This is a genomic window from Alteromonas lipotrueiana (genome assembly GCF_019249245.1).
GTDB classification, from domain to species: domain Bacteria; phylum Pseudomonadota; class Gammaproteobacteria; order Enterobacterales; family Alteromonadaceae; genus Alteromonas; species Alteromonas lipotrueiana.
In genome coordinates this window covers 1-57,671 of sequence record NZ_JAESDK010000014.1, presented here as the reverse complement: position 1 = coordinate 57,671, position 57,671 = coordinate 1, and the positions used below count along the sequence as shown (strand labels likewise).

Sequence of the window (57,671 nt, the reverse complement as noted above, 5' to 3'; positions counted from 1 at the left end):
TCGCTTACTAACCCCGCAGAAACGCCTCCCAGGAATGCCCCAAAGAACTGAAAGCTGGCATACAGCCCCATGGCGGTTCCTTTGCTGCCCGCAGGGGCAATGCTGGAGACCAACGCGGGAAAGCTGGCTTCTAAATAATTAAAGCCGGTAAAAAACATAATAACTGCGGTTACAACCAGCCATTGATTGCCGTCGTTGTAGGCCAGCAGCGTAAATGCCAAGGCCATAAATACTGCCGCCAGCAATACCAGATATCGGGGCATTCTGCCCCGGGCCATGCCCATCATAACAATAAGGCCCAGTATCGAGGCTGCCAACACCGGCAAATACAGTTGCCAATGACTTTCAAGCGTCATATCAAAATGCACCAGCGTCAATGGCAATTGCACAAACAACAAGGTAATCATCATATGCAATACCATCACACTGATATTCAGGCGCCACAGTTGCGATGAGAAGATTAATTGTTGAAGCTGACCTGCACGGGGCAGCACATCGGCGCTATTAAACATGACCACGGTAGGCACTGCCCACTGAATAAGTGGCATACAACACAACGCAAATAAGCCGGTTAAAGCAAAGACTCCGGTCAGTCCCCATTGCTTTGCAATAAGCGGCCCGACCAACACAGCCAGGTAAAAAGAAAAACCAATTGCGATACCAATGACCGCCATAACCTTGGCCCGCTGGCTTTCACGGCTGACATCGGTGGCCAGAGCCATAATAGCGCCGGCGATAGCGCCTGCGCCCTGAAGAATTCGGCCCACCACCATGATGGTCAGGCTATCAGCCGCCGCAGCGACAAAGCTGCCCAAAGCAAAAATGCTCAGGCCCAATAGAATTACTGGTTTTCGGCCCCAGCGGTCTGACAACATGCCCATAGGAATTTGTAAGGCAGCCTGGGTCAGACCATAACCTCCTATGGCCAAGCCAACCAACACCGCAGAGTAGTCAGGATAGTCCATAGCAGCAACAGCCAGCACCGGCATTACCATGAATAATCCCATCATTCGCAACACATAAACCAGTGCCAGAGTGAGGGCCGCACGTAACTCTATCGCGTTCAAAACCTTACCATTCCCCTGCATTTAATAAGCTGCAAAGTGTACCATAAATTCTGCCTGCGCCTATTGGACGATTACCCCTTCAAGGTGATCTGCACAGGGCTGCAGGCGTAACTAAAGATTATTTTCAAGACTCAGTATGGCATACTGGATCTTTTGGCAATTGATGGGTTTCAATGGATAAAATCGAAATACGTGGTGCCCGCACCCACAATCTGAAGAATGTCGATTTAACAATTCCCAGAGACAAACTGGTGGTGATCACCGGGTTATCTGGTTCGGGAAAATCCTCCCTCGCTTTCGATACGCTGTATGCGGAAGGCCAGCGCCGGTATGTTGAGTCTCTGTCGGCCTACGCTCGGCAATTTTTATCAATGATGGAAAAACCCGATGTGGATCATATCGAAGGGCTGTCTCCAGCCATTTCTATCGAACAAAAATCCACCTCGCACAATCCACGTTCTACTGTGGGTACCATCACCGAAATTTATGATTATTTGCGCCTGATGTTTGCCCGGGTAGGTACACCACGCTGCCCGACTCACGATGTACCGCTGGATGCACAGACCATCAGTCAGATGGTAGATAAAGTACTGGCAATGCCTGAAGGCTCAAAGCTAATGTTGTTGGCCCCGGTTATCTCAGACCGAAAGGGCGAGCATGTCAAAATGCTGCAGAACCTGGCCGCTCAGGGATTTATTCGTGCCCGAATTGATGGTGAAGTGTGCGATCTTTCCGATCCTCCAGAGCTCGATTTACATAAAAAACACACCATTGAAGTTGTGGTGGACCGCTTCAAAGTACGCGAAGATTTGCAGCTCAGACTGGCAGAGTCTTTCGAAACCGCACTGGAGCTGTCAGGTGGCAATGCAAAAATTGCTGACATGGACGACCCCAACGCTTTAGAGACGGTGTTTTCTGCCAACTTTGCCTGCCCTCACTGTGGTTACAGTATTAGCGAACTCGAACCGCGCCTGTTTTCCTTTAATAACCCGGCGGGTGCGTGTCCAACCTGTGACGGTTTGGGCACCCGACAATTTTTTGATCCCACCCGAATTTTGACAAACGATGAACTAAGTTTATCCGGAGGCGCTATTCGCGGCTGGGACAAACGCAGCTATTATTATTTTCAGATGCTGCAGGCCGTAGCCGACCATTATGATTTTGATTTAACCAAGCCTTTTGGAGAATTACCCCCCAAAGCCAAGGATATAGTGCTGTATGGTTCAAAGGGCAAATCGCTGAAGTTCAAATACATCAATGACCGCGGCGACATTATGGAGCGTAAGCACCCATTTGAAGGCGTTATTCCAAATATGGAACGGCGTTATCGGGAAACCGAGTCAAATGCCGTACGTGATGAGCTCGCCAAATATCTTGCCCAGCAGCCGTGTAATAGCTGTGGAGGGTCGCGTTTGCGCGAAGAATCGCGTAATGTTTTCATTCAAAATACGAACTTACCCAAAATCGCTGATATGTCGATTGCCGGTGCATTTGAATTTTTCGAATCATTGGATTTGCCCGGCCAGAAAGGTCAGATTGCAGAAAAAATTCTTAAAGAAATTCAGGACCGGCTGAGCTTTCTGATCAATGTGGGCCTTAATTACTTAAGCTTGTCACGCAGCGCCGATACGTTGTCTGGCGGTGAAGCGCAGCGTATTCGTCTGGCCAGCCAAATTGGCGCGGGCCTCGTGGGCGTAATGTACGTACTGGATGAGCCTTCTATTGGCTTACATCAGCGCGACAATGAGCGGCTTTTAAAAACCCTTACCCGATTACGCGACCTGGGCAATACCGTGTTGGTGGTTGAGCATGACGAAGACGCCATTCGTGAAGCAGACTATGTGATTGATATTGGGCCGGGAGCCGGCACGCACGGTGGAGAAATTATTGCAGCGGGCTCACTGGATGATATACTAAATTGTGAAGACTCACTTACCGGGAAATACCTTTCAGGTCGAGAGAGAATTGAAGTTCCGGAACAGCGAAACCCGCCTCAAAAAGACAAGTGGGTAACCCTGGAAGGCGCTACGGGCAATAATTTGCAGGATGTTACCCTGGCAATACCCGCAGGGCTGATGACCTGTGTTACCGGCGTATCGGGTTCAGGCAAATCAACTCTGATAAACGATACGTTCTACCGTATAGCCCAACGCGAGCTAAACAATGCCACCGCGAATGAACCCGCTGCTCATAAAAGCATGTCAGGCTTAGACTTGCTCGACAAAGTGGTCGATATTGATCAAAGCCCTATCGGGCGCACGCCTCGCTCTAACCCGGCTACTTACGCTGGCATATTCACACCAATTCGTGAACTGTTTGCAGGCACTCAGGAAGCCCGCTCACGTGGGTACAAACCCGGGCGGTTTAGCTTTAATGTTAAAGGCGGTCGTTGCGAAGCCTGTCAGGGTGATGGGGTTATTAAGGTAGAAATGCACTTTTTACCCGATGTGTATGTGCCTTGCGATGTTTGTAAGGGCAAGCGCTATAACCGTGAAACCCTCGAAATACAGTACAAAGGGCAAAATATTAATGAAGTGCTAAGTATGACGGTAGAAGAAGCCAGACAGTTTTTTGACCCTATTCCGTCTATTGCCCGAAAACTGCAAACTCTGACCGATGTTGGCTTGGCGTATATCAAGCTGGGACAGGCGGCCACCACCCTTTCTGGCGGTGAAGCTCAACGGGTGAAACTGGCGCGGGAATTGTCAAAACGCGATACCGGGCAAACTTTATATATTTTAGATGAGCCGACAACTGGCTTGCACTTTGCCGACATCAAACAGTTGCTGGCCGTATTGCATCGTTTGCGCGACCATGGCAACACAGTGGTGGTAATCGAACATAACCTTGATGTAATAAAAACCGCCGACTGGATTGTTGATTTGGGCCCCGAAGGTGGTTCAGGGGGAGGCTTAATTATTGCCGAAGGTACCCCTGAAGAAGTGGCTGAAGTTGAAGCTTCCCATACGGGGCGTTTCTTGAAGCCGCTGCTTGAACAACAACGCTGATATTGACCCTATTGCCCGCCATGCTATGGTGGGCAAACCCTTATAACGATTAATTAACAAGTTGTATAATGTCTGAAAACTTGCCTTTAGAAACTACTTTTGATGTACGCTTTTGCGAAACCGATGCATTGGGTCATGTGGGCAATACCGCTCTGGTGCAATGGTTTGAAGCAGGCCGGGATCCCATCTTTCGCTTTTTTACCCCAGAGCTGGACTTAACGAACTGGCCTTTAATTCTGGCCAGCTATCATGTCGACTTTCATGCCCAGTTATTTTACGGCAAACCGGTTACTATCAAGACGTTTATCAGCCGGGTCGGTAAAAGTTCTTTTGAAACGTTACAAGAAGCCTGGCAAAACGATGTGAAATGCGCCACCGGTACCACAACTCTGGTGCACTTCGATTTTAAAAGCCAGCGTTCTGCCCCCATTTCAGATGCTGTCAAAAATGAGTTAATGGCGCATTTCAAAGAAAAATAAGTTAGGAAGTAATAAGCATGTACGGTGAAAAAACCGATTTTATCGAAGTAATTGAGGATGTTTTGCCGCGCTCGTTGTGTCAGGACATTATTACTCAGTTTGACCAAAGTCCAAATTTGGTCGCCGGTAAAACCGGCGGCGGTATCGATCTTGATAAAAAGCGTAGCGTTGATGTCTCGTTTAGTGACAACAATGAATTTGCGCCTTTATTTAAACCCGTCATGGAGAAGACCGGAAACGCACTACTTAGCTATATCGAAAAATATTTTTTCGCGCTGGTAGGCCCTATCGGACTTACAGTTCGCCATCCTGAAACCGGCGAGCCGGTCAAACTTACGGGCCAAAATTTTGAAGAAGTAGGTAAACCCAATTTACCCAACCTTTTAAATTACCTGTTTCGGGTAGGCGAGATTAACGCTCAGCGTTACACGGCAGGCGAAGGCGGTTATCCCTACTGGCATTCAGAAGTGTTTCCACAACTGCCCCACAATGAAGCTCTGCATCGTACCCTGCTGTTTATGTATTACCTTAACGATGTGGAAGAAGGGGGAGAAACCGACTTTTATTATCAGAACCGGTCAATCAAACCCAAAGCCGGCACTATGGTTATTGCACCTGCGTACTTTACACATACCCATCGTGGGCAGGTGCCAAAGAGTAACGATAAGTACATTTTGACTTCGTGGCTTTTATTTAGCCGTGCAGAGCATATTTATACACCCGAACAATAATTGTCTATGCTGCGCGTCGAGCCCGTCTGAGCATACGTAGCGCAGCAATTTTTCCATGCTTATAACCGCGATCAAGTTTGTGGCGGTCCATGGTCAGCCTTTTTACATTAAATCCGGCGGGTGGGGCGATAATGTTTAACTGCAAATCGGCAGGCGGATTTTGCAAAAACGCTAAGGTATCGTTATAGATCTGCGGACGCTGTAACAAAGTGTAAAGTAAGGCCGGTTGATGACCATAAAGCTTTTCAAGCAACCAACCCGAATGCGTCGACGGTTTAGAAAATCCTAATGGCTGCGATAATACTACCGTAATTTCCCGAGCTCCCATTTCGTAGGCTTTGCGTACCGGAATTGAGTCGCCTACTCCACCGTCGACATAACGATGATCACCAATTTGAGGCTGATCGCGGTAAGCGACAGGAATAGAACACGAGGCTACCATCAGGTCATTAATATTGTCGGCGTTTGCCCGTAAATAATCACATTTACCTGTGTCTACATTGGTAACACCCACATAGACAGGTAACGTACCTTCTCGTTGAGAGCCCTGTTGGTCAAGTTGCGCCCGGGCCTGATGCCACAACCAGTGAACGTCGGTCATATGACCGCCGCGAATAAAGCGCAGCGGGCTAAAAAATTCACGTCGCGTTGCATAGTCGGTAATAAGCTTACGACTAAGACCCGGAATGCCAGCTGCGAAAGTAGATAAGTTAGTCGCTCCGGCCGACACACCAATAGCGTAGTCGAACATACACCCCTTGGACAAAAAGACATCCAGCACACCAGCGGCAAAAATACCGCGCATAGCGCCGCCTTCAACTACCAATGCTTTTTTCATGAGTTTTCCCTCGCCGGATTGTTTGAAGTATTTACACTTCGCAGTTACAAAACCCGGGCAAACAGGAAAAAATCACATAATTCTTATGCTCGGGCTGGTTTAATTAAACATTATTCAAAATGCTTGCCAGCCCATCATTCAAACTCATTAACCGATACGTAGCGTGGTGGTAGCGCTTTAAAAAGCCGAGACTGATTCTCCGGTTAAACGGTAGCCCACGGTGGCGATATCGCCTTTCCACCCTTCTGTCGACAATACACCGGTAACCCAAACCGCATCGTACAAATCGTCAATCGCAACGCCCTTTTCAAAGGTTACATGAACAATTTGATTTGACGGAGGGGGTGGGACATGAATACAGGCACCAAAATAAGGAACCAGAAGAAACTCGGTGGTTAATTCAGAGGTACCTTCAAGCGGTACCACAAAGCCAGGAACCTTTACACGTTTCCCATCGTATTTTGGCACTATCGGCGCATTCGGCTGTAATTGAGTCATGCTACCATCATGATTTATTGAACGCGTACTTTGTTCATCAAAGCCAACGGGCACTAAATCTTCCCAGTAGACTTCTGTTGGCTCTTCGGCCCATGCAATACTGCTACACAGCAACAATAAGAGTAATACTGATTTCAACACGAACTTCACCCCTTGGTGTTCAATAATTCATCGGCTCTATTATTTCATAAAATGGATACATATTAACCCGCAACTTATCGCTAAATTGCGTTGGCTAATTTTGACCGACGGTGAGTAAAAAGCGAAATGATTGGTGTTTTCGATATTGGAAGCGTATCGCTCCGGATAAATTTTCAGGTAGCATGGTTTTTCCAACCCCGCTTCGTACAAATTATTATTGTACCGTCATGTCAGTGTCCTCGTTTGTATCAATAGCATCAAAGTATTTATAGCTCAAACCGAGTGTACCCATCGGTTCCTGGACAGTTTGAACAGGAAGCAAAACAACTCACAGCGATGCAATGCTATTAGCGGTGGTAGGAATATAACCCTATACAACACTCAAACCCCAAAACACTTGATTAGTAATTAAACAAACCTTTAATAATCATTAATTTAACTTCTAATCCATGTGTCGACATAATTTACAGAAGATTTAGATCAAAACTAAAAACATATTAAAATCAATTACTTAAAAGTTGGCACGGTAGATGCTGTATCTAGTTAGACGCTTATTAAAGCATTACTTCAAATTGGAATATGGAGTTCGGAATATGAAACTTAAAACATTAGTAAAATCTTTAGCACTTACTGCTGGTATTGCAGCATCTTTTTCAAGTCAGGCTGACTTTCTTGATTTCCAGATAGACGAAACCCCTTACGGTGGTGAAGTTGTTAACGCTGATAAACTGAATGGCGGCTACACTGAAATCATTAGCTTTGACGATGCGGGTAACTTCACAGCAAGCGCATTTGCTTCTATGAATCAGCTGTTTGGTAATGATGGTACTGCGAACAGTTCACAGATTGGTTCTGTAATTGGCGCTAACTACAACCTGTATGCAACATTCACTGCTTCAGGCACGGTAATGACTCCTGGCGCAATGGGTGCCAACTCTTCATTGTCTGCTGATTCGGGTTCGTTCTCATTGTTTCTTGATGAAAATCAGGACACCATTGCAAATGATGTAGCGACACTGGATCTGGCTAATACGTCTGATGACAAACTGCTAGGCTCAAGCGACAACCTGGCTGAAAACGTAGGTCTTCTTTACGGTTTTGGCGGTGTATTTGATTTCATGTTCCGTGACTTCGAATTAACTGCAGACGGCGATACTTATTTTGTATCTCCAACGCCATTTTATATGAGTGTGCGTGTAGATGGTGATTTTGATACTGTACCGTTAGAAGGTGAGCAACGTGTAACTGGTGACGTAAGTGCGGTATTTGATGTGCCAGAGCCATCAACTATTGCGGTATTATCACTTGGTCTGTTAGGCCTTGGCGCTACCAGCCGTCGTAAGTCTTAATAGTACGCACGTAAGTTTGAAAAGGCGGCCCTCGGGTCGCCTTTTTTGATTTTATCAGCATCAACTTTGGTAACGTGAGCTCGTAAGTACGATTCAAGCCTTATGGCTAAGCGGTCACTTTATAGCACGAGTAGTTTGTATTTTTAAAATTATTGATTCGTTATCTTCAGCTTGCCACTCGGCGTATAAAAATTATTAAGCGTTCAACCTTTATAACTAATTGTATTCTTCTTTATAAATAACTTCGCAATAAGCATCTCTTACTGTTTTCTATATTGAAATCGCTTTCTAATTCTTTTTTAAAAATTCTTGGTTAATAGTAAAGATATAGCAAAAAACTTATTACCAAAATTATGCCTGACAATATAAGCCACGATAAATAACCTCTTTTATTTAGACAAATATCATCTAATACTAAAGTGTCAAATAAATTTACAAACAATTAAGATCACATATAAATTTAGCTAAATATCAGTGATATACAAGTTGGCACATAGTCTGCAAATTAAATATTAGAAGCTGATTCTAGCTTCATTTAAATTTTTACTTTGGAGTACTAAATATGAAACTTAAGACACTAGTAAAATCTTTAGCACTTACTGCTGGTATTGCAGCTTCTTTTTCAAGTCAGGCTGATTTTTTAGACTTTCAGATTGATGAAACCCCATATGGTGGTGAAGTCATCACTGCAGATAAGCTAAATGGCGGTTACACCGAAGTCATTAATTTTGACGATGCCGGCAACTTTACGGCCACTGCATTCGCTTCAATGAACCAGTTATTTGGTAATGATGGTACGGCCAATAGCTCTCAGATTAATTCTGTAATCGGCGCAAACTACAACCTGTATGCCACCTTCACAGCCACAGGTACAGTAATGACGCCAGGTGCAATGGGCTCTAACTCCTCATTGACTGCCGAGTCTGGCTCGTTTTCATTGTTCTTAGATGCCGATCAAGACACCGTAGCAAATGATGTAGCCTCGTTAGATCTGTCGAATACCGCTGACGATATGCTACTGGGTTCAAGTGAGAATCTGGCACAAAATGTAGGTCTGTTGTATGGATTTGGCGGTGTGTTTGATTTCATGTTCCGCGATTTCGAATTAACGGCCGATGGTGATACGTACTTTGTATCGCCTACCCCATTTTACATGAGCGTACGTGTGGATGGCGATTTTGACACTATTCCATTAGAAGGTGAGCAAACCGTTACCGGTGATGTGAGTGCAGTATTTGAAGTACCAGAACCTTCAACTATCGCAATAATGTCACTAGGCTTGTTAGGTCTGGGTGCTACCAGCCGTCGTAAGTCTTAATTACACGCTTATTGCCGTAAATATTGCCACAATATAAACGAGCAACTTTTAAAGACTGCCGGTTAGTACTGCTAGCCGGCAGTCTTTTGTATTGAGTCAGATATTTTGCCTGGTAGTCAACTACAGGCGTACCCGCAATTCACTTTCGACACTATTCATCTTCCTATCCGATAATTAAATATTTACAGCCATAAATCTGAACCTGTAATGAGATGGTTCTACGTGCTTATCTATGATAAAAAATTTGAATACTATTTTTCAGGCACTTCATTATTGGTTAATACGTTAGTGCTGAGGATTCAGGCGTGGCCACCCGCTTTTTATAAATATTGCAAACAATACCGATGGCTCGAAAAATACCAGCATCTATTTTTATTCGTTTTAACCCGGATACTTTTGGCGATTTGAATATGAATCAGGTAAGGCAGTAAATCGGACTCTTTCTTTTAATTTACGTAATAATGGGCAGCGTAGGATTATTAACAGGCATAAAAATCCGGCCTCTTTCGATACCGGATTTTTACCAGACACATATCAGTATTATGCAGACTGTTCGAAACGCTTAACACTGCCTACAATTTCTTCTTTAGCGGCGGCGGCATCTGCCCAACCATCAATCTTCACCCATTTGCCAGGCTCAAGATCTTTATAGTGAGTAAAGAAGTGCTCAATTTGCTGTTTTGTCAGCTCTGGAACATCGGTGATTTCTTGAACATCACGGTAAATTGTAGATAGCTTGTCTACCGGTACAGCCAGAACTTTGGCATCTTTGCCTGACTCGTCGGTCATATTCAATACACCCACCGGACGACATTTGATAACTGAGCCGCTATGAATAGGAAACGGCGTCATAACCAAAACATCTACGGGATCGTTATCTTCTGACAATGTGTTATTAACGTAGCCATAATTAACCGGATAGTGCATGCATGTAGCCATGAAACGGTCGACAAACATGGCGCCGCTTTCTTTGTCTACTTCGTATTTTACCGGGTTAGCATGGGCCGGAATTTCAATAATGACATTAATTTCGTCAGGTAAATTGTTACCCGCAGGTACAGTGTTCAAACTCATAAATGGTTCCTATGTGTTAAATCAAACTAAGGGAGATTTGCTCAGGCAAAGCAATGCATCGCCCTGTCTTGCCTGAGCAAACAGCTAAAGTATACGGTTAGCGCGGCAAAATAAAAACAACCAATGGTACACCGCCATGCCGGCTGCTCATTTGCCGCGCAATTTTTTATTCTGCTGCTTTCTGGTAATAGCTAAGACAAGTCTCTACCTCGTCTTTAGAGCCCAGTAAAACGGGCACACGCTGATGGATTTCAGTCGGCATAACTTCCATAATGCGGCCATGACCGGTATTTGCAAGGCCCCCCGCTTGCTCCATTAAAAAGGCCATTGGATTGGCTTCGTATAAAAGGCGCAGTTTGCCAGGTTTTGACGGATTACGTTTATCAAACGGATACATAAAAATACCGCCACGGCATAAGACACGGTGAATATCACCTACCATTGCGGCGACCCAACGCATATTGAAATCTTTTTCACGGGGGCCTTCGGTACCGGCCAGTAAATCGTTGATGTAATCTTTTACAGGTTGTTCCCAATGGCGCTCATTTGATGCATTAATTGCAAATTCAGAGGTCTGCGCAGGAACCTGTACATTAGGATGAGTCAAAAGAAAACCGCCATGGGTTTTATCCAGCGTATAAATATGGGTGCCCCGACCGGTAGTCATAGCAAGCATAGTAGAGGGGCCATACAAGACATAACCGGCAGCAACTATCTGCGTCCCAGGCTGCAAAAAGGCAGAAGGATCATCAGCGTCCATCCACTGGGGGGCATGAGTGATTGAAAAAATAGTGCCGATCAGGCTGTTAATTTCAGTGTTTGAAGAACCATCTAAAGGATCGAAGCTGACCAAAAAGTTACCTTCAGGGTTACAGGGCACTACCGTATCTTCTTCTTCTGACGAAATCGCTTTTACATAGCCAGAGTCACGCAATGTATCTTTAAGAATCTGATTAGAGATTACATCTAGTTTTTTCTGGGTTTCGCCCTGAACATTTTCACTTAACGTGGAACCCAAAACACCAGCCAGAGCTCCTTGACTTACCCGAAACGAAATTTCTTTACAACCCGCGAGCAGGGTTCTGATAAGCAGGATAAGTTCTAGCGGAGCGCCATCGTGCTGCAATTGCGAATTTAAACGTTTCATGTGTGCTTTTGCCTTGTTTTGTAGGGTTTTTTAATAGTGTAACTCAATATTACATGATGTCATGACCGGATAGCTGGTTTTACATTGTTTGCTTATTCTGATGATATGGCCTGGCAAAAGTAACGACTTTACCCAGGCTCTGATTGCAAAACGCAATGCAAACACAGTTTAACGTAGTTTTTAGAACCAAAAGCTATCGTTTCTTTTTTAACCGGCCGGTGCCGATTGTACCTTTGAACACCACTCAGGGGAAATGAGATATTCGCAGCTTATGCTGGTTCTGGTAAAGTAATCATCCTAACAAGAAAAACAGACTTTTTATGCACGTACATATTCTTGGTATTTGTGGCAGTTTTATGGGTGGCATTGCGGCTATTGCAAAGTCGCTGGGGCACACGGTAACAGGCTCTGACACAAATGTTTACCCCCCAATGAGCACGCAGCTTGAAGCACTGGGTATCACCCTTACTGAAGGTTATGACCCAAAGCAGTTTGACCCGGTACCCGACACCGTCATTATTGGTAACGCCATGTCCCGAGGAAACCCCGCGGTTGAGTATGTACTTAGCCGAAATCTGGATTACACCAGCGGGCCGCAATGGCTGCTTGAAAACTTTCTCAAAGACCGTTGGGTTATTGGCGTATCGGGTACCCATGGTAAAACGACCACCAGCAGTATGGTAGCCTGGATATTAGAAGATGCGGGATTAAATCCCGGTTTTTTGATTGGTGGTGTACCCGAAAATTTTGGTATTTCAGCGCGTACCTGTGACAGCCCATTTTTTGTAATTGAGGCCGACGAATACGACAGCGCGTTTTTCGATAAGCGCTCAAAGTTTGTGCATTATCGCCCCAAAACACTGGTCATCAATAATCTTGAATTTGACCATGCCGATATTTTTGCCGACCTGGCGGCCATCCAGACCCAGTTTCACCATTTGGTGCGCATGGTTCCGCAAAATGGATTGATTTTATCGCCCCATAATACCCCCGCTATCACCCAAACTCTGGATAAGGGATGCTGGAGCGAACAACAGCAATTAGGCACACACTGGCAATCCCGGTTGATACAGCCTGATGGCAGTGCGTTTGAAGTGTTACACCATGGCAAAGTGGTGGGTGAGGTACACTGGACATTGTTGGGTCAGCATAATGTCGATAACGCCATAATGGCAATTGGCGCTGCGCACCATGCGGGCGTGCAGCTAAACGATGCCATTACCGCCTTGCAGCGGTTTAAAAATGTAAAAAGGCGGATGGAAACAAAAGGCCGGGTGGCCGGGGTCACGGTTTATGATGACTTTGCGCACCACCCTACGGCAATTGCCTCCACTGTGGCTGGGTTACGCAACAAAGTCGGAACAGCCAGAATTATCGCTATTATTGAGCCACGTTCTAACACCATGAAAATGGGCATTCACAAAGACACATTGGCGGCCTCATGGCAACAGGCTGATGAGATTCTGATTTATGAGCCAGCGGGCATGAACTGGTCTTTGGCCCAGGCAGTACAAACCAGCAGCGCTTCTGCCCAATGTTATCAACAGGTGCAGGATATTATTGATGCAGCTGTGCGTATAGCCTGTTCAGGCGATCATATTCTGGTAATGAGTAACGGCGGCTTTGAAGGTATACACCAGCGCATACTGACTGCATTAAGCGATTTACCCACGGATATTTCAGATCATGACTAAACGTATTACCTTAGCCATTACCGGCGCCTCGGGCGCTCCTTATGCATTACGCCTGCTTGAAATGCTGGTTCGGGCCGACTACCAGGTTTTTGTACTTATTTCTTCTGCGGCTAAAGTGGTATTTGCTACTGAGGAAAATATAAAGATACCGGGGAAACCCGACGCTACTGCAGCTTTTTTCACAGAGCGATTTAATGCCAAACCTGACCAAATCACGGTGTGCGGTAAAGAGGAATGGTTTTCGCCGGTTGCCTCGGGTTCTGCTGCGCCTAAGCAAATGGTAATTTGCCCCTGCTCTACGGGCACGTTGTCGGCTGTAGCCTGCGGCGCGAGTGATAATTTAATAGAACGCGCGGCCGATGTGGTATTAAAAGAGCGCGGTCAATTAATTATGGTGCCCCGGGAAATGCCTTTGTCGACTTTGCATCTTGAAAATATGCACAAATTGTCGCAAATGGGGGTAGTAATGATGCCCGCAGCGCCCGGCTTTTATCACCAACCCCAAACTATTGCCGATCTAATCGATTTTGTCGTGGCACGGATTTTAGATCATCTTGGTGTTGATCAACAATTGATGGCCCGGTGGGGCTATCAGGCTCATTCAATAAAGGAATAATACCCATGCAGGTGCTTTCAAAGTCTAACCTTACGCTGCTAGCGTGTCTTACCACCGGATTAATTACCAGCTTGCCGGCACTGGGCTGGGGCCAGACCGGTCATCGCGTAACCGGAGCGATTGCTGAACGCTATCTGAGCCCGGCTGCCAGTACCGCCGTAGAGCAATTGCTGCCCAACGAAACGCTTGCTGAGGCCTCAACCTATGCCGACGAACAACGTTCAAATCCGGCATTATTCTGGCAAAAAACGGCCTCTCCATTTCACTATGTAACGGTGCCCGAAGACAAACATTACCACGAAGTAGGCGCGCCAGAACAAGGGGATGCGGCTTCAGCCCTGCAGCGTTTTACTAAGACACTTAAAGACCCCTCGGCAAGCAAAGAAGATAAACAGCTCGCTTTGCGCTTTGTGGTACATATTATTGGTGATTTGCACCAGCCTTTACATGCGGGTAATGGTACTGACAGGGGGGGGAATGATGTCAAGGTTCGGTTTTTCTGGGAAGACTCGAATTTGCACCGGGTTTGGGACACCCAGATGCTGGCTCAGCGCAATTTATCTTTTACTGAGTGGACTAATTGGCTCGACTCAAAAATAACACCTGAAAATATTGTGCAGTGGAACACCACCAATCCGCATGACTGGATTGCCGAAAGTGTGGCTTTGCGCGATACCCTTTATCCTGAAGATGCCAATAAAATGTCGTACGACTATTTATATAAACACTTACCACAAGCTAAAACACGGTTGCAGCAGGCAGGCATCAGAATGGCGCAATATCTTAACGAAGTATTTGCGCCAGGCTCGTCTGAACATCCTGAAGGTTAGTCGATATCCAGTGGTTCAGGCGATAAAATAACACCCGTGCTATCGGCGTAAAGGTGATCTTCAGGTAAGAAGGTCACCCCGCCAAAATTAACCGGTATATCAGCATCGCCAATGCTTTCGCTTTCCGCATTTACGGGAATTGTCGCCACAGCCATAATGCCAATATCGAAATCACTGAGGGTGTCTACATCGCGGACACTGCCATAACACACAATGCCTTCCCAGTCGTTGTCTATTGCCAGTTGGGCAGAGGTGGCGTCGATAAGTGCACGGCGGGTAGAACCTCCGCCGTCAATCAACAAAACTTTGCCACTGCCCGACTGGGCCAGCACCCGGTCAATAAGGCCACGATCTTCATAACATTTTATCGTGGTAATCTCGCCACCAAATGAAAAACGGCCCCCATAGCTGGCAAAAATAGGATCGACAACGTCGACGCTGTCGGCAAATAAATCGCAGAGTTCAGAGGTGTTATAGTCCATCGTAGCGCCTTTTATGGTTAACTGGATAAATCGTTACAGTGGAAGCCTGCGTTACAAACATGGCGTCACCGGGTTGTTGCTCTCATTAGCATAGCATTATTTAATGCAATACAAACGGGGCTTTTAATGCAGTTCATCGCATTGAACCATTGATAAGACTGTGATTTATAGCGGTCAACTGCGAATTCTGGCAGTCTTATTGAAGTGAGCAAAATCAATTACCCCGGCCTGCGCCGTTCTATGCTCTATACTCACCCAAACTGAAGCCGTATTGACTCTTGCATTTTCATTCGGCAATGCGATGATAACGGCATCATGAGATATTTTTTGCCAGGATTTACGTGTTAAGAAAACCCTGTATACGCTTTTGCCTGATAGTTAGTGCATTATTTGTAAGTGCCTGTGGTTACCGGGGCCCGCTGTACCTTCCCGAAGAAGCAGAAAAAAACGGTACCGAAAACACAGATAAAGTCACTTTAGATTCGTTTCAGGAACACAACTGATGGACTATTTTAACTACCGAGGCGCTCATTTATACGCTGAAGATGTGGCAGTAGCCGACATTGTCGCTAACCACGACACCCCTCTGTACATATATTCTCGCGCCACGTTAGAGCGCCATTGGCATGCGTTTGACGACGCAATAGGTTCGCATCCTCATCTTATATGCTATGCCGTAAAAGCTAATTCTAACCTTGGTGTGCTAAGTGTACTGGCTAAATTAGGTTCGGGTTTTGATATTGTCTCGGGCGGCGAACTGGCCCGGGTTATCGAAGCTGGCGGCGACCCGTCGCGAGTGGTATTTTCAGGTGTAGGCAAAACCTCTGCTGAAATACGTTATGCGCTCGAACAAAATATTCTTTGTTTTAATGTTGAGTCAGAAGCAGAATTACATCGCATTAATCAGGTAGCCAGTAGTCTGGATGTTAAAGCGCCAATTTCACTCAGAATCAATCCTGATGTTGATGCGAAAACGCATCCTTACATTTCTACCGGATTAAAAGCCAATAAATTCGGTATTGCCCGGGAACAGGCGCTACGCGCTTATGAGCTGGCTGCCTCTATGTCGCACCTGAAAATTGTGGGCATGGATTGTCACATAGGATCGCAACTTACCGAGTTGGCCCCTTTTGTTGACGCGCTCGACCGGCTGCTGGCGTTGGTCGACGAGCTGGCGAATAAAGATATTCATATTCAGCACTTAGATGTAGGTGGCGGCTTAGGTGTAACGTACCAGGATGAAACCCCTCCGCATCCTAAAGAGTACGCGGCGGCATTGGCTCAGCGCATGCAAGGACGTGAAGCATTGACCCTTATTTTAGAGCCAGGCCGGGCAATAGCGGCTAATGCTGGCATAATGGTCACCCGGGTCGAATTTATAAAAGAAGGAGAAGATAAGCATTTTGCTATTGTAGATGCGGCCATGAACGATTTAATTCGTCCTTCTTTGTATTCAGCGTGGCAAAATATCATTCGGGTAGACACGCAAACTCAGGCCCCCTCACGCATTTATGACATAGTAGGCCCGGTCTGCGAAACCGGTGACTTTTTGGGCCGGGACCGTCAGCTTGCCGTAGCGCCGGATGATTTATTGGCGGTCCGCAGTGCCGGGGCGTATGGATTTGTAATGGCGTCTAACTACAATAGTCGGTGTCGACCAGCTGAAATTTTAGTCGACAAAGATCAGGTACTGGTAGTACGTGAGCGAGAAAAACAAAAAGATCTCTGGAAAGGCGAGTATAAACTTCCGTAAACTAGAGATTAATACAGACAGGCAGTAAGCGGTTAATGCAAATTCAATTTTCCAAAATGCACGGCCTGGGTAACGACTTTATGGTGATCGACAACGTTACCCAGAATGTCTATTTTTCACAGGACAAAATTCAGCAGCTGGCTGACCGGCATTTTGGTATTGGTTTTGACCAACTGCTGATGGTAGAGCCTCCTTACGATCCTGAGCAAGACTTCCACTATCGCATTTTTAATGCAGATGGTAGTGAGGTGAATCAGTGTGGTAACGGGGCGCGTTGTTTTGCGCGCTTTGTAAAACAAAAGGGGCTTATTAACCGCAATAAAATTTTGGTAAGTACCAAAGCCGGAAAAATGGTGCTGTATCTTGAAAAAGATGGGCAGGTTACGGTCAACATGGGAAAACCGGAATTCGAGCCGTCAAAAATTCCTTTAAAAGCGAACAAACAAGAAAAAACGTATTTGATTCGCGAAGACAATCATACCCTGTTCTATGGTGCGGTTTCGATGGGAAACCCACATTGTGTGCTGGAAGTTGACAATATTGATACTGCTCAGGTCGAAACGCTGGGTCCTATGTTAGAGCGTCACGAAAGGTTTCCTGAAGGCGCTAACATTGGGTTTATGCAAATACTGCACGCAGGTCATATTAAACTGCGGGTGTTCGAACGTGCGGTAGGCGAAACCATGGCCTGTGGCAGTGGCGCGTGTGCAGCAGCGGCTATCGGGCAGTTACAGGGAAAACTGGGCAAAGATGTTCGGGTTGACTTACCCGGAGGTAGCTTGCGCATACGCTGGCAGGGGCCGGGTTCGGTTCTTAAAATGACCGGTCCCGCACAGCATATTTATGACGGACAATTGATGTTATGAACGATGTTTCAGGGAAGACAAAACCAACCATTAAACTCTCTTCGTCCTATGCTGAAAAAAGTTCGCTAACCGCTGATCAGGTGAGTGATTATTTACTTAAAAACCCCGATTTTTTTAAGCAACAACCGCATCTGCTAGAGCGTTTACACATTCCACATGAAGCCCGGGGCAGTGTCTCTTTAGTTGAGATTCAAAGTGAACAGCTTCGAAAAAAAGTACGTCAGCAAAATTACAAACTCAATCAGCTTATTGGTGTCGCTCGACAAAACGAAAAAATTTATCGGGTTTATACCGATCTGAATGTACAGCTGCTTACCTGTAAAAGTGCCGCTGAAATTCAGTACAAACTTGAAGAGGTGTTACAGGAAGAGTTAGATCTGACGTCGGTCAAGCTGCACCTTTTCAGTGGCCCACATGCCTTACAAGAGCTGCAGCGGCGACTGTTTGTGGAAAAACGGTTCAAGCACAGCAACTTCTTTTTTGGACGCCTGAGCCAACACGAGCGCCAACTTTTGTTTGCAGACAATATTGCTGAGTCAGCAGCCCTTATTTTGTTAGGCGCTAAGCAGCCTATCGCGATGGTGGCGGTAGGCAGTCGCGATCCGGGTCATTTTACGCCCGACATGGACACACTGTTATTAAAACAGCTGCAGCAGGTTTTAAACATTGTGTTGCCCGACTTACTGGATTATTAACGTTGTCTGAAGCAACATCTTCTAAACCTGTATCTACTTTGATGTCTGATCAGTGCGCCCACTGGCTCGAAAAATTTATCACTCACTTGCAGATCGAACGTGGGTTATCTTCGCATACTCTTGCTAATTACCGACGCCAGCTGAGCTTTGTGGCGACAACTCTACAGCTTTCAGACTGGTCCGGACTGACCCCCACCGACATCAAACGTATTTTAAGCCTGTCAAAACAACAGGGGCAGCATGCCCGCAGCATCGCCTTACGATTGTCAGCGCTACGTACTTTTTGTCGCTACCTGATAGAACAGCAGCAGTTGTACAGTAACCCGGTAGAAGGGATTTCGGCGCCCAAACAACCTCGTCCGCTACCTAAACAGTTATCGGTTGACGATATGCAGCATTTGCTTAGTCACGATGACAGTGCATTATTAATAGTACGTGATAAAGCCATGTTCGAACTGCTGTACGGCTGCGGCTTACGCCTTAACGAATTAACCGGCCTGAACCTTAACGACTGTCAGGCAGATGGTACTTTGCGGGTGCGCGGTAAGGGGAGTAAAGAACGTATTCTTCCGATGGGGAGTATGGCTCGCAAAGCGTTGGCGGCGTGGCTAAGAGTACGGCCTCAGCTTTGCCCAACGGGTGAAGCGGCCGTTTTTCTAAGCTCACATAAAAACCGTATTTCTAATCGTCAGGTTGCCAACCGGTTAGAAACCATGTCGATAAATCAGGGGTTAGGCCGTAAAATCAGTCCTCATAAGTTGCGCCATTCTTTTGCTACCCACGTATTGGAGTCAAGCGGTGATCTGCGCTCGGTTCAGGAATTGTTAGGTCATGCTAATTTGTCGACCACGCAGGTGTATACCCATCTGGACTTTCAGCATTTGGCAAAGGTCTATGACTCGGCCCATCCCAAAGCACGGAAAAAATAAAGGAGACAGCCATGCGGTTTTATCGTCCGGTAGGTCCGGTTAAAGCAATGACATTCGATTTGGACGATACGCTTTATGACAACGGCCCGGTAATTCGCGCGGCCGAAGCAACCTTAAAAAACCATATTTCTGAGCATCACCCCCGCACTGCTGCCTTGAGCCCAGGACAGTGGCATCATATTAAGCAAACATTATTAGACGCTGAGCCGCGCTTATCCAGTGACATGGGGCGCTGGCGTATGCAAACATTACAACAAGCCCTCACGCACGATATTGACGATGAAACCGAAGTTAAAAAAGCGGCGAAAGTTTGTTTCGATTGCTTTTACACAGCGCGCAGCAATTTTGTATTGACCGATGAAATGCATCAAACGCTGGCCAAACTTGCCCGCAGACTGCCTTTAATTGGTATTACTAACGGCAATGTAGATACCGAGGCGACCGGACTCAGCCGGTATTTTTCGCAGGTTCTGCACGCCAGTATCGAACGTCCGATGAAGCCATCCAGAGCGATGTTTGATGAAGCCGTTACATTATTAAACATCCCTGCTCATGAGATCTTACACATTGGCGATAATTTAGAAAAAGACGTGTATGGGGCCATTGCTGCGGGCTTACAAAGTGCGTGGTATGCATACAACCGGAAGATGATAATGCGACAAGAACACGTCAGGGTACTGCCGCATATCGAGCTTGATAGTCTTGAAGAGCTAGTTACCCTGCTGTAACTGGCCGTTGTCTTCAAGTACATTTTGGCGCATTGAATCGCAAGGTCTTGGGCACGTTGGCCGGCCAACTACTTTTGCAGGAACTCCCACTACCGTCGTATGCGGGGGGACATCGCTTAAAACCACGCTGCCAGCTCCCACTTTCGAGCCTTCTCCTACTTCAATATTGCCAAGTATTTTTGCTCCGGCGCCCACTAACACACCCTGGCGTACCTTAGGGTGACGATCGCCTGACTGGTGTCCGGTACCACCTAGCGTTACGCTTTGAAGCAACGAAACATGGTCTTCAATAACCGCGGTCTCACCTACTACAATGCCTGTGGCATGGTCAAACATAACGCCTTTGCCTATTCGGGCAGCAGGATGAATATCAACACCAAAGGTCACAGAATTCCGGCTTTGTAAAAATAGCGCTAACTGACGCCGGCCTTTGTTCCACAAATAATGCGCTATACGATGAATTTGTACCGCCTGAAAGCCTTTAAAATATAAAAGCGGCGTAAGCCAGTCTTCAACTGCAGCATCACGGCGATGTATGGCCTCGATATCTTCAATTGCTGATTCTGTTATTTGCGGTTCCAACAGATAGGCTTCATCAAGGACCTCACGAATTGCCAGCGCAGGCATAACATCGTCTGCCACTTTATTTGACAGAATAAAGCTTAAAGACGATTCAAAATTATGATGCGTTAAAATACAGGCATGGATATAGCTGGCGAGCAAAGGCTCATTGTCTGCAATTGTTTTGGCCTCTTGTTTTAACACATGCCAAAAGTCTGTGGTTGCCGAGTTTGCCTGCATAGCCTTGCTCCCAAAGATAGCGTATCGAAAAGGTGCCATTTTGTAGCCTCAGCCTGATAAATTTCAAGCCATAGACCACCAAAGGTACAAATTATCAGAGTGAATGGTTGGTACCGATGAGCAGGCTGGTTTGATCAAAAAACCTGCTAGAAAGGATGTAGAATTTCTTTTTTATGCAACGCCGTGTAAAACATGCAGAACTTCACAAATTCATTAAGGCTATTAATTACCAATTAGCCCTTCTTGAATACCTAATAAATGTTATTTTTCATAAACTTAAATACTTCATATGATTTTGGGTACAGCCTATGCTTTGTATTTATTGAAGCAGACTGGAATTATTCGGTCACAGCCAATCTCATTTATGGAGGAAGATATGAACGACGATAAAGTAAAAGGCAACTGGAAAGAGATGAAAGGCAAAGTGCAGCAGAAATGGGGTAAACTGACCGATGATGACGTTGATAAAATTGACGGCCGCCGTGAAGAACTCGTTGGAAAGCTGCAACAGCAATATGGTAAGTCTCGCGAAGAAGCCGAGCGTGAAGTAGACGACTACTTCAAATAGAACTTTCTGGCACCAGTGATTCGTCACTGGTGCTCAGCTTTTCTTCTCACTACCCCCGTAAGTTACACCGCAAAAAAATCCCGCACACAATCCTGTATAAACACCCAGTTCACTGGCATAATTGATGGCAACTTTTCACTTCCTTATTATTTGGAATACAGGTAGCCACTATTTATGGATGTATCTTTACTGCTCGACAGCTTAAATGACAAACAACGTGAAGCCGTGGCTGCTCCGTTATCTAACATGCTGGTATTAGCGGGGGCTGGCAGTGGAAAAACCCGAGTATTGGTTCATCGTATTGCCTGGTTGATGGAAGTTGAAAACATTACCCCTTTTTCTATTCTCGCGGTGACCTTTACCAATAAGGCTGCGCGTGAAATGCGCGGTCGTATTGAGCACTTGATGGGCCGGGGCCTCAACAGCACGTGGATTGGTACGTTTCACGGCTTAGCGCATCGCTTATTACGGGCTCATCATGCCGAAGCCGGGCTACCTGAAAACTTCCAGATTTTAGACTCTGACGACCAGTATCGACTGGTGCGACGTATTCTAAAAGCCATGAACCTTGACGAAAAACACTGGGCCCCGCGCCAAATTCAGTGGTACATCAATGGTAATAAAGACGAAGGGTTGCGGGCACAGCATATTGAAACTCACGGCGATGCTACCGCACAAAAAATGCAGGAAATCTATACCGCTTATCAGGAAGCCTGTGATCGGTCCGGGCTGGTCGACTTTGCTGAACTTTTACTGCGAGCCCACGAGTTATGGGCCAAGAACCCTGAAGTTCTGGCACATTATCAACGCCGTTTTAAAGCAGTATTGGTAGATGAGTTTCAAGATACCAACAACATTCAATACGCCTGGCTGCGCATGCTATGTAGCGCCGAAACTAACAATATTATGATTGTGGGCGATGACGATCAGTCTATTTACGGCTGGCGCGGCGCCAATGTCGATAATATCCATAATTTTTTGAAAGACTTTAAAGACACCTCTACCATCAGGCTAGAGCAAAATTATCGCTCAACAGCAAACATACTAAACGCGGCTAATGCGGTAATAGACAACAACTCAGGTCGCTTAGGTAAAGACCTATGGACCGAAGGTGAAGAAGGCGAACTTATCTCTGTTTACGCCGGCTTTAACGAGTTGGATGAAGCTCGCTTTATTGTTTCACAAATAAAAAAATGGCTGGACGAAGGTTATAGCCTGAACAATACCGCTATTTTGTACCGAAACAACGCACAGTCGCGGGTATTAGAAGAAGCCCTGCTACACGAAAGTATTGCGTACCGCATTTATGGAGGCCTGCGCTTTTTCGAACGCCAGGAAATTCGTGATGCACTGGGCTATCTGCGCATGATAAATCATCCCCATGACGATGCCGCCTTTGAGCGAGTGGTAAATACGCCAAGTCGGGGAATTGGTGAAAAAACCATTACCCAGGTGCGTCAAACAGCGCGTGAGCATCAGTGCTCACTATGGCAAGCCAGTAATATGCTATTGCAAGAAGGCAGTATGACCGGTCGGGCCTCAAAAGCACTGCAGTCATTTACTGCATTAGTTACCGATCTTGAACAATCAACAGCAGACCTGCCTCTAGAGGAACAAGCTGACAAAGCTATCAAACAGTCAGGTTTGTATGCCATGTATCAGGCTGAACGTGGCGAAAAAGCCCAGGCCCGCATCGAAAACCTTGAAGAGTTAGTAACCGCTTGCAAACAATTCGTGGTGCCGGAAGAAGCTGAAGAAATGACGCCTATATCGGCGTTTCTGGCCCATGCCTCGTTAGAAGCTGGCGATACTCAGGCTGACTCAGAGCAAGATGCCGTGCAGATGATGACTATTCATAGCGCCAAGGGTTTGGAGTTTGGCCTGGTTTTTCTGGCCGGCGTAGAAGAAGGTATGTTCCCTTCTCAGATGACCAACGATGAACCAGGGCGAATGGAAGAAGAGCGCCGACTTTGTTATGTAGGTATGACCCGTGCTATGCAAAGATTGTTTATTACCTATGCCGAGAGTCGTCGGGTATACGGTCAGGACAAATTTCATACGGCTTCTCGGTTTATACGCGAAATTCCAGCCGAGTTTGTGCAAGAGGTACGTCTTAAAAGCCAGATATCCCGCCCGGTACATAACCGGTTTAGTCGTATGGCTTCGCACGAAGCCTTTGAAGATAGCGGCTTTGCGTTAGGTCAGCGTGTCGAGCATCCTAAGTTTGGGGCTGGCGTAGTTTTAAATTACGAAGGTTCAGGTGATCATTCCCGGGTACAGGTAAACTTTGATGATTTCGGCTCCAAGTGGCTGGTATTGGCCTATGCTAAACTAAAGGCTAATTGAAGAAACTTCTGGTTACCGCACAATTGTGCTATCGAACTGGGTTGGGCGGTATGTCACATGCAAACAAAAGTGCTGATTATAGAAGATAGCAGAATGGCGATGAATATTATCGTCAAGCTGGTACAGCAAGCAGGTCTTGAGCCTGTGTCTGCGCAGTCTTTGACCGAAGCCCGTCATCTGTTTGCCAATACTATCCCTGAAAGTTTTTTGTGTGCCATTGTTGACTATAATTTACCCGATGCAGTAAGTGGTCAGGCTATCGACTTTTGCTTACAAAGTATTTTGCCGACCATTGTGGTTACCGGCCGAATGGACGCAAAAACCCGCAGTAATGTGTTGAGCCGCGAAGTGGTCGATTATATACCGAAAGAAAACGCCCAAACTTATGACTACCTAAGCCGGTTATTAGGCCGTCTTGAACGCAATAAAAATATTGGCATTATTGTAACCGGTCAGGATCGTAGCTCTGCCCGCCATATGGTGTCTTTATTAAAGCGCCATAACTTTAATACGTACGAAGCGGCTACTGCTGAACAAACCCACCAGCTTCTAAGAGAAAATCACAATATTAAAGTGGTTATTACCGGTGCAGAATTAGAAGATCAAAACAGCACGGCGTTAATTTCCAGCCTACGCGCCGATTACGCAAAAGAACAGTTAGCCATTATCAGTGTGTGCGAACGCAATAATGACATGCACTCTGCCCGTTATATTAAATCGGGCGCGAATGACTTTTTACTTAAGCCCTATTGCCATGAAGAGTTTTTGTGTCGAATAAGCCAGAACATCGAGCTTATCGAACATGTAGAGGCATTAACAAACATGGCTAATACCGATTTTTTAACCGGCTTAGCCAACCGCCGCTTCTTTTTCGAAAAACTTACTTCACGGGTGCGTCATCAGGCTGATGGTCACGCCCTGGCTATGCTTGACCTCGATTTTTTCAAAAAAATTAATGACACCTATGGTCACGATGCCGGTGATGAGGTGTTAACTACGGTTTCGGGGTTGCTTAAACATCATTTTGACGATGCCGTAGTGGCGCGTTTGGGCGGTGAAGAATTTGCAGTTTTTCTGCCCTCTACCCCGCCTAAACTGGCGTTTAAGCGGCTAGATACCTTTCGTCGTGATGTAGAAAAACAAACTTTTCGCGTGTTAAAAAAAGCCTACAATGTATCGGTCAGTATTGGCCTGCTTACTTCAATGCCCGTCGGGCTGAACGCGGCAGTAACCCAGGCAGATAACTTATTATATCAGGCCAAAGATAGCGGCCGAAACCGTATTGCCAGCGATATAATGGCTGTACAACAACGGCTTCAGTCAGTTATGTGAGTTGTTTTGTTACGGCGGATCCGACGCTGTTCACGATACACTTTTAAAGAGTCTACACTAAACACCAGCAAGGCCACCCAAACAAAGCCGAAGGTGGTTAAGCGCGCAGAATCCAACGGCTCGTTGTACAAAAACACCGCTAAAATAAACATCAGTGATGGTCCGATATACTGAAAAAAGCCTAGTGTAGAATACATAATACGTCGGGCGGCAGCAGTGAAACACAACAATGGTGCGGTGGTAACAATACCTGCAGCAATTAATAGTATATTCAGATTGGCACTGTTTTGCGTTAAGTCAGCATGTTCAGAGGCCAAAAATATCCAGTAAATTAATGCCAGCGGCAGCAACATCAGCGTTTCGATAAACAGCCCTGGCAGAGTATCGACAGCGACCCGCTTTCGAAGCAGCCCGTATACGCCAAAGGTAAAGGCCAGCACTAATGCTATCCAGGGCAAGCGCCCATAAGAAAATATTAAAATAGCCACACCGATAACTGCCAGACCCACGGCGAACTGCTGCATTGGGCGTAACCGTTCACCTAAAAACAGGCGCCCAAGAAACACATTAAATAGTGGATTAATGTAATACCCCAGGCTTGCATCTAAAATATGATCGTTATTAATGGCCCATATAAACAGTAACCAGTTTGCGCCTAGCAACAATCCGGCGATAAACAAGGTCTGCATTACAAGCTTAGAGCGAAGCGCCTGGCGTACTTTATTCCACTGTTTTAGCGCCCCGATAAGAATCACTAAAATCAATACCGACCAGACGACCCGATGCATAAGCACTTCCATTGCCGGGATAATCTGAAGCTGTTTAAAATAGATAGGGGCCACACCCCACATAGTATACGCCGCAATGGCGCACAGTACGCCTACTTGTGTATTGCGGGCCTGTTCGTCTGTCTGCATGAGGTCGGGTGTCTGTAGGTTGGAGGAAAAAACGAGGCTATTTTGCAACCAACAACCACAATTAACAAGAACAATACGCTGGCCGGCCCACGGGGGCCGTTTAACAGGCCAGCATACCGGTTAGTTTTTAAAGTAAAAACAGCGTACCCAGCCCTAAAAAGGCAACAAACCCAACGATGTCAGTGACGGTAGTTAAAATAACCGACCCCGACAAGGCCGGGTCGATTTTTAGTTTATCCAACACAATGGGCAACAACACACCCGCCAGCGCAGCCGCGACAATATTGAACAGAATAGCCAGGCATATCACGACACCTAACATTACATCGGTAAACCAGAAGTACGCGACAATCCCAATGACCAGGGCCCAGATTACGCCATTAACGCCGCCCACTTTTAGTTCTTTTATCATAAGCGCGCGCCGGTTAGCCGGGCTTACCTGACCTAAGGCCAGGCCTCTGACAATAAGCGTCAGAGTTTGGCTACCTGCAATCCCGCCCATACTGGCCACCACCGGCATTAGCACGGCAAGGGCAACAACCTGCTGCAAGGTGGCTTCGAACATCCCGATAAACCAGGAAGCTAAAAACGCAGTTAATAAATTGATGCCCAGCCAAAGGGCCCGGTTTCTGGCACTTTTTGCGACCGGAGAAAATAAATCCTCATCTTCATCCATACCCGCTGTAGCCATCACCTGGCGTTCGTAGGATTCATTAATCAGCTCACTGGCAGAGGTTATATCAAGACGTCCCAGCAGCTTATTACTATCATCAACCACCGGTAGTGCGGCAAATCCTGAACGCTGAACCTGAAAAGAAGCGCTGGACGCATCATCGGTTCCTTTCAAAATACTCATGTTTTCTTCAATTAATTCCACCAAAGGCAAATGTTCCGGCGCGCCAAATAACTGGGTTACTTTAACCGCCGCCGAAAACTGACCCGATCGGTTTATTAAAAAAACAGTGTCACAATGACGCGGAACATTGCGTCGGATAAGTCGAAGACCATCACGTACCTTCGCATTCAGGGGCAAAACCAGCAGATCGTGAGTTAGCCAGTGTCCCACCTGGTCGTCATCAAACTGGGTGGCTTCGCGAAAAAAGCGCTGTTGCTGAGCATCTAATTCGGCATAAGCCAAATGTACAATGCGGTTTGGCAATGAGTCCATCAACTCAAGCAAGTCTTCGGCTTCAATATCGGCAAACAGCGCTATCCATGCATCTTCGGACATGGCGTCAATCAAAATTTCGCGCGGATCGCTACGCATTTCAACCAGTACGTCGAGCTTACGTTCGCGCGGAAGCTCTTGCCATAAATTGATACGGTGCTCTACGGGCAACGACTCTAGCAGCGTTGCTACCGCTACGTCATCCTGACTGGCGACGGCCGATAACACCGTGGCTGAGTCTTCGGGGTGCGTGTCTGATACAATTTCATGGATCAGCTCTGGTAACGGTTCAGCCATGACTACTCTCCTTTATTACGCGGGGTCTTGAATGCTGCAGGACAATTATACGAAAACCGTGGCCATATCAGGCCATTAATCTGACATAAGTTTGCAAAATAACAGTAGCTTATAAACTAATTAAAAAGAAAAGTACGATTTTACCGTGAAGCATAGTGCGAAAGTGCGTAAAATCCATGCCGATGACTACAGATGCTTCTTCTTCGGCCATAAAGGCCAGCACCAACACAGACCAGGAAACCGCTCAACAGGTTTTAGAGCGGGTCTTTGGCTATGCAACATTCAGAACCGGCCAGCAAGATGTGATTAATCACATTATTGAAGGGCGCGATACATTAGTGTTGCTGCCTACCGGCGGCGGTAAATCTTTGTGCTATCAAATTCCGGCTATGGTGCGCCCGGGAACGGGCATTGTGGTTTCTCCATTAATTTCACTGATGCAGGACCAGGTTGAGCAACTGCATGAATTAGGCGTAAGTGCCGCCTACCTGAATTCATCACTAAACGCCGAAACCCAGCAACAGATTCAGCAGTCTTTGTTACAAGGCGAATACGATTTGCTTTATGTTTCGCCCGAACGTTTGCTACAACCTTATTTTCAAAGCCTGCTACAACGTATCGATATTGCGCTTTTTGCGATTGATGAGGCGCACTGCGTGAGCCACTGGGGGCACGATTTTCGACTAGATTACCGAATGCTGGGCAGACTCAAATCTCAGTTTAGCCACATTCCCGTGGTGGGGCTTACCGCTACCGCCGATGCGGCCACCCAGGCCGATATTTTGCTGCAATTAAGTCTGCAGGACCCATTTGTGTTTAAAGGCAGCTTCGACCGGCCCAATATTCGTTATCGGGTTATGTCTAAGTACAAAGGCTTTGAGCAGGTCGCTGCCTACGTAAAACAACAAGACGGCAACAGTGGCATTATTTATTGTAACAGCCGCGCAAAAGTAGATGACCTGTATGCCAAACTACACCGCACCGGGGTAAGCTGCGCCGCCTACCACGCGGGTTTAGACGCTGACGAACGAGAACATGTTCAGCGGCGTTTTTTGAACGACCAGACCGACATTGTGGTTGCCACTGTGGCATTTGGTATGGGGATAAACAAGTCAAATGTTCGCTTTGTGGTTCATCACGATGTACCGCGTTCGGTCGAAAGCTATTATCAGGAAACGGGGCGCGCCGGCCGTGATGGACTTGAAGCCGAGGCCTTGCTGCTATTTGACGAAAAAGATGTGGCCCGCGTAAAACAATGGATTGAACAAGGCGAAAAAGCCGAGCGCAACCAGGTAGAACTGCAAAAATTTGCCGCCATGGAAGCCTTTGCTGAAGCCCAGACATGTCGACGTCAGGTCTTGCTAAACTATTTTTCTGAGTTTAGCGACAAACCCTGTGGCAACTGTGATATTTGTCTGGACCCGCCTAAACTTATTGATGGCCTGGTGATTAGCCAAAAAATACTGTCGTGTATTTTACGCCTTCAGCAGCAGGCTGGCACCCAGTATGTTATTGATATTTTACGGGGAAAACAGTTAAAGCGTATTTTTGAAGCCGGTCATCAGGACATCAGCACCTATGGTATTGGTAAAGATGAGTCGGACAGCTATTGGCATAACATGATAAACCAGCTGATTCACAAAGGTTTATTGCGTGTTGATTTGACCGCCGGCGCTGCGTTACGGCTTACCGAAGCCGCTCGGCCGGTGTTAAAAGGCGAAGTCCCGGTGAGTGTTGCTGTTCCCCGTTTGACATTCAAAGCAGAGAAAAAACCGCGTCAGACTCCCGCGGTGTACGATAAAGCCTTGTTTAAACGATTAAAGCATTTACGCAAAACGCTGGCGCAGGAACACAGCGTTCCTCCTTATGTGGTGTTCTCAGACGCCACCCTGGCTGATATGGCCGCCCGTACTCCCACCACCCGCAATGACATGTTAGATGTCAGCGGGGTAGGCCGAACCAAAATGGAACGTTACGGTGAAACCTTTTTGCATATGATTCGTGATTATTTAGAAAGCACGGTTAATAACGACTACTAACCCTCACGATTCAGGCATAGTCATAAGGACCGCCTTTTTCTAATGCCCGCTGATACGCCGGCCGTTGGTGTATGCGCTTGACGTAGGCACTGATAGCTGCACACTTGTTGCCTGCGCCACGGGCCATCAGGGCTTCTAACGGAAAAATCATTTGTATGTCGGCGCCACTGGGGGCCTCCCCGGAAAACCAGTCATTAGACCCCAGATACGACTCAACATACCGCACACTTTGCTCAAGATTCGGTCGGTAGTAGGCATCCATAATACCGTCGGTAATTTTACGTACCAATGGCGATAATAAGCGTGGCGACTTTTCTTTGGCCTTATTCATCACCAGCGTTGCCACCAGCGGTGGCATCAAAGAGCCTTCTGCAAAATGCAGCCAGAATAAATACTCCTGATACTGGCGTGGCTCGCTCGGGGTCACAAAACTACCCTGCCCGTGTGTCTGAATTAAATACTCGATTATCGCGCCTGACTCAGCCAGTGTGCCATGTTCGGTGGTCAGCAATGGTGAGCGGCCTAACGGATGTATTGCTTTTAGCGACTTTGGCGCCAGACTGGTTTGTGGGTCGCGCTGATATTTTTCAAGTTGATACTCAATACCCAACTCTTCTAAAAGCCATAAAATACGTTGCGAGCGTGAATTATTCAGATGATGTACAGTTAGCATATGTCTTTCTGTTCCCTGATGTTGGTGGCTGATCGCAGACAAAGCGGTACAGCGTAAACAGGCTGTTTGTGATGCATACCTGTTAAGTGAACACCTAGATTACCCATACACAAGGCTTTTGTCCCCGATATTCTTTTTTGGTAGCCTTAACAGAGCAAATTTTATTGATTAAACGGGAGTCACGTTGAAACTTACGCACTTGTACGCCACCGAACTGCCTGAGCTGGTTTCTTCTGTAACCCCTCAACCACCAGCTAACAGTACCCTCCAATTAGTGAATACCGCATTGGCGGAGGAGCTGGGCTTACCCGCACAGTGGTGGCAGAATAATTATTTGGCAGGGGCCTTAAGCGACCCCGACTTTGTGCTTTGCCGTCAGTCGGTCGCACAAAAATATGGGGGTCATCAGTTTGGTCACTGGAATCCCATGCTCGGCGACGGGCGTGGTCTTCTTCTTGCTGAAGTACAAAATAGTAAACAGCAGCATATTGATTTACATTTGAAAGGCGCCGGTCCAACGCCCTATTCTCGTCATGCCGACGGCCGGGCCGTGCTGCGTTCTACATTACGAGAATACATTGGTGGCGAAGCGCTCCACTATTTAGGTATTCCTTCATCGCGTAGCTTGTGTCTATTTAATAGCGACGAAACCATTTACCGCGAAACGCCTGAAACTGCCGCGATGATGATTCGTACTGCCGCGAGTCATATACGTTTTGGTCATTTTGAGTATTACTATCATCACAATCAGCATCAGGCATTACAGCAACTGTTTGAACATACCTTTATACATCATTTTCCTGAAGCGCTTAAATCCGACAACCCGCACCAGGCGCTGTTACGCACCATAACGCTTCGCACTGCCCGTATGATTGCCCTCTGGCAGGCCTATGGTTTTGTGCATGGCGTTATGAATACTGACAACATGTCGATACACGGCATTACCTTTGATTATGGCCCCTTTGCCTTTTTAGATAACTTTGAGTCCAACGCGGTTTTTAATCATACCGATCAACAGGGGCGGTACGCCTTTGACCAACAACCGGGTATTGGTTTATGGAATTTATATGCCCTGTCGCAGGCATTTTCTGCGTTTTGCAGTCAACCAGAAATTGATGAGTGCCTGGCCTTGTATGAGCCTACTTTTATGCAGCAGTATCAGCAAACTATGCTGCAACGTATCGGTTTGAATAAACCAGACAGTACTAAGCTTGCAGTGTTAAATCGATGGCTAAGTATGCTCTCTGACCAGCAGCGCGATTATACCAAAACTTTTCGTCAGCTTAGTTTGTCAGATATTGAAAGTTCAGCGCCTACGCTGCGTGACCAATTTATTGACCGGGTGGCGTTTGATGAGTGGTGGCACGATTATCAGCAGTTACGCACGAAGGAAGGTGATACAAATGCGCAACAACTGATGATGCAAACACATAACCCGGCTGTAATACCCCGCACCCACCATTTGCAATATGTGATTGACAGCGCGAAACAAAATAACTTTAAACCAGCTGAAGAGTTACTTGAGGCAATTAAGACGCCGTTTGATACACGCTGGGATGAAACCCGCTGGGCCTTGCCTCCGCTAACCACCAGTGCAGTAAGTTTGTCATGCAGCAGTTAACCCAACAACAAATCCGACAGTCATTAGTACTGCAGGCCCGCAGTATAGATGTATTGCTAACGCTGCCCTCCACCCCCTTAAAAACAGAACAATTTATTCATACTTTGGCTGAAGCGGGTGGCATGCGGGCGTCAAATGTAGACTGGGGCGCCGACCGTTGCCAGGCTATTTTGATGAAACAAGACATCAGCGCAGTTTTATGTATAGAATGGTTATGTGAGGCTATTTGGTTAGAACCCACCGGCACTACTGATCTGAATCAGATATGGCAGGCTTTGGGTCAGCGCTGATATTTAAAAAGCTTGCTGTAAGCTCGCCCCGCTCCTGTCATGTGGAGACTAACAATGAATATGCTAACCGCTCCTATTCTAACGACAAAGCGCTGGGTGTTAAGTACGATAGTGTTGTTATTAGTAGTAACCACTCAGCTAACCGGTGTAACCCATGCTGCTATTGAGCTAAAGCAGCCGCCGGCAACAATGCGCCTTGATATCACTCCGGTTCGTGCCCCTGCTTATCTGGGGTATCAGGATATATTACAGGCAATGCAAAACCCATCCGGGCCCAGTTTTAACAAGAGTCAGGCCAATCGTTACTGGTATATTATTCCCGTTAAAAACACCGCGGCCAATACTCTCAAGGCGTTTATCAGTAACCCGCGCCTCGTTCCTATTTCTACCACAATTTATCTTCTTGACGAAAAAGACCGTATTATCAATGTCATTAACTACGATACTGACGATTACGAGCTTCCCCAAACCTTTACTCCAGGTTTAACCTTGCCGGTATCACTTAGTGCCGGGGCTCAGCATACTATTATGTTTAGCGTAGATACCGCTGTGAGGCCTTATTTTCCGTTGGTATTACGTGGAGAAAAAGCGTTTTCATCGCATGTTCAGCAGCGTCTGCTGTTACACGGCATCATGGCGGGCGGGCTGATTGTATTGCTGATTTATTTTGCGCTTAGCCACTTGTATCAGCAAACCGGCGCCCGGCTCTGGCTTGCCGGCACCTGTTTATTGTTGCTGGCACTACTGGCAACACTGCAAGAGCCTGTGACCCGATGGCTGAACTTCATACAATTTGGTGAGTATATTTTAAGCGGACTGGGGCTGGCTTTTTTGTTTGCTATGGGCAAGTTTACCCACAGCCTGTTCAGCCGAATTCCTTTGTGGTTAAAACTGATTAACCTGTCGCTGCCGCTGGTTGTTATTTTTATTTCAGTTTACCCGCTGTCGTTCGCCCCACTCTTCATTGAGCTGTTGTGTATTCCGGTATATGGCGCATTACAGATATTGCTATGCGTTTTGTTTCAGGATCGCCGTAATTTGTCGCTAAGTCGGCTGCTAGGGGTTGCGTGGTTGTTACTCAGTTTGGCCTGGGCCTTGTTTTTAGTACAGTTCAGTTCAATAGTATTGCCGCTGGTTTCTTCACCCGCCAGTGCTGCAGCCGCCCTGTTAAGTGGCATGTGTGTTTTGGCCGTTTGCGTACTGTTGGCTGAAAGAAATATGTCGAGCCAGCAAATCAATACTCAGGCACGGGCAATTGATGACTTACATGTGTTTTATCATTTATTCAAAAACTCGGCAGAAGGCCTTTACACCTCGGCCGTAGATGGAACTCTGAAAACCATTAATCCGGCCATGTGCTCGTTGTTCGGGTATGACAACGAACAGCAAATGTTACAAGAGGTAAATGATACCAGTGACTTTTATGCAGATCCCTCTCAGCGAGATGTTCTGGTGGGAGAGCTGCTTGAAAACAAAACCGTGACGGGACGTGAAATTATGGGCCGCAAAGCCGACGGTACCCAATTCTGGTTTTCAATCTCTTGTCAGCTGCACAAAGACAGTGACCAAACCTTTCTTTCAGGTTCGATTATCGATGTAACTGAAAGAAAGCTGTCTGACATAAATTTGAATTACATGGCCACCCATGACTCTTTAACCGGCATTTATAACCGGCAAGAATTTGAAAGTGCGCTTAGCCAGGCTCTTACCACATTAACCGATGATCAGCCTCTAATTCTTTTATATTTAGACCTGGATCGCTTTAAAGCGGTGAACGATACGTGTGGACACAAGGCAGGCGATGCATTAATCAAAGAGCTTGCAGGGCAGCTTAATACCTTGTTAAACAGTCGCGGAACGCTGGCGCGGTTAGGAGGCGACGAATTTGGCGTTCTTATGTCTTCGCAAACCCAGGAATCTGCGTACGAACTGGCCAACAGTATGGTTGAAGCTGTTCGTGATTATCGGTTTTATTGGGAAAACCATGTGTTTTCAGTAGGGGTCAGTATTGGGTTGCTCAATGCATCACAGTATTCATGCGACCCTGCGCAAGCTTTGTTTATGGCAGATGCCGCCTGTCATCTGGCAAAACAACAAGGTCGAAATCAGGTTTACTGTTATCAGCGAAATGACGAGCGGTTACAGCAATACGAACAAGAACTTGACTGGGTACAAATTTTAAACACGGCCCTTCAGGATGAAGGTTTTGAGCTCTTTTACCAGCACTACCGACCCTTACACTCTATTTCAAAAGGCGATTGCTATGAAATACTACTACGCTTACGTTTAAGTGATGGAACGTTAGCCGACCCGGCCAGCTTTATGCCCCCCGCTGAACGCTACAATTTGACAGCGCGTCTCGACCGTTACGTTATTCAGCATACATTTGCATGGCTTGAGGCTAATCCGCGACACCTGGCCAGACTGCAATACTGCAACATTAATATCAATGGACAGTCACTGGTAGACACTGATTTGCGTCGTTTTCTGTTAACCTTGTTTGAACGTAGTAAAGTTCCTGGTGATAAAATTTGTTTTGATATCAGCGAAACAACTGCCGCAGCCCACAAACTGTCTATTCAGGAGTTTATCGATACCTTTCGGGCGCAGGGTTGTCATTTTGCATTGGATAATTTTGGTAGTGGGTTTTCTTCCTATGCTTGTCTCAAAGCATTGCCGGTACAGTGTTTGAAAATTGATGGTAATTTTGTCAAAGGACTCATGACCGACCCGCTAGACTCGGCTATTATTAGCTCGTTTAAAAGTATTGCTAAGGCTGGCGACATTACTACTGTCGCGTTATGTGTAGAAGATGAATCGACCTTAACGCAGTTGGGCCGGCTAGGCATTGATTATGCGCAGGGAAACATTATCGCTAAACCACAACCGCTGTGCGAGTTCAAACCGCTATGAGATATGTGCCGCCAGTGTTATAATATAACAATTAATTGAAAATTTGACAGACGGCCCCATACACTGAGGCTCTCTATACCACGGTTAAGATGTGTCATGACCACTAAGCAACCCAAATACGAATACGTTAGCTCTGCCCGTTTGCCCACCCGCTTTGGTGATTTCACCATTCACGGTTTTGTGGAGGCCAGTGGCCAGGAGCATGTAGCACTGTCTTATGGACAGTGGCAAGCAGGTGACCTCGTTCCTATTCGAATTCATTCAGAATGTTTAACCGGCGATGCCCTTTTCAGCACCCGCTGCGACTGTGGTTTTCAGCTTGAAAAAGCCTTACAGAATATTGTGGAGAATGGCCGCGGCGTGCTTTTATACTTGCGTCAGGAAGGACGTGGCATCGGACTGTTAAATAAAATACGTGCTTATAATTTGCAAGACACCGGCATGGACACCGTTGAGGCCAATGAGCATCTTGGTTTTGATGCTGACTTACGTAGCTACGATATTTGTAAGCTTATGCTTGATACCCTCGATGTCAGTCAGGTTGAGCTGATGACCAACAACCCCCGTAAAATGCAGGCGCTTGAACAGCTTGGTATTAAGATAACGGCTCGCAAACCAATTGATCATGGCATTACCAAAGATAATAAACATTATCTGAAAACAAAAACAGAAAAGTTGGGACACGCTTTCGACCCGCACCTTTTTAAATAAATCACCGGTTAATTCTGGTTCAGCTTCGGTTAATGCCCGGGCGGTTATAACTTCATACATAATGCTCGCCCGCTATTGTGGGTTTGGCCAATCTCAAGACCTGTCTGGTGCAGGCTTAAGGAGTACGTATGAAACTCTCAATTGTTGCGCTTCTTACTGGTTTGGCGGTCTCAGTCACCGGCTTTTCGGTATCAGTACAAGCACAAGGCGCTCAAACGGGTAGCTATCACAGTGAAGACCAGGCCGCGTCGTTAGATGCATTGCTGGCGCCCGTGGCGCTTTACCCCGATACTGTTCTTACACATATATTAATTGCAGCAACGTACCCTTTGGATGTGGTTGCTGCTGATCGCTGGCGTCAGGCAAACTCTCATTTGTCAGATGAAAGCGTGGCCCGGCATATCGAAAATTTTGACTGGGACCCGAGTGTGAAAGCCTTGGTGTTATTTTCAGATGTGCTGCGAACTATGGCAGAAGACCTTTCGTGGCTAGATGCGTTAGGCCAGCAGGTACTGGCCAGTCAGTCTCAGGTATTAAGCCGGGTTCAGGTTTTGCGTCAGCAGGCAATGTCGGCTGGAAACCTGCAAACCAATCAGTTTATTACGGTAGGTCATACCCAAAGCAGTATTGTCATTCACCCTGTCAGCCCACACACTGTCTATTTACCTTATTACGACACCCGTGTGATCTACGGCTCACGCTGGCACCGGCATCAACCGGTGTACTGGCAGCGGCCTGCCCACTATCACCGTCGTGCGGGCATTTACTGGAGCCCGGCAATCCACTTTTCAGCCGTATTCGATTTTGGTGCAATTCACTGGTCTAAGCGCTATGTAATTGTGAACCGACAGTCCCCGAGGCATTATCGTTATCATTCACCGATAAAACGAGTGAAGGTAAAAGATTATCAACGCTGGCAACCGCAGCATCGCAAAATACGCCGCCATGCAGGTTATCAGATACCCCGGTCAGTGTCCGGGCATAGTTATAAGCCTGAGCGTTTAGCAACACGTAAAATAAAACAGGCCAAAGATACCTATACGGTTTCAAAACAGCCGGCTGTAGTAAGCCGATCGCACGGACCTGCCTACGCCGAAAACAGACAAAAACAAAAGGTAAACTCGTATACTCGTGAACACCGGCCTCAAGTACGAAATACGCATAAAGTCCGACAACAAAGTGGTTCGCAACGCCACCGTGATGGTCGCACCATTAATCGTCAAAACGGTCATTAACAGATTAAGTACGTTTTAAATAGTGGGTCATCGCTTCGGCAAATCGTTGGGGCGATGTTCCATCTAAATTGAAATACAAAGACGGTTCAATAAGCTCAACTTCCATCACGGCCCAGTCGTCTTTAAAGCGGACAATATCAATTCGGGCGTACAACGACTCAGTGGGCAAAGCTTTTAATGTCTGCTCGCCTACCTGCTGCATCCGCGGCGTAGCATCAACTAACTTTAACTGGCCACCATGTTCTTCTTGTACCCGGAAATCATGCTTTTTTGGCGTTTTTATAATAACGTGGCTCAATTCACCACCAAAATAAAACAGTGAGTACTCACCCTCTTCAGTTACTGCGCTAACAAAAGGCTGAATCATATGCGGGCGTTGTGCGAAAGTTTTTTCCAATAAGATTTTATGATCAGCACAATTAGCCGGCGTTAACCAGAAGGTATCGTCTGCGTTGGCACTAACCGTGGGTTTGATGACCAGCCCAGGGGCGCAAAAAGTGTCAAACGACTCGAGTAATACTTGGTAGTCAAAGGTTTCACCCCAGTAGGTAGGGATTAACGGCACCCCATTAATGGCGAGTGATTTGAGGTATTTTTTATCAATATTCCAGAGGAGCAAAGAAAGAGGATTTTCGAGTCTGGTTTGTTTGTCAATGTGGGTTAGCTTTCTGACAAAAGCATCAGGGTGCTGCTGATAGTCCCAGGTACTGCGCACAATAACAAGATCATACACAGACCAGTCTACTGACTCATCGCGCCAGGAAACCGTTTCGGCTTGCCAGCCTCTTTGCGCCAAAGGTTCAACCAGCAATTCATCATAAACAAAAAATTCTTCAAGGTTGTCGGTCGACAACAATGCAACGCGTGCCATATTTTGCTCCCTTAAAAGCTTACCACCAGCTGCCTGTTCTCAACTTTTATATTAGTGGGGGTTCTGTTGCCCAGTAAAGGTAAATTAAGCTGCGCAAAATCAATAAGCAAAATAAGGGGCGCAGGCTGATTTTTTAAGCTTTGTAGGGTATCTATGAGCTCTGAATGATCGCCCTTGGGCTGCTCTAATATAGTCAGGTCGGTGAGCTCAGGCCGATGAATATTCAGCGTACCGGCACTTTTTTGGTACCTTAACTCACCCTGCATACTGGCTCTGACTTTGGCTTTTTGCGCCTGATTCTGACCGCTGATGGTCAATGTCACGTTTACAACATTTTGGTGGTCTAACCTGACTACAGGATCAGAAAAAATCATATCTATCGATTGATACTGGCTTCGCTGAGGAAAAGCTAAGGTAACCATCTGGTTGAGATCTTGTTGAGACAGCTTCAGATCCAATGCATTTGCTGAAACGCTTAGCACTGCAAGAATGACAAAAACGATATATTTATAACAAAGTGTGTTCATGATGATGATTCCGGTAACGGTTATAAAAGACTTTACCATAGCCTATAGCTGGCTATAGAAAAGCATAGCTGCGCTCGCTATGATGAGCTTAACTGCCCTTTATCACAGTGTAACCTTGTCATGCTCGAAAATCTTCAGGCTTTGCTGACGACTCGTTTATTTTCTATTTTGGACCGTTCTTTCACTCTGGGTGAACTGTTGATGGTGCCATTGCTTTTAATTGTCGGCTGGTGGCTTATCAACAAGCTTGCTCATCTGGCAACATTTCGGTTACGCAAAACCGGAGCCAGCGCCGACTCAGTGCATCTGTTCAAGCGTATTTTCTATATTCTGGCGTTAGGCGTTCTGTTTATTACCACCCTGGATATTTTGAATGTCCCGCTTACAGCCTTCACCTTTTTGTCCGGTGCCGTGGCTATTGGTTTTGGCTTTGGTGCACAAAACATTATTAATAACTTTATTAGCGGCTGGATACTCATGTGGGAGCGCCCCATTCGTATCGGCGATTTTTTAGAAGTAGATGGTGCCAGAGGATCGGTTGAAGCCATCAATACCCGTTCTACCCGAATACGCCGGGTCGATGGCGTTCACATGCTTATTCCTAACAGCAAGCTGCTGGAAAATACGGTCATCAACTGGACCTTGATTGACTATCTCACCCGTACCTCAGTGCGTGTCGGGGTAGCCTATGGTTCTAATAGCGAAGAAGTTGCAAGAATTGTTGTTTCAGCGGCGCAAAACCATGAACATGTACTAAAAGAACCCAAACCGATGGTAATTTTTGACGATTTTGGTGACAACGCACTAATATTTGAGGTCTTGTTTTGGGTGAACGCTTCTGTAGAACGAGATTTACGGATGATACGCAGCGAGCTTCGTTTTGACATTGAACGCTCTTTTCGCGAGGCTGAAGTGGTTATTGCCTTTCCTCAGCGCGATATACATATTGACGGCGCCCTAAAGATCACTCGCTCTGCCACTGAAACGACCTAAATCTAATCTTAGGTCTAATCGACCCCTAGATATTTCTTTGCCTATACTATATCACTGCTGATTTGTGAATTAAAAAATAGTAATTAGGCCAGTTTAGCCAATGCTTCTAAGCTATAGCCTGTTTGATCACAACAACCCCTTTGCTGGCTATAAGGAATATAGATGTATCCTTGGATTAAAGATGGTCTTACCATATTTCGCTATTTGCTGATTATTCAGTTTCTGCTTGCTCTTGGAATAGGCGCTTTTACCGGCGACATATTAATGCCGGTAATATTCGGTTTGGCTATTATTGCTTTACCTTTGTTGCTGAGTTTTACCAGCCCTGACAGTCAATTATGCCGCATTACTCTGGCTATTGGCGTACAACTTATGGCCGCGCTGCATATTCATCAAACCTATGGCTTGATTGAAATGCACTTTCAGGTTTTTGTACTCCTGGCATTTCTGGTTTATTTTCGTGACTGGAAAGTGTTGCTTGTCAGTACCCTCACCATAGCCGTGCATCATATTGGCTTTTTTGTACTTCAAATTCAGGGGCTTGAAGTTTTTATTTTTGAACAAGGTCATGTGAACATTTCGATGCTGTTACTACACGCAGCTTTTGCAGTGAGTGAAGGCTGCCTACTTATGTTTATGGCACATAAGTCGCTAAAAGAAGGAATTGCAGGGTTAGAGGTTCGTGAGGCTATTGAAAAGATACATCAGGCTGACGGACGCATTAATTTAAATGTATCAATAGGTACGCAAAGCATAAATGGTAAGCATTTCGCCAGTCTAATTCAAAAAATATCGCAGCTGGTTAATCAGTCGGGTGCACTTGCCCATGATGTAAATAAAGCTTGTACCACCTTGTCTGAGGCTGCAGATTCTATGCGAAAAACCAGTATGCAGACCAATTCAGAAATCACTAATATCTCTACAGCGAGTGAGGAAATGGCGGTAGGCATGGGTCAGGCGACCGAGCAAATACACCAGGCCCATGAATTAAACTCTACAACCCAACAGCATATACACGACTCACAGCAAGCAATACATACTGCCGGCCAGACCGTTGCCTCGTTAAAGCAAACGCTGTCTGAAGCTGCCCGCACCAATGAAGAACTGAATCGTCGCTGCAGTGATACCGCCAACGCAATGCGTTCTATTACAGCCATTGCTGAACAAACTAATTTACTTGCGCTTAATGCCGCCATTGAATCTGCTCGTGCCGGAGAACATGGCAGAGGTTTTGCCGTGGTTGCTGATGAAGTCCGCACGCTGGCGATTCGCTCTAAACAAAGCGCGGAAGAAATCACACAAGATACCGAGCAGCTGGTACAAAGTACCGCCCGCTCGGTTGCCCAGATGCAGGAAAGTATCGAACTGGTCGGAACCGCGCATTCACAAAGTACCCAGGTAAGCGACTCCATGGGTGAAATTGCTAAAAAAATGGATGTGTCCACCAACTTCATGACCCAGGTTTCGGCAGCGGCAGTGGAACAAGAGGCCGCCACGGCCGCCATTGCGCAAAGTACCTCTCGTATCACCGAGGTAACCGCTGAAAGTTCTGATAATGCCGTACAATTACAAGACCAGGTAACGCGTTTAACGGATCTTAACCGTTCCATGCAAGAGGCACTTCAGGGTTTCACTGACCGGTGAAAAAAAAGGTAGGGTATGTATTGGTGCTCGTGTGGGCGGGTTCTTTATTAACAGGTCTATGGCTTTATAGTGATAAGCAACTGACTGCATTTGACCCTGACTTGCGCTTAAACACTGCAGCAGCAAATCCTGCGTTTGATAGCCAGATTGTTACGGCGTTAATTAAAGCCGGGGTGAAAACGCCGGCCATTGTACACCTGAGTAATCAAAACAACTGTTTTTGTGAGAGGTTAAGTATACCTCATCAGGTACAGCTTAATGAGGCTTTACCTGACTTTACGCTACACACAATGACTATTGACGCCCTGCCCGATAACTTATCAAAGCTATTTGCCATGACGCCTGTAGTGGTGGTTATTGATGCGCAGAGCCGGTTACGCTATCTGGGCCCTTATGCCCTTGGGTATGGCTGTGTCACCGGTAAAACACTACTTGGCACTATTGCTGAAAAGGCCCAAGGAGATTATCAGCCGGCAGGTGCTGTTATATCGCAGGCCCAGGGTTGTTTTTGTGATGCCCGATAGCTCAGGCGCCCCCGGTTTCAATGCCATCGCCACTTAGGCCCTTAAGGTGTGCAACCACACTGCGCCCCAGTGCACTTAAGCAGTAGCCGCCTTCTAAGCTGCTTACTATCCGGCCACAACAATGTTTATCAGCTAATTTGCGAATCTGGTAGCTTAGCCACTTATAATCGTCTTCGGTTAAGCGTAAGTGCGCCATGGGATCTTCAGCGTGGGCGTCAAATCCGGCAGAGATAATAATTAGCTGTGGAGCAAAGTTATCCAGAGCCGTAAACCAGCCCGACACCGCCTTTCGATATTGCTCTCCATTAGCCCCCGGTGGTAAAGGCACCGCCACAGTATTAGAGCTGGTGTGTTGCGGGTCACTAAAAGGATAAAGCGGGTGTTCGAACGATGAACACAATAAAATACGTTTGTCGTCTTTTATAATATGTTCGGTGCCATTGCCGTGGTGAACATCAAAGTCGACAATGGCGACCCGATCAATATCGTGATGCTTTAATGCATATTTAGCCGCCAGCGCCGTATTGTTGATGAAACAAAAACCCATCGCTTTGTTTTTTTCGGCATGATGGCCGGGCGGCCGCACCATACAAAAGGCCTGACGGTCCTGGCCTTTCATAGTCCAGTCTACCGCCTCACACGCTGCCCCCGCTGCATAGCACATTGCGCTCAGAGTTTTATTCATCATACCTGTTTCTTCGTCAAACCAAATTAAATCCTGGGTGGGGGCTTTGGCGAACAGGTTATCTACATACTCAGGGGCATGAGCCAGATACAATTGTTGTTGGGTGGCGGGCTTTGCATCAGCATGTTCGCAGCTCATTTCCAGTCCGGATGCAATAAGCTGATCATTAATAGCATACAGCCGTTCTGGCGACTCTGGATGATCGTAACCCATGTCATGAAGAGCACAATCGCGCCCCCGATAAATTCTCACGGTCATTATTCATCATCCTTAAGGTTAAGCACCAGCTCGACATCACTTGGATCGCTGCTAAATACCCGTTTAAAATTGTTTTGTTCAAAAATGTTTATCATAGGTTTGTTCGCTGCCACGACGTAGGCCATCATTTTGTCAATGTTACGCTGTCTCGCAATGTCAATTAACTGTGCTAATAAGCGCTTGGCCATCCCTTTACCCTGATGGGTTTCGCGGGTTACAAATGCCACTTCACAGGTGTTGTCGTGGGCAAAGTAGTAAAAACGGCCTACCGCATGAATAGTAATACGCGAACCATCCTGGCGAACAATACACAATGCGGCATCCTGACTTTGATCAACACTGACCAAATCACAGGATTTTTCGCGCGACATTTGTTTGGGGTCGTAGTTATAGCGCAGTCGCAGGGTTTCTTTTGTATGCGAATAAAAAAATTCCTGCAGCCGACGTTCGTCCGCAGGGTTTAAGGGGCGCAAATAGAATGTTTCATTATGAATATGCATTCTTTGTAGCTGAATGACGCCCAACTCCGGGATATCAGTCGGATACTTGGCCTGATAATGCGGCACCCAATAGTGGGTTCTGACCTGTTCTAATAGTGTCGCTCTGAACTTTGGATGCGCCACCCGAATCAGCTCTAATGCACGTTCACGAATGCTTTTGCCTTTTAGTGAGGCAACCCCGTATTCGGTGACCACATAGTGAACATTACCTCGCGAGGTAACCACCCCGGCACCTTCGGTAATACTGGGAACAATACGTGAGATTGTTTCATTTTTTGCGGTTGAAGGCAGCGCGATAATAGGTTTTCCACCTTTGCTGATAGAAGCCCCGGTCACAAAGTCAACTTGCCCGCCGATGCCTGAATAAAAATCATGGCCAATAGAATCGGCAACTACCTGACCGGTCAAATCAACTTCCAAAGCGCTGTTTATAGCCACCATATTGTCGTTTTTTGCAATATTCGTAGGCTTATTCACATAGCTACTGGCGTAAAATTCGATATGCGGGTTGTTGTTGATAAAATCATAAAGGCGCTGGCTACCAATAGCAAAGCTGGTCACCACCTTTCCCGGGTGAAAGGTTTTAAGCCGGTTGGTAACGGCGCCAGACTCAATAAGCGTTATAATACTGTCGGTCAGCATCTCGCTATGAATACCCAGATCTTTGTGCTGGCAAAGATACTTTAATGTGGCACTGGGAATTTTGCCAATACCAAACTGCAACGTGGCACCATTATCTACCAGCATTGATACGTACTGACCGATGCGTTCGGCTTGCGTATCGACCGGGGGCGGCTGAACCGATACCAGCGGCTCACTGGCCTCAATACACGCGCTGATTTCGCTAAGGTGTACATACGAATGCCCAGCGGTTCGAGGCACCTGGTCATTTATTTGCGCGATGATAAGTTTGGTATGACGTACTGCCGACATGCTGATATCAACGGATGCCCCTAAAGAACAATAACCAAATTCATCTGGCGGGCTGACATTAACAAGCACCGCATCCAGGGGCAAAGTCCCGTCGGTAAATAAGCTGGAAATTTCAGATAAAAAACACGGGGTATAGTCTGCCCGGCCTTCATCTACCGCGCGCCGTACCTCGTCGCCACCAATAAAAAACGTATTGACTTTAAACAAGCGTCGGTATTCTTCTTTTGCCCACGGCGTCTCGCCTAAGGCCAGCCCGTGAACCAACTCAATATCACTAAAACCCTGGCTATTATCGATGAGATTTCGGACTAATGCATGAGGTACGCTGGCGTGGCCACCCACAAATACCCTACATCCTGATTTCAACAGTTTCTGCCAGCGTGGTGCAGGTGGTAGTGATAGTGTCATGCAAACATCCCTCGCTTACTAATAGGGGTTTATCATGCCATACAAACTGGTTTTTATTCACCCGTATACATAAGCGATTAGTCGTAAACGACTCAGCACAGCCGATTACCGGTCAAAAAAACGGCCCTGCTAAGGACCGTCTTTTACATCAGACATACCGTTTATTTATCTTTATGGCTGTGTTCTTTATGAAACAAGCGTTCGACCGCTACATAGAACATTGGCACAAAGAAAATCGCCAGGAACGTGGCTGCCAGCATACCGCCCATCACGGCAATACCTATGGCGTTTTGACTGGTCGCCCCTGCGCCGCTGGCTAAGGCTAGTGGCGTAACCCCTAAGATAAATGCCATAGAAGTCATTAAAATAGGACGAAAGCGTTGTTTGGCAGCAATGGCTACTGCATCCATCAAGTCGGTTCCTTTCTCAAGCTCTTCTTTAGCAAACTCTACGATCAATATTGCATTTTTGGCCGCCAGACCTACCGTGGTCAAAAACGCCACTTGTAAATACACATCGTTGGGCAGACCAAACAAGAAAGCGGCCACTACTGAGCCCAAAATACCCAGTGGCACCACCAGCATAACGGCAAAAGGTACTGACCAGCTTTCGTATAATGCAGCCAAACATAAAAATACGACCAAAATAGAAATTGCATACAGCATAGGCGCTTGGGAGCCTGCGGCTTTTTCTTCAAACGACAACCCTGACCAGGCTAAGTCAAAACCCTGGGGTAATTGCTTCACCAGTCGTTGCATTTCATCCATAGCTTCACCGGTAGACACGCCCGGCGCCGGACTGCCCTGTACATTAACCGACGATATGCCATTGAAGCGCTCTAACTTTGGTGAGCCATATTCCCAGCTAGAGGTAGAAAAAGAGCTGAATGCCACCATTTCACCGGCTTTGTTGCGCACATACCAACTGTCGAGATCTTCTGGGTTCATGCGATACGGTGCATCAGCTTGCATATAAACCCGCTTAATACGCCCATCATCGATAAAGTCATTTACATAGGCTGAGCCCCAGGCCAGTTGCAACGAATTATTAATATCGCTTAGTGACACGCCCAGTGCCGCCGCTTTCTCGTTGTCGATATCAATTTTAAATTGGGGCACATCGCTTAAACCATTGGGCCGCACACCGTTAAGTTTGTCTGATTGCGAAGCCATACCCAATAACTGGTTACGGGCATTCATTAAAGCTTCGTGTCCTTGACTGGCACGATCGACTAACTGCATATTAAAGCCCGTAGCATTGCCCAGCTCACGAATAGGAGGCGGCATAATCGGAAAAGCCTGGGCATCTTTTATCTGACTGAATTGTTTAAAGGCATCCTGAAGAATAGCAAACGCACTTTGCGATTCATCACGCTCGCTCCAGTCATTCAAATGCACAAAGCCCATGGCAGCATTTTGCGCCGCGCCGGCAAAACTAAAGCCTACAACAGTAAATAAGTCGTGGGTTACATCACCTTTTTCTTCTAAGAAAAATTCTTCAACTTCTTTTACCGACTCTAAAGTACGCTCAGCGGTAGAGCCTGGCGGAGTACTAAGCAGTACCATCAAGCTGCCCTGATCTTCGTTAGGTAAAAACGCCCCTGGTAAACGCATAAAAATAAACACCATGCCGGCAACCAGTACCCCATACACCGCCAGATACCGCTTAAATCGGTGCGCCATATGGGTGGTTGCACGCTGATAACGATCACGCCCTTTATTAAAATTGCGATTAAACCAACCCGCGAAGCCTTTATCCCGGTTTTTTTCCGGATCGTGCTTTTTGAGCAATGTTGCACATAACGACGGTGATAAAATAATGGCCACCAATACCGAGAAGGCCATGGCCGATACTATAGTGATTGAAAATTGTCGATAAATAGAACCGGCTGAACCGCTGAAAAATGCCATCGGAATAAATACCGTAGAGAGCACCGCCGCAATTCCTACCAAAGCACTGGTAATTTGTCCCATCGACTTTTTAGTGGCTTCTTTGGGGGATAAACCTTCTTCTTCCATGATACGTTCAACATTTTCCACCACCACAATGGCATCATCCACTAACAAGCCAATAGCCAGTACCATAGCAAACATAGTCAGCACATTTATGCTAAAGCCAAACGCATACAGCACCGCAAAGGTGCCTAACAACACAACCGGTACAGCAATAGTGGGGATGAGCGTTGCTCGCCAGTTTTGCAAAAACAGCAGCATGACTAAAAAGACCAGTACCACCGCTTCAATTAAAGTTTTTACTACCGACTCAATAGACAATTCTATAAAGGGCGAAGAGTCGACCGGGTAAACCACTTCTACGCCATCAGGAATTTGTCCGCCTAATTCGGCAATTCGCTGTTTAACCCGCTCTATGGTATCCAGCGCGTTAGCGCCAGAGGCCAAACTAACGGCCATGCCCGACGCAGGCTTGCCTTTATAGCGGGTAATATAACCGTAGGTTTGCGAGCCCAGTTCAACACGTGCTACATCTTTAAGACGCACCTGTGAACCATCGGTATTAACCCGTAAAATAATATTCTCAAAATCTTCAACCGTTTGTAGCAACGATTGCGCCTGAATAGTGGCATTAATTTGCTGGTTATCTACCGCCGGCATGCCGCCGAGTTGCCCGGCTGACACATCCGTATTTTGAGTTTTCAGCGCTTGCTGTACATCTACCGGCGTCAGATTAAAGCTATAAAGTTCATTAGGATTAAGCCACACGCGCATCGAACGTTGGGCACCAAAGACACGAACACTGCCGACCCCGTTTACTCGCGATATAGGATCTCGAAATTCAGATACCAGCAAATCACTTAAATCAAACTGCGACTGTTTTTCATCGGTTGAATAAAAACCGATGACCAGTGCGAAGGCATCGTTAGACTTGGTAACCGTGACACCTTGTTGTTGTACAGAGGCTGGCAATAACGATACTGCGCTTTGAACTTTGTTCTGGGTTTGCACCTGGGCTGTGTCTGGGTCGGTGCCCGGCTCAAAGGTCAGGGTAATTGACATACTGCCGCGCTGAGAGCTGGAAGAAAAATAACGCAGATTATCAATACCGTTAAGATTTTGCTCTACAACCTGTGTCACTGAGTTCTCGACACTTTTGGCAGAAGCCCCAGGATAGCTGGCATTGATAGAAACCGAAGGCGGAGCGACCTTCGGGTACTGCTCAATTGGCAAGTTGTTAATTGCCAATACCCCAGCAAGCATAGTGATAATTGCCAAAACCCAGGCAAAGACGGGTCGATCAATAAAAAAGCGTGCCATAGATACACATTCCTGCCAGTTAGTGGTTTAGCGCCCTTGCGAGCCTTGCTTCCAGGGTTGGGGGGTAACCTGTGCGCCAGGCTTTACCTTTTGGTAACCTTCAATGATAACGCTATCACCGCTTGATACACCGGCGGTTACCAAATACTGACTTTGATAGCTTCGAACTACCTCAAGCGTGCGGGCCTGCACGGTATTGTTGGTGTCGACCACATAAACCATTAATGAGCCGTCTTGCTGACGCATCGTTGCACGCTGTGGTACCAGCAGTCCCTGCTTTCGCGATTTGATCACATTGGTTTTAACAAACAAACCTGGCATCAGTACGCTATCGGGATTCGGAACCACGGCGCGCAGCGTTACACTTCCCGTACTCTCATCCACGGTCACTTCTGAGAATTTTAATGTCCCTTGTTTTTCGTAAAGCGTATCGCTGGCTTCGTCCAGTACAATCTCTACCGGCATTGCATTGTTGCCCTGCATAGAGCGACGTAATTCTACAATAGCTTTACCCGAGTTTTGCATATCAACAAACACAGGATCCAGCTGAGTAATCGTGGCCAGCTCCTGAGACTGATTGGCAGTGACCAGTGTGCCTTCGGTTACGTACGAGCGGCTAATTTGTCCGTTAATAGGTGCATACACCTTGGTATAGTCTACGTTTACACGGGCCAGCTCTATCGCTGCCTGAGCCACCGCAATTTGAGCATCGGCCTGATCGGTTTGCGCCACAACATCATCGTATTCCTGTTCGCTGACCGAATTTCTGGATAATAAATCTTTGTATCGTGTTTCTTTGGCCTTTAGTGTCTTTAAGTTTGCCTCAGCACTTTTCAGATCGGCTTTGGCGCTGGCCAGCTCAGCTTTATAACGCGCATCATTAATTTGATACAACTGTTGGCCTTTTTCTACGACAGCGCCTTCTTCAAACAGGCGCTCCGTAATAACGCCTGCAACCTGCGGACGAACCTGCGACTGCTGAAACGCAGTAACCCGACCAGGTAGTGACAATATATCCGGCACCGTCGTCGATTCTATAGACACCACCGACACCGCCGTAGCCGGGGGCTTTTGCTGCCCCTGCTTCGCCGACTCTGATTCAGGCTCTGGTGAGCAGCCCGCCAAAATCACGGCCGACACAATTGCCGCCAACGACAAAAAAATGTGCTTCATAGTATTTGTTTTCCCGAATATACGCTGGACAAAATGATTCTGAACCATTAACGTCATAAAGATACGTTCTTGTATGTATGCTGTCAAATTGAAGCGGAAGTTACCTATTATGCGTCGAACCAAAGAAGAAGCTGAACAAACCAAACAAGCTATTCTTGAAGCTGCTATTAATGTGTTTTTTGAACGGGGAGTAGCCAAGGCCTCGTTAGAAGAAGTGGCCAGGGCGGCTGAGGTCACCCGGGGGGCGGTATACTGGCATTTCAAAAATAAGGTTGAGATATTCGAAGCATTACATGAAAAGCTTCATACGCCCTTTATCGAACAAATTCTTGAAGGGCTTGAAGTTGACCACCCCAACCCCGTTGAACAGCTTCAGCATATCTGTACTACCTTAATTTTAGCATTAGAAGAAGACGAGCAGTTACGTAAAGCAATACAGTTGTTTATGTTCAAATGCGACTATTCAGGTGAATTAGCATTTTGCAAAAATCGTTTTAATGTAAAAAAACAAGAAAAACTTAAAGCGTTTGAAGCGTATTTTGAAAAAGCGCAGCGACAACAAACCCTGCCTATGTCAGCAGACCCAAGAATGCTGGCGTTATCGGTAAACTGCTTTATTCGGGGTGTGGTAAGCGAGTACCTTGATTCTCCCCGCCAATTTACGCTAAAGCAGGACGTTCCTCCTATGATGCAGCTTTTTTTCAAAAGTATTTTACAGCCCGCTGCCAGCTAAAACAGCAGTATCAATATATTGACTATACTGCGTTACTATTTACTTTAAGCAGCAATTGATAGGCCTGAGTAAGCTGCTGAGTGGACTGATGATCACCGCCCTTGTCAGGGTGGCACTGATGCAGCAGTTTTCGATATTGCTGCTTTAGCATAGCAGTATGCTGCCACTGAGTTTCATTCAATTGTAAGATGCGAACAGCATCATCAATATCAGTCCGGGTTATGGTTTCTGGCAGTGTGAACATCTTTTGCCAAAAATTATCTAACATAACCGCAATGTCTGAGCTTGCTGTTTGTACAAAATTGTCCCAGTTTAAATAATAACTTTTTAGTGGGGTGGCAACAGCGGGTAGCTGCACCTGTGTCGGCTCAGTATATGTGCTTAAATGGATACGCAATGCACTGACCGTTAAGTTTTCACCCTTTTGACTCCATTCCTGCTGAAGCAGGTATAAACAATGAAACAGCAAAAAATGAGTTTGAAACAGGGTCAGGTTTTCGCGCAGCGCCTCAGCGTCAAAAATAAAGTACGGCGCACCTGACAGCTTGCGTATCAATTGATATTCAGAGACCCCTTCACGTAGTAATGGGCGCTCTGTATAAACAGCTTGTTTGAGTACCTGAAGCAGTGGATGATCGCTTTTGCTCACAAAATATCCTATTTACGTAGCTTAAAATAAAGCTTAGTTTTACATTACAGGAAATAAGTACCTGATTGCTTTAATTTCACTAAAATATTAACAATAAAAAAGAAGGAACATCATTTGAAATTTTTAGTTGCGCTAACCAGTATCATCGGATTCTTGATGGTTGTTTTAGCAGGTCCTCTTTACCAGTTTGCTGGTATGGAGTTAAATATGTCGTTTACGCTACTGCGGTATGGGGTTTATATTGGTGGCGCTGCGCTGGTGCTTATTCTTTTACAAGTATTGTTCGTACGAAAAAATATCCGTTGGGGGGCCACGTTTGTTTACGCCATTCTGGCATTAATTACTATCGGCATGCCGCTAAGTATGATGAACAAAGTCAAATCGGTTCCCCCTATTCATGACATAACCACTGACGTTAACAATCCGCCCATGTTTGATGCGATCATTGAGCTTCGTAAAGACGCCCCTAACCCGGTAGCTTATGAAGGTGGGGAGATTACAAAGCAGCAATTAGATGCTTACCCTGATTTAAAAACTCAAGTATTTGCCGCCTCTATCAGTGAGCTTTATCCACATGCGTTAAGCACTGTAAAAGATTTAGGCTGGGAGATAGCTGCAAGCAATACAGAAAACCACACGATTGAAGCAACTGATACTACGTTGTGGTTCGGCTTTAAAGATGATGTGGTAATACGACTTACCACCCAAGGCGAAAAAACACTAGTAGATGTACGCAGCAAGTCACGGGTAGGTGGTAGCGACTTAGGCAAAAATGCTGAGCGTATTAATACCTTTTTTGAAACCTTACGTGAGCGTACGAATTCTCCTGCTAACTAACCTCAGTTAAAAACTGAGATAAGTTTTTTTAGAAGCGTATTGCAGGCTCAATAAAGAGCCTCTGGTTTTGCAAGGGTAAAGTCATCCGGGTAAACCTTTGCAAAAATTGATTAATGGTGTACTAACATGACCGTTAGTACACCATTAATTACCTACCTTTTCCTATCTTATATCCAATTAAAATGTTTATCGGCAACGAGCGTGCCTGTAAGGCTCACCGTTCTTAGCCATGGATATGAGGCTCAAGAGCCTGTCTTTAGGTTTCGTTCGCCTCCCCCTGTCTTTTTAGTCCTTTCGCAGTTAATCACAAATTATCATCGCTTATTTAATTTCATTCGAAATATCGATTAGGATAGCTTAAATAGATTATAACAATTGAATCAATGTTTTTTGATTCAAAAAAACTATGGTTTATTCTAGCTGCGCATTAAGGGGCCAGAGCTTTTTGGTGCTACGACAGATGATGGAGGAATGTATGTCGAATAAACGTTGTCCAATGACTACCAGTGCAGGGGCCCCCGTTGCCAATGATAATCAAAGCCGTACGGCCGGTGCTCGCGGACCGGTAACCTTTGATAATCATTACCTGTTTGAAAAACTGGCCCACTTTAACCGGGAGCGTATCCCCGAACGTGTTGTGCATGCTCGCGGTAGCGCAGCTTACGGTACCTTTACTCTGACCAAAAGCTTACACAACTATACTGTGGCCGATTTTTTACAGGAGCCTGGTCAGCAAACTGATATCTTCTTGCGCTTCTCGACAGTGGGCGACGGCCAGGATTCCAGTGATTATGCTCGGGATCCTCGTGGTTTTGCGCTTAAATTTTATACCAACCGAGGTAACTGGGATATTGTAGGCAATAACACCCCGGTATTTTTTCTGCGTGATGGAATAAAATTCCCAGACTTTATCCATAGTCAGAAGAAGAACCCAAGAACGAATTTGCCCGACCCCCAGGCTATTTATGAGTTTTGGGCGAACAACCCACAGTCGCTACACCAGTCGACCATTTTGATGTCTGACCGGGGTATTCCCTTGTCGTATCGTCATGTAAATGGCTATAGCTCTCACACCCTTAGCTTTTGGAACGAAAAAGGCGAGCGATTCTGGGTTAAATGGCACTTTAAAACCAATCAGGGCATCAAAACCCTGACCAATGAAGAAGCAGCCACCCGACCGGCGTTCGGCGCGCAGCAGGATTTGGTCGAAAGCATAGACAAAGGTGAGTTCCCGTCATGGACGGTGAATGTGCAAATTATGACCGAGGAAGAAGCAAAAAATTATCGAATTAATCCGTTTGATGTAACAAAGGTATGGCCACACAGTGATTATCCGTTAATTGAGGTGGGGCAGCTTGAACTTAACCGTAATGTAGATAATTTCTTTGCCGAAAATGAACAAGCGGCATTTGCGCCAAGTAATGTGGTACCGGGTGTGGGTGTATCACCTGATCGGATGCTACAGGCTCGCCTACTGGCGTATCAGGATGCCCACCGTTACCGGATTGGCGCAAACTACAACCAGATTCCGGTAAATGCGCCGCGCTGTCCGGTACATAACTATCAGCGCGATGGTGCCTTTGCTGGCATTACACCAAGTATTGCAGGTAGCGGAGCCAACTTTTATCCAAATAACCGTGGTGATAATGGGGCGCCTGTTGAAGTGTCTGAGGTCCAAGAGCCCCCAATGGCACTGGAACACAATGCCTGGTTAGATATTTACGATAACCGGGATGAGGATAACTTTAGCCAGGCTGGTGATTTATTCTGCATGATGAGTGAAGATCAGAAAAATCAGTTGGTAAATAATATTGCCGATGGGTTAAGCCAGTGTACGCTGGATGTTCAGCAAGCCATGTTTGAACAATATGACAATGCCCATGCAGACTATGGAAAATGTGTGAGACAAGAAGTACTCAACCGCCTTGGGTGAGATTTACAAAACATGCCAGACTACACTACGTAACGCTTGATAATTGAAAAATTAGCTCGGCAGCAAAGCCGGGCTAGTTTATATAACAGTAAGAACAGTGCTCAGTTAACTGCGCTTTTCCAATGTGCTGTTGAATAAATTTGTGTACGAGCAGATAACGTTTAATGCGTTAACAGAATAATTCTAACGCGACTGTTTCAAAGGATTCGAACTGGGGTTTACTAAAGAAATAGCCTTGTTGTTTAACCACCCCCATTTCGGCCAATGTGTCCCTTTCCGCTTTTGTTTCGACCCCCTCTGCCAGTACATCAATATCAAGCTGCCGACACAACGAGGTCAGGGTACTAACGATAGCTTTCTTTTTATGATTTTTGTCTATATCTCTAATCAGGTGCATATCAATTTTTATACTATCTGGAGACAGATCTGCCAGCCAGTCTAGATTAGCGTAGCCTGAGCCAAAATCATCAAGAGCAGTGGCAAAGCCCATTTCTTTGTAATAATCAATGATACGCTGCAAATGCGCGGTATCGGTTATATGGGCGCTTTCGACCACTTCGAAAGTAATCCTGGACAATGGAAAGCCGTATTTTTGCGCCGCTTTCAGGGTCGTTTTTATACATATATCCGGACGGTATATGGCGCCGGGCATAAAATTAATATTGAGTCGTTCCTTAATATCAGCTTCAGCTGCTAAGGCGATCGCTTTAACTCTGCATGCCTGATCAAAGCGGTAAATATATTCTGCTTTCACTTTCTCAATAATGGTATAAGCCGGCTCATTATTTAACCCACGTACCAAGCCTTCATACCCTATTACTTTACGATGCTCCAGATCCACTAAGGGTTGAAAAGCCATTGTAAAATCGAAAGGGAGCGCTTCGCCATTCCGGCACCCCTCACACGGTAATTCATTGGCATTCTGCTCAATAATATACAAAGGGAGTTCACTTGCTGATACGTTTGAAAATTTCATGGTGCCTTTTAAAATTTAATTTTATACGTTTAAAACAAGCCATTCTTACCTCAAAAGACCAAAGTTGATGTTTGCAATCGGCCATCAAGTAGTGTGAGGGTAAGCACATGTCCATTTGCGAAAGCGACGAAATCTTAATAGCAGATACTTTTCTTTTGCAATTTTAACTAACTTCAAGTGGAGCGGTTGCAGGCGTTTAGCTTCTGTTAAACCACTAGCCAGGCCTTGAAACAGATAAACTTAAGTGCATTTCTGGCAGCTTTTATTCTGAATAATATTAATTCACCCTACAATAGATCTCATCTTTGAAAGTCCCTATTGAGGAGTGAATATTTTATTATACGAATTAAAAGATATAACTTTTTATAAGCACCTTAAACCCTACTACACCGAAACTCTTTTTATAAAAATATTCTAATATAGTGCCTGTGCTAACCATTATGTTTCGTAAGTGACTATAAGTGACTATGTCAGTGATTTACGGCCGGCTAGGAGGAAGGAGTGAGGCGTCGGTTTGCAACGCAAATTTAAGGTGACTTAACGTCACCTTAAAAGGAACGAACGTGCGTACAGGGTGGACACGGAAAGAAGTGAATGAATAGTTTCATTCGCGCCGTGGGAACGCCCCGAGCTCTGCAAGGGGCTGGACCGGTTTACCGGTACGCCCCGGCATTAACCAACATAGATGTTTCCGAAGGCGCAGCGCAAATATCTGATGGGTTAGTTTTCCCATGGGATGAGCACGCCAGTGCGCTTCTGAGTAAAAGGGCTATCCGCAATAGTCAAATAACCCTAATAAAATTAGTAAACAACAGATACAAAAAGCGCCACCCTTTCGCATAGTTCTCGCTGAGAAACAGTTTTTCTTTGAATGAGGAGCTCCGTAGCCGGCAAGGGACAGTGTGCTACTCTCACATGGGGGTGAAGAGCGGTGAGCGTAACGAGCGAGGGGTTAGGTTTCCCATGTGATGGAGCACGCCAGGGCTCTTCTGAGTAAAAGGGCTATCCGCAATAGTCAAATAACCCTAATAAAATTAGTAAACAACAGACACAAAAAAGGGCCACCCTTTCGGATGGTTCTCGCTGAGAAACAGTTTTTCTTAGAATGAGGAGCTCCGTAGCCGGCAAGGGACAGTGTGCTACTCTCACATGGGGGCGTAGGTTGACCGAATGTCCTCAGACATTCGCAGCAACCGGAGCGGCTCGCCATGGAGGGCGAGACTGGTGGCTGTACCAGGGATGGGTGAGGCTCCGGTTTGCAACGCAAATTTAAGGTGACTTAACGTCACCTTAAAAGGAACGAACGGGCGTACAGGACGTACGTCCTGGCACTAACCAACATGGATGTTTCCGAACGCGTAGCTCAAATATCCGATGGGTTAGGTTCTGTATGCAAGAGTGGCGCAGCTATGCTGCGCATATACGAAAAAAGCCCACTCAAATGAGTGGGCTTTTTCGTGTGATGGGAGCTTGGCGGTGTGCTACTCTCACATGGGGAATCCCCACACTACCATCGCCGCTAACGTGTTTCACTGCTGAGTTCGGAATGGGATCAGGTGGTGCCACGTCGCTATGGCCGCCAAGCAAAAAACTATCGTGCAGAATATCTTTTCATATTCTGCGCAAGGAGGACTATCGGTACGCTCAGTTGCGCGTCAAGTCAGCCTTACTTTTAAAACATAACAATTTGGGAAATCTGATATTCAATCAATCGGTGAGTAACTCAACTACTCTCACTTGTATAGCTTGTCTTTCAACAACCCTAAGCTCTACCCCTCTTTAGCGAGGATAAGATTTGTCAGCAAGCTCGCAGCTTGCGGTAAAACAAATCTTCCCGACCACTTGCAACGCAAGTGTCTGTAGGTAAAAAGCCGCTTCGGGTTGTATGGTTAAGCCTTTCGGGCAATTAGTACAGGTTAGCTTAACGCCTTACAACGCTTCCACACCCTGCCTATCAACGTTGTCGTCTTCAACAACCCTTCCAGACCTTAAAGGTCAGGGATGACTCATCTTGGGTTCGGCTTCCCGCTTAGATGCTTTCAGCGGTTATCCGTTCCGAACGTAGCTACCGGGCAATGCCATTGGCATGACAACCCGAACACCAGCGGTTCGTCCACTCCGGTCCTCTCGTACTAGGAGCAGCTCCCCTCAATCATCCAACGCCCACACCAGATAGGGACCGAACTGTCTCACGACGTTCTAAACCCAGCTCGCGTACCACTTTAAATGGCGAACAGCCATACCCTTGGGACCGACTTCAGCCCCAGGATGTGATGAGCCGACATCGAGGTGCCAAACACCGCCGTCGATATGAACTCTTGGGCGGTATCAGCCTGTTATCCCCGGAGTACCTTTTATCCGTTGAGCGATGGCCCTTCCATACAGAACCACCGGATCACTATGACCTACTTTCGTACCTGCTCGACGTGTCTGTCTCGCAGTTAAGCTAGCTTATGCCATTGCACTAACCTCACGATGTCCGACCGTGATTAGCTAACCTTCGTGCTCCTCCGTTACTATTTGGGAGGAGACCGCCCCAGTCAAACTACCCACCAGACACTGTCCACAATCCCGATAAGGGACCTATGTTAGAACATCAAACATACCAGGGTGGTATTTCAAGGTCGGCTCCACGCAAACTGGCGTCTGCGATTCAAAGCCTCCCACCTATCCTACACAAGTAGGTTCAATGTTCAGTGCCAAGCTGTAGTAAAGGTTCACGGGGTCTTTCCGTCTAGGTGCGGGTACACAGCATCTTCACTGCGATTTCAATTTCACTGAGTCTCGGGTGGAGACAGCGTGGCCATGGTTACACCATTCGTGCAGGTCGGAACTTACCCGACAAGGAATTTCGCTACCTTAGGACCGTTATAGTTACGGCCGCCGTTTACCGGGGCTTCGATCAAGAGCTTCGCTTACGCTAACCCCATCAATTAACCTTCCGGCACCGGGCAGGTGTCACACCCTATACGTCCTCTTTCGAGTTTGCAGAGTGCTGTGTTTTTAATAAACAGTCCCAGCCACCTGGTCACTGCGGCCCTCATCAGCTCAAGGAGCAAGTCCTATCACCAACAAGGGCGTACCTTCTCCCGAAGTTACGGTACTATTTTGCCGAGTTCCTTCACCCGAGTTCTCTCAAGCGCCTTAGTATTCTCTACCTGACCACCTGTGTCGGTTTGGGGTACGGTTCACATAATCATACGTTTAGAAGCTTTTCCTGGAAGCAGGGCATCAACAACTTCACTCCCTTGGGAGCTCGTCTCGTGTCTCGGCCTTAAGAACCCGGATTTACCTAAGTTCTCAGCCTACCCACTTTCACCTGGACTACCAACGCCAGGCTTGCTTAGCCTTCTCCGTCCCTCCATCACTGATTATACAAGTACGGGAATATTAACCCGTTTCCCATCGACTACGCGTTTCCGCCTCGCCTTAGGGGCCGACTTACCCTGCCCTGATTAGCATGGGACAGGAAACCTTGGTCTTCCGGCGTGGGGGTTTTTCACCCCCATTATCGTTACTCATGTCAGCATTCGCACTTGTGATATGTCCAGCAAACTTCTCAGTTCACCTTCGTCCACTTACACAACGCTCCCCTACCCAG

At 46.4% G+C, this 57,671-nt stretch carries 47 protein-coding genes and 2 rRNA genes (1 of these 49 running past the window's edge); 29 read left to right on the top strand and 20 right to left on the bottom strand.

The genetic code is table 11. From position 1 onward, the window contains the following. Nucleotides 1-1,067: the 5' portion of an MFS transporter gene (locus JK130_RS10625; RefSeq protein ID WP_218354296.1), read on the bottom strand. Its footprint begins 280 nt before the window's first position; only the first 1,067 of its 1,347 coding nucleotides appear in the window; the start codon lies at nt 1,065-1,067; the stop codon falls past the left edge of the window. Between the two features lie 173 nt (nt 1,068-1,240). Between JK130_RS10625 and uvrA the strand changes: the two genes are divergently transcribed. The 3 genes from uvrA (at nt 1,241) to JK130_RS10610 (ending at nt 5,285) form a co-directional block, all read left to right on the top strand. Beyond that, nucleotides 1,241-4,075 (top strand): excinuclease ABC subunit UvrA, encoded by a 2,835-nt coding sequence (gene uvrA / locus JK130_RS10620; protein WP_218354295.1) that lies wholly within the window; start codon nt 1,241-1,243, stop codon nt 4,073-4,075. Between the two features lie 68 nt (nt 4,076-4,143). After that, on the top strand, nt 4,144-4,554 hold the full coding sequence (locus JK130_RS10615) for an acyl-CoA thioesterase (RefSeq protein ID WP_218354294.1): 411 nt from the start codon (nt 4,144-4,146) through the stop codon (nt 4,552-4,554). A gap of 17 nt (nt 4,555-4,571) precedes the next feature. Beyond that, complete coding sequence (locus tag JK130_RS10610) at nt 4,572-5,285, top strand: 2OG-Fe(II) oxygenase (RefSeq protein ID WP_218354293.1); 714 nt, start codon at nt 4,572-4,574, stop codon at nt 5,283-5,285. A gap of 4 nt (nt 5,286-5,289) precedes the next feature. Here JK130_RS10610 and JK130_RS10605 read toward each other — a convergent pair whose 3' ends face one another. Both JK130_RS10605 and JK130_RS10600 read right to left on the bottom strand, forming a co-directional pair. After that, nucleotides 5,290-6,123 (bottom strand): patatin-like phospholipase family protein, encoded by an 834-nt coding sequence (locus JK130_RS10605; protein ID WP_218354292.1) that lies wholly within the window; start codon nt 6,121-6,123, stop codon nt 5,290-5,292. A 177-nt stretch (nt 6,124-6,300) separates the two neighbouring features. Continuing rightward, entirely contained in the window at nt 6,301-6,759 is a 459-nt protein-coding gene (locus tag JK130_RS10600) for a DUF3299 domain-containing protein (protein WP_218354349.1), read from the bottom strand. 596 nt (nt 6,760-7,355) lie between these two features. Here JK130_RS10600 and pepA (JK130_RS10595) point away from each other — a divergent pair. Both pepA (JK130_RS10595) and pepA (JK130_RS10590) read left to right on the top strand, forming a co-directional pair. Next, nucleotides 7,356-8,111 (top strand): flocculation-associated PEP-CTERM protein PepA, encoded by a 756-nt coding sequence (pepA, locus tag JK130_RS10595; protein WP_218354291.1) that lies wholly within the window; start codon nt 7,356-7,358, stop codon nt 8,109-8,111. Nucleotides 8,112-8,673: 562 nt separating this feature from the next. After that, nucleotides 8,674-9,429, top strand: coding sequence for a flocculation-associated PEP-CTERM protein PepA (pepA, locus tag JK130_RS10590; RefSeq protein WP_218354290.1), 756 nt, complete (start codon nt 8,674-8,676; stop codon nt 9,427-9,429). A gap of 540 nt (nt 9,430-9,969) precedes the next feature. On the opposite strand, the gene ppa is transcribed toward pepA (JK130_RS10590), so the two are convergent. After that, complete coding sequence (gene ppa, locus JK130_RS10585; protein WP_218354289.1) at nt 9,970-10,503, bottom strand: inorganic diphosphatase; 534 nt, start codon at nt 10,501-10,503, stop codon at nt 9,970-9,972. A gap of 166 nt (nt 10,504-10,669) precedes the next feature. Further along, nucleotides 10,670-11,650 (bottom strand): class 1 fructose-bisphosphatase, encoded by a 981-nt coding sequence (locus JK130_RS10580; RefSeq protein ID WP_218354288.1) that lies wholly within the window; start codon nt 11,648-11,650, stop codon nt 10,670-10,672. 320 nt (nt 11,651-11,970) lie between these two features. Here JK130_RS10580 and mpl point away from each other — a divergent pair, with 320 nt between their 5' ends. Genes mpl through JK130_RS10565 form a run of 3 tightly spaced genes read left to right on the top strand, consistent with a single transcriptional unit; the run spans nt 11,971 to nt 14,790 of the window. Beyond that, complete coding sequence (gene mpl, locus JK130_RS10575; protein WP_218354287.1) at nt 11,971-13,344, top strand: UDP-N-acetylmuramate:L-alanyl-gamma-D-glutamyl-meso-diaminopimelate ligase; 1,374 nt, start codon at nt 11,971-11,973, stop codon at nt 13,342-13,344. Next, nucleotides 13,337-13,960 carry a flavin prenyltransferase UbiX gene (locus JK130_RS10570; RefSeq protein ID WP_218354286.1) on the top strand — a complete coding sequence of 208 codons (624 nt, stop codon included), beginning with the start codon at nt 13,337-13,339 and terminating at the stop codon, nt 13,958-13,960. Before mpl ends, JK130_RS10570 begins: the two co-directional genes overlap by 8 nt. Before the next feature lie 5 nt (nt 13,961-13,965). Further along, nucleotides 13,966-14,790 carry a S1/P1 nuclease gene (locus JK130_RS10565; RefSeq protein ID WP_218354285.1) on the top strand — a complete coding sequence of 275 codons (825 nt, stop codon included), beginning with the start codon at nt 13,966-13,968 and terminating at the stop codon, nt 14,788-14,790. Here JK130_RS10565 and rraA read toward each other — a convergent pair. After that, the gene (gene rraA, locus JK130_RS10560; RefSeq protein WP_218354284.1) at nt 14,787-15,272 is read right to left on the bottom strand and encodes a ribonuclease E activity regulator RraA; all 486 of its coding nucleotides are present in this window, start codon (nt 15,270-15,272) and stop codon (nt 14,787-14,789) included. The genes JK130_RS10565 and rraA overlap by 4 nt on opposite strands. A gap of 341 nt (nt 15,273-15,613) precedes the next feature. On the opposite strand from rraA, the gene lptM reads away from it, so the two are divergent. The 6 genes from lptM to JK130_RS10530 are packed head-to-tail and all read left to right on the top strand — an operon-like array spanning nt 15,614 to nt 20,243. Beyond that, complete coding sequence (lptM, locus tag JK130_RS10555) at nt 15,614-15,775, top strand: LPS translocon maturation chaperone LptM (RefSeq protein WP_343210996.1); 162 nt, start codon at nt 15,614-15,616, stop codon at nt 15,773-15,775. Continuing rightward, entirely contained in the window at nt 15,775-17,025 is a 1,251-nt protein-coding gene (gene lysA, locus JK130_RS10550; RefSeq protein WP_218354283.1) for a diaminopimelate decarboxylase, read from the top strand. Before lptM ends, lysA begins: the two co-directional genes overlap by 1 nt. A gap of 35 nt (nt 17,026-17,060) precedes the next feature. Beyond that, nucleotides 17,061-17,891 carry a diaminopimelate epimerase gene (gene dapF, locus JK130_RS10545; protein ID WP_218354282.1) on the top strand — a complete coding sequence of 277 codons (831 nt, stop codon included), beginning with the start codon at nt 17,061-17,063 and terminating at the stop codon, nt 17,889-17,891. Then, nucleotides 17,888-18,586, top strand: coding sequence for a DUF484 family protein (locus tag JK130_RS10540; RefSeq protein ID WP_218354281.1), 699 nt, complete (start codon nt 17,888-17,890; stop codon nt 18,584-18,586). The genes dapF and JK130_RS10540 overlap by 4 nt, the downstream gene beginning before the upstream one ends. A 41-nt stretch (nt 18,587-18,627) precedes the next feature. Continuing rightward, nucleotides 18,628-19,515, top strand: coding sequence for a tyrosine recombinase XerC (xerC, locus tag JK130_RS10535; RefSeq protein ID WP_218354347.1), 888 nt, complete (start codon nt 18,628-18,630; stop codon nt 19,513-19,515). 11 nt (nt 19,516-19,526) lie between these two features. Beyond that, nucleotides 19,527-20,243 carry an HAD-IA family hydrolase gene (locus JK130_RS10530; RefSeq protein WP_218354280.1) on the top strand — a complete coding sequence of 239 codons (717 nt, stop codon included), beginning with the start codon at nt 19,527-19,529 and terminating at the stop codon, nt 20,241-20,243. Here the strand turns inward: JK130_RS10530 and cysE are convergent. Then, complete coding sequence (cysE, locus tag JK130_RS10525) at nt 20,226-21,044, bottom strand: serine O-acetyltransferase (RefSeq protein WP_218354346.1); 819 nt, start codon at nt 21,042-21,044, stop codon at nt 20,226-20,228. The two genes, JK130_RS10530 and cysE, sit on opposite strands and share 18 nt — an antisense overlap. Nucleotides 21,045-21,420: 376 nt before the next feature. Between cysE and JK130_RS10520 the strand changes: the two genes are divergently transcribed. From JK130_RS10520 to JK130_RS10510, 3 genes are all read left to right on the top strand, one after another. Further along, nucleotides 21,421-21,612, top strand: a complete 192-nt coding sequence (locus JK130_RS10520; RefSeq protein ID WP_218354279.1) for a CsbD family protein — start codon at nt 21,421-21,423, stop codon at nt 21,610-21,612. Between the two features lie 174 nt (nt 21,613-21,786). Next, a complete protein-coding gene (gene uvrD / locus JK130_RS10515) occupies nt 21,787-23,958 on the top strand; it encodes a DNA helicase II (RefSeq protein WP_218354278.1) in 2,172 nt (723 codons plus the stop codon). A 57-nt stretch (nt 23,959-24,015) separates the two neighbouring features. After that, nucleotides 24,016-25,290 (top strand): GGDEF domain-containing response regulator, encoded by a 1,275-nt coding sequence (locus JK130_RS10510; RefSeq protein WP_218354277.1) that lies wholly within the window; start codon nt 24,016-24,018, stop codon nt 25,288-25,290. Here JK130_RS10510 and rarD read toward each other — a convergent pair. Both rarD and JK130_RS10500 read right to left on the bottom strand, forming a co-directional pair. Next, on the bottom strand, nt 25,275-26,207 hold the full coding sequence (gene rarD / locus JK130_RS10505; RefSeq protein WP_218354276.1) for an EamA family transporter RarD: 933 nt from the start codon (nt 26,205-26,207) through the stop codon (nt 25,275-25,277). The genes JK130_RS10510 and rarD overlap by 16 nt on opposite strands. A gap of 127 nt (nt 26,208-26,334) precedes the next feature. Continuing rightward, nucleotides 26,335-27,672: a magnesium transporter gene (locus tag JK130_RS10500; protein WP_218354275.1), complete on the bottom strand. Its 1,338-nt coding sequence runs from the start codon at nt 27,670-27,672 to the stop codon at nt 26,335-26,337. A 182-nt stretch (nt 27,673-27,854) separates the two neighbouring features. Here JK130_RS10500 and recQ point away from each other — a divergent pair, with 182 nt between their 5' ends. Beyond that, nucleotides 27,855-29,711 (top strand): DNA helicase RecQ, encoded by a 1,857-nt coding sequence (gene recQ / locus JK130_RS10495; protein ID WP_218354345.1) that lies wholly within the window; start codon nt 27,855-27,857, stop codon nt 29,709-29,711. A gap of 10 nt (nt 29,712-29,721) precedes the next feature. On the opposite strand, the gene JK130_RS10490 is transcribed toward recQ, so the two are convergent. Next, entirely contained in the window at nt 29,722-30,384 is a 663-nt protein-coding gene (locus tag JK130_RS10490) for a glutathione S-transferase family protein (protein ID WP_218354274.1), read from the bottom strand. 184 nt (nt 30,385-30,568) lie between these two features. On the opposite strand from JK130_RS10490, the gene JK130_RS10485 reads away from it, so the two are divergent. From JK130_RS10485 to JK130_RS10465, 5 genes are all read left to right on the top strand, one after another. Beyond that, the gene (locus tag JK130_RS10485) at nt 30,569-32,005 is read left to right on the top strand and encodes a protein adenylyltransferase SelO (RefSeq protein WP_218354273.1); all 1,437 of its coding nucleotides are present in this window, start codon (nt 30,569-30,571) and stop codon (nt 32,003-32,005) included. Next, nucleotides 31,993-32,295 (top strand): hypothetical protein, encoded by a 303-nt coding sequence (locus JK130_RS10480; RefSeq protein WP_218354272.1) that lies wholly within the window; start codon nt 31,993-31,995, stop codon nt 32,293-32,295. The genes JK130_RS10485 and JK130_RS10480 overlap by 13 nt, the downstream gene beginning before the upstream one ends. Before the next feature lie 54 nt (nt 32,296-32,349). Continuing rightward, nucleotides 32,350-35,208: an EAL domain-containing protein gene (locus JK130_RS10475; protein WP_218354271.1), complete on the top strand. Its 2,859-nt coding sequence runs from the start codon at nt 32,350-32,352 to the stop codon at nt 35,206-35,208. Between the two features lie 96 nt (nt 35,209-35,304). Further along, entirely contained in the window at nt 35,305-35,919 is a 615-nt protein-coding gene (gene ribA / locus JK130_RS10470; protein WP_218354270.1) for a GTP cyclohydrolase II, read from the top strand. Nucleotides 35,920-36,047: 128 nt separating this feature from the next. Then, a complete protein-coding gene (locus JK130_RS10465; RefSeq protein WP_218354269.1) occupies nt 36,048-37,154 on the top strand; it encodes a DUF3300 domain-containing protein in 1,107 nt (368 codons plus the stop codon). Between the two features lie 4 nt (nt 37,155-37,158). Here JK130_RS10465 and JK130_RS10460 read toward each other — a convergent pair whose 3' ends face one another. Both JK130_RS10460 and JK130_RS10455 read right to left on the bottom strand, forming a co-directional pair. Next, a complete protein-coding gene (locus JK130_RS10460) occupies nt 37,159-38,025 on the bottom strand; it encodes an ATP-grasp domain-containing protein (protein WP_218354268.1) in 867 nt (288 codons plus the stop codon). An 11-nt stretch (nt 38,026-38,036) separates the two neighbouring features. Further along, nucleotides 38,037-38,552: a YceB family lipoprotein gene (locus JK130_RS10455; RefSeq protein ID WP_218354267.1), complete on the bottom strand. Its 516-nt coding sequence runs from the start codon at nt 38,550-38,552 to the stop codon at nt 38,037-38,039. Between the two features lie 120 nt (nt 38,553-38,672). Here JK130_RS10455 and JK130_RS10450 point away from each other — a divergent pair, with 120 nt between their 5' ends. The 3 genes from JK130_RS10450 to JK130_RS16775 all read left to right on the top strand — a co-directional run bounded on the left by JK130_RS10450 (nt 38,673) and on the right by JK130_RS16775 (nt 41,713). Continuing rightward, nucleotides 38,673-39,545, top strand: coding sequence for a mechanosensitive ion channel family protein (locus JK130_RS10450; protein ID WP_218354266.1), 873 nt, complete (start codon nt 38,673-38,675; stop codon nt 39,543-39,545). 162 nt (nt 39,546-39,707) lie between these two features. After that, nucleotides 39,708-41,189, top strand: coding sequence for a methyl-accepting chemotaxis protein (locus JK130_RS10445; RefSeq protein ID WP_218354265.1), 1,482 nt, complete (start codon nt 39,708-39,710; stop codon nt 41,187-41,189). Next, complete coding sequence (locus tag JK130_RS16775) at nt 41,186-41,713, top strand: DUF6436 domain-containing protein (protein ID WP_218354264.1); 528 nt, start codon at nt 41,186-41,188, stop codon at nt 41,711-41,713. The genes JK130_RS10445 and JK130_RS16775 overlap by 4 nt, the downstream gene beginning before the upstream one ends. A gap of 1 nt (nt 41,714) precedes the next feature. Here the strand turns inward: JK130_RS16775 and JK130_RS10435 are convergent, their stop codons facing one another. From JK130_RS10435 to JK130_RS10420, 4 genes are all read right to left on the bottom strand, one after another. Further along, complete coding sequence (locus JK130_RS10435) at nt 41,715-42,656, bottom strand: histone deacetylase family protein (protein WP_218354263.1); 942 nt, start codon at nt 42,654-42,656, stop codon at nt 41,715-41,717. Further along, a complete protein-coding gene (locus JK130_RS10430) occupies nt 42,656-44,497 on the bottom strand; it encodes a bifunctional acetyl-CoA hydrolase/transferase family protein/GNAT family N-acetyltransferase (RefSeq protein ID WP_218354262.1) in 1,842 nt (613 codons plus the stop codon). Before JK130_RS10430 ends, JK130_RS10435 begins: the two co-directional genes overlap by 1 nt. Nucleotides 44,498-44,658: 161 nt before the next feature. Continuing rightward, a complete protein-coding gene (locus tag JK130_RS10425; protein ID WP_218354261.1) occupies nt 44,659-47,769 on the bottom strand; it encodes an efflux RND transporter permease subunit in 3,111 nt (1,036 codons plus the stop codon). A 27-nt stretch (nt 47,770-47,796) separates the two neighbouring features. Continuing rightward, the gene (locus JK130_RS10420; protein ID WP_218354260.1) at nt 47,797-48,942 is read right to left on the bottom strand and encodes an efflux RND transporter periplasmic adaptor subunit; all 1,146 of its coding nucleotides are present in this window, start codon (nt 48,940-48,942) and stop codon (nt 47,797-47,799) included. A gap of 109 nt (nt 48,943-49,051) precedes the next feature. On the opposite strand from JK130_RS10420, the gene JK130_RS10415 reads away from it, so the two are divergent. Next, nucleotides 49,052-49,675, top strand: a complete 624-nt coding sequence (locus JK130_RS10415) for a TetR family transcriptional regulator (RefSeq protein ID WP_218354259.1) — start codon at nt 49,052-49,054, stop codon at nt 49,673-49,675. Between the two features lie 22 nt (nt 49,676-49,697). Here the strand turns inward: JK130_RS10415 and JK130_RS10410 are convergent, their stop codons facing one another. Next, nucleotides 49,698-50,324: a DNA-J related domain-containing protein gene (locus tag JK130_RS10410; protein ID WP_218354258.1), complete on the bottom strand. Its 627-nt coding sequence runs from the start codon at nt 50,322-50,324 to the stop codon at nt 49,698-49,700. 114 nt (nt 50,325-50,438) lie between these two features. Here JK130_RS10410 and JK130_RS10405 point away from each other — a divergent pair, with 114 nt between their 5' ends. After that, on the top strand, nt 50,439-51,161 hold the full coding sequence (locus tag JK130_RS10405; RefSeq protein WP_218354257.1) for a DUF1499 domain-containing protein: 723 nt from the start codon (nt 50,439-50,441) through the stop codon (nt 51,159-51,161). A gap of 475 nt (nt 51,162-51,636) precedes the next feature. Further along, nucleotides 51,637-53,094, top strand: a complete 1,458-nt coding sequence (locus JK130_RS10400) for a catalase (RefSeq protein ID WP_218354256.1) — start codon at nt 51,637-51,639, stop codon at nt 53,092-53,094. A gap of 169 nt (nt 53,095-53,263) precedes the next feature. Here the strand turns inward: JK130_RS10400 and JK130_RS10395 are convergent, their stop codons facing one another. The 3 genes from JK130_RS10395 to JK130_RS10385 all read right to left on the bottom strand — a co-directional run. Then, a complete protein-coding gene (locus tag JK130_RS10395; protein WP_218354255.1) occupies nt 53,264-54,070 on the bottom strand; it encodes an EAL domain-containing protein in 807 nt (268 codons plus the stop codon). A 1,468-nt stretch (nt 54,071-55,538) separates the two neighbouring features. After that, nucleotides 55,539-55,654: ribosomal RNA gene (rrf, locus tag JK130_RS10390) — 5S ribosomal RNA — on the bottom strand. A 301-nt stretch (nt 55,655-55,955) separates the two neighbouring features. Next, nucleotides 55,956-57,671: ribosomal RNA gene (locus JK130_RS10385) — 23S ribosomal RNA — on the bottom strand; the annotation flags it as partial.

Coding starts and splice junctions, on each gene's coding strand:
- uvrA (WP_218354295.1), top strand. CDS start 1,241: ATGGATAAAATCGAAATACGTGGTGCCCGCACCCACAATCTGAAGAAT.
- JK130_RS10615 (WP_218354294.1), top strand. CDS start 4,144: ATGTCTGAAAACTTGCCTTTAGAAACTACTTTTGATGTACGCTTTTGC.
- JK130_RS10610 (WP_218354293.1), top strand. CDS start 4,572: ATGTACGGTGAAAAAACCGATTTTATCGAAGTAATTGAGGATGTTTTG.
- JK130_RS10605 (WP_218354292.1), bottom strand. CDS start 6,123: ATGAAAAAAGCATTGGTAGTTGAAGGCGGCGCTATGCGCGGTATTTTT.
- pepA (WP_218354291.1), top strand. CDS start 7,356: ATGAAACTTAAAACATTAGTAAAATCTTTAGCACTTACTGCTGGTATT.
- pepA (WP_218354290.1), top strand. CDS start 8,674: ATGAAACTTAAGACACTAGTAAAATCTTTAGCACTTACTGCTGGTATT.
- ppa (WP_218354289.1), bottom strand. CDS start 10,503: ATGAGTTTGAACACTGTACCTGCGGGTAACAATTTACCTGACGAAATT.
- JK130_RS10580 (WP_218354288.1), bottom strand. CDS start 11,650: ATGAAACGTTTAAATTCGCAATTGCAGCACGATGGCGCTCCGCTAGAA.
- mpl (WP_218354287.1), top strand. CDS start 11,971: ATGCACGTACATATTCTTGGTATTTGTGGCAGTTTTATGGGTGGCATT.
- JK130_RS10570 (WP_218354286.1), top strand. CDS start 13,337: ATGACTAAACGTATTACCTTAGCCATTACCGGCGCCTCGGGCGCTCCT.
- JK130_RS10565 (WP_218354285.1), top strand. CDS start 13,966: ATGCAGGTGCTTTCAAAGTCTAACCTTACGCTGCTAGCGTGTCTTACC.
- rraA (WP_218354284.1), bottom strand. CDS start 15,272: ATGGACTATAACACCTCTGAACTCTGCGATTTATTTGCCGACAGCGTC.
- lysA (WP_218354283.1), top strand. CDS start 15,775: ATGGACTATTTTAACTACCGAGGCGCTCATTTATACGCTGAAGATGTG.
- dapF (WP_218354282.1), top strand. CDS start 17,061: ATGCAAATTCAATTTTCCAAAATGCACGGCCTGGGTAACGACTTTATG.
- JK130_RS10540 (WP_218354281.1), top strand. CDS start 17,888: ATGAACGATGTTTCAGGGAAGACAAAACCAACCATTAAACTCTCTTCG.
- xerC (WP_218354347.1), top strand. CDS start 18,628: ATGTCTGATCAGTGCGCCCACTGGCTCGAAAAATTTATCACTCACTTG.
- JK130_RS10530 (WP_218354280.1), top strand. CDS start 19,527: ATGCGGTTTTATCGTCCGGTAGGTCCGGTTAAAGCAATGACATTCGAT.
- cysE (WP_218354346.1), bottom strand. CDS start 21,044: ATGCAGGCAAACTCGGCAACCACAGACTTTTGGCATGTGTTAAAACAA.
- JK130_RS10520 (WP_218354279.1), top strand. CDS start 21,421: ATGAACGACGATAAAGTAAAAGGCAACTGGAAAGAGATGAAAGGCAAA.
- uvrD (WP_218354278.1), top strand. CDS start 21,787: ATGGATGTATCTTTACTGCTCGACAGCTTAAATGACAAACAACGTGAA.
- JK130_RS10510 (WP_218354277.1), top strand. CDS start 24,016: ATGCAAACAAAAGTGCTGATTATAGAAGATAGCAGAATGGCGATGAAT.
- rarD (WP_218354276.1), bottom strand. CDS start 26,207: ATGCAGACAGACGAACAGGCCCGCAATACACAAGTAGGCGTACTGTGC.
- JK130_RS10500 (WP_218354275.1), bottom strand. CDS start 27,672: ATGGCTGAACCGTTACCAGAGCTGATCCATGAAATTGTATCAGACACG.
- recQ (WP_218354345.1), top strand. CDS start 27,855: ATGACTACAGATGCTTCTTCTTCGGCCATAAAGGCCAGCACCAACACA.
- JK130_RS10490 (WP_218354274.1), bottom strand. CDS start 30,384: ATGCTAACTGTACATCATCTGAATAATTCACGCTCGCAACGTATTTTA.
- JK130_RS10480 (WP_218354272.1), top strand. CDS start 31,993: ATGCAGCAGTTAACCCAACAACAAATCCGACAGTCATTAGTACTGCAG.
- JK130_RS10475 (WP_218354271.1), top strand. CDS start 32,350: ATGAATATGCTAACCGCTCCTATTCTAACGACAAAGCGCTGGGTGTTA.
- ribA (WP_218354270.1), top strand. CDS start 35,305: ATGACCACTAAGCAACCCAAATACGAATACGTTAGCTCTGCCCGTTTG.
- JK130_RS10465 (WP_218354269.1), top strand. CDS start 36,048: ATGAAACTCTCAATTGTTGCGCTTCTTACTGGTTTGGCGGTCTCAGTC.
- JK130_RS10460 (WP_218354268.1), bottom strand. CDS start 38,025: ATGGCACGCGTTGCATTGTTGTCGACCGACAACCTTGAAGAATTTTTT.
- JK130_RS10455 (WP_218354267.1), bottom strand. CDS start 38,552: ATGAACACACTTTGTTATAAATATATCGTTTTTGTCATTCTTGCAGTG.
- JK130_RS10450 (WP_218354266.1), top strand. CDS start 38,673: ATGCTCGAAAATCTTCAGGCTTTGCTGACGACTCGTTTATTTTCTATT.
- JK130_RS10445 (WP_218354265.1), top strand. CDS start 39,708: ATGTATCCTTGGATTAAAGATGGTCTTACCATATTTCGCTATTTGCTG.
- JK130_RS10435 (WP_218354263.1), bottom strand. CDS start 42,656: ATGACCGTGAGAATTTATCGGGGGCGCGATTGTGCTCTTCATGACATG.
- JK130_RS10430 (WP_218354262.1), bottom strand. CDS start 44,497: ATGACACTATCACTACCACCTGCACCACGCTGGCAGAAACTGTTGAAA.
- JK130_RS10425 (WP_218354261.1), bottom strand. CDS start 47,769: ATGGCACGCTTTTTTATTGATCGACCCGTCTTTGCCTGGGTTTTGGCA.
- JK130_RS10420 (WP_218354260.1), bottom strand. CDS start 48,942: ATGAAGCACATTTTTTTGTCGTTGGCGGCAATTGTGTCGGCCGTGATT.
- JK130_RS10415 (WP_218354259.1), top strand. CDS start 49,052: ATGCGTCGAACCAAAGAAGAAGCTGAACAAACCAAACAAGCTATTCTT.
- JK130_RS10400 (WP_218354256.1), top strand. CDS start 51,637: ATGTCGAATAAACGTTGTCCAATGACTACCAGTGCAGGGGCCCCCGTT.
- JK130_RS10395 (WP_218354255.1), bottom strand. CDS start 54,070: ATGAAATTTTCAAACGTATCAGCAAGTGAACTCCCTTTGTATATTATT.